The 56,940-nt window shown below is 71.8% G+C and carries 53 protein-coding genes (2 of these 53 running past the window's edge); 21 read left to right on the top strand and 32 right to left on the bottom strand.

Annotation, left to right across the window (positions count from 1 at the left end; translation table 11 throughout):
• The 4 genes from DEJ28_RS00490 to DEJ28_RS00475 form a co-directional block, all read left to right on the top strand.
• Nucleotides 1–620, top strand: partial view of an MFS transporter gene (locus DEJ28_RS00490; protein ID WP_258368167.1) — the final stretch only. 757 nt of this gene lie to the left of the window's left edge; only the last 620 of its 1,377 coding nucleotides appear in the window; its start codon lies beyond the left edge, outside the window; its stop codon occupies nt 618–620.
• A gap of 10 nt (nt 621–630) precedes the next feature.
• A complete protein-coding gene (gene nucS, locus DEJ28_RS00485) occupies nt 631–1,326 on the top strand; it encodes an endonuclease NucS (protein WP_111116647.1) in 696 nt (231 codons plus the stop codon).
• Between the two features lie 72 nt (nt 1,327–1,398).
• The gene (locus DEJ28_RS00480; protein WP_111116646.1) at nt 1,399–2,055 is read left to right on the top strand and encodes an HAD hydrolase-like protein; all 657 of its coding nucleotides are present in this window, start codon (nt 1,399–1,401) and stop codon (nt 2,053–2,055) included.
• The gene (locus DEJ28_RS00475; protein WP_111116645.1) at nt 2,052–3,326 is read left to right on the top strand and encodes an MFS transporter; all 1,275 of its coding nucleotides are present in this window, start codon (nt 2,052–2,054) and stop codon (nt 3,324–3,326) included. The genes DEJ28_RS00480 and DEJ28_RS00475 overlap by 4 nt, the downstream gene beginning before the upstream one ends.
• 33 nt (nt 3,327–3,359) lie before the next feature.
• Here the strand turns inward: DEJ28_RS00475 and DEJ28_RS00470 are convergent, their stop codons facing one another.
• Both DEJ28_RS00470 and DEJ28_RS00465 read right to left on the bottom strand, forming a co-directional pair.
• On the bottom strand, nt 3,360–4,193 hold the full coding sequence (locus DEJ28_RS00470; protein WP_111116644.1) for an SDR family oxidoreductase: 834 nt from the start codon (nt 4,191–4,193) through the stop codon (nt 3,360–3,362).
• Between the two features lie 37 nt (nt 4,194–4,230).
• A complete protein-coding gene (locus DEJ28_RS00465) occupies nt 4,231–4,896 on the bottom strand; it encodes a nucleoside/nucleotide kinase family protein (RefSeq protein WP_258368166.1) in 666 nt (221 codons plus the stop codon).
• Nucleotides 4,897–4,950: 54 nt separating this feature from the next.
• Here DEJ28_RS00465 and DEJ28_RS00460 point away from each other — a divergent pair, with 54 nt between their 5' ends.
• On the top strand, nt 4,951–5,319 hold the full coding sequence (locus DEJ28_RS00460; protein WP_111116643.1) for a VOC family protein: 369 nt from the start codon (nt 4,951–4,953) through the stop codon (nt 5,317–5,319).
• A 4-nt stretch (nt 5,320–5,323) separates the two neighbouring features.
• Here DEJ28_RS00460 and DEJ28_RS00455 read toward each other — a convergent pair whose 3' ends face one another.
• The 5 genes from DEJ28_RS00455 to DEJ28_RS00435 form a co-directional block, all read right to left on the bottom strand.
• The gene (locus DEJ28_RS00455) at nt 5,324–5,764 is read right to left on the bottom strand and encodes an NUDIX hydrolase (protein ID WP_111116642.1); all 441 of its coding nucleotides are present in this window, start codon (nt 5,762–5,764) and stop codon (nt 5,324–5,326) included.
• 92 nt (nt 5,765–5,856) lie between these two features.
• Nucleotides 5,857–6,477, bottom strand: a complete 621-nt coding sequence (locus DEJ28_RS00450; RefSeq protein ID WP_111116641.1) for a TetR/AcrR family transcriptional regulator — start codon at nt 6,475–6,477, stop codon at nt 5,857–5,859.
• Between the two features lie 114 nt (nt 6,478–6,591).
• Nucleotides 6,592–7,914 (bottom strand): carboxylesterase family protein, encoded by a 1,323-nt coding sequence (locus DEJ28_RS00445; protein ID WP_111116640.1) that lies wholly within the window; start codon nt 7,912–7,914, stop codon nt 6,592–6,594.
• Between the two features lie 78 nt (nt 7,915–7,992).
• On the bottom strand, nt 7,993–9,201 hold the full coding sequence (locus tag DEJ28_RS00440) for an MFS transporter (protein ID WP_111116639.1): 1,209 nt from the start codon (nt 9,199–9,201) through the stop codon (nt 7,993–7,995).
• Between the two features lie 4 nt (nt 9,202–9,205).
• A complete protein-coding gene (locus tag DEJ28_RS00435; RefSeq protein ID WP_111116638.1) occupies nt 9,206–10,504 on the bottom strand; it encodes an MFS transporter in 1,299 nt (432 codons plus the stop codon).
• 216 nt (nt 10,505–10,720) lie between these two features.
• Here DEJ28_RS00435 and DEJ28_RS00430 point away from each other — a divergent pair, with 216 nt between their 5' ends.
• The 4 genes from DEJ28_RS00430 (at nt 10,721) to ctaD (ending at nt 15,825) form a co-directional block, all read left to right on the top strand.
• Nucleotides 10,721–11,521, top strand: a complete 801-nt coding sequence (locus tag DEJ28_RS00430) for a sugar phosphate isomerase/epimerase family protein (RefSeq protein ID WP_181433799.1) — start codon at nt 10,721–10,723, stop codon at nt 11,519–11,521.
• Complete coding sequence (locus tag DEJ28_RS00425; RefSeq protein WP_111116636.1) at nt 11,518–12,630, top strand: Gfo/Idh/MocA family protein; 1,113 nt, start codon at nt 11,518–11,520, stop codon at nt 12,628–12,630. Before DEJ28_RS00430 ends, DEJ28_RS00425 begins: the two co-directional genes overlap by 4 nt.
• Nucleotides 12,631–12,827: 197 nt before the next feature.
• Complete coding sequence (locus DEJ28_RS00420; RefSeq protein ID WP_181433798.1) at nt 12,828–14,018, top strand: carboxylate-amine ligase; 1,191 nt, start codon at nt 12,828–12,830, stop codon at nt 14,016–14,018.
• A gap of 109 nt (nt 14,019–14,127) precedes the next feature.
• Complete coding sequence (gene ctaD / locus DEJ28_RS00415) at nt 14,128–15,825, top strand: aa3-type cytochrome oxidase subunit I (RefSeq protein ID WP_258368176.1); 1,698 nt, start codon at nt 14,128–14,130, stop codon at nt 15,823–15,825.
• A gap of 3 nt (nt 15,826–15,828) precedes the next feature.
• On the opposite strand, the gene DEJ28_RS00410 is transcribed toward ctaD, so the two are convergent.
• The 7 genes from DEJ28_RS00410 to DEJ28_RS00380 form a co-directional block, all read right to left on the bottom strand.
• A complete protein-coding gene (locus tag DEJ28_RS00410; protein ID WP_111116634.1) occupies nt 15,829–16,443 on the bottom strand; it encodes a TetR/AcrR family transcriptional regulator in 615 nt (204 codons plus the stop codon).
• Between the two features lie 98 nt (nt 16,444–16,541).
• Nucleotides 16,542–17,099, bottom strand: a complete 558-nt coding sequence (locus tag DEJ28_RS00405; RefSeq protein WP_111116633.1) for a MarR family winged helix-turn-helix transcriptional regulator — start codon at nt 17,097–17,099, stop codon at nt 16,542–16,544.
• 47 nt (nt 17,100–17,146) lie between these two features.
• A complete protein-coding gene (locus DEJ28_RS00400) occupies nt 17,147–17,329 on the bottom strand; it encodes a hypothetical protein (protein WP_111116632.1) in 183 nt (60 codons plus the stop codon).
• A gap of 479 nt (nt 17,330–17,808) precedes the next feature.
• Nucleotides 17,809–18,774 carry a glycoside hydrolase family 6 protein gene (locus DEJ28_RS00395; RefSeq protein ID WP_111116631.1) on the bottom strand — a complete coding sequence of 322 codons (966 nt, stop codon included), beginning with the start codon at nt 18,772–18,774 and terminating at the stop codon, nt 17,809–17,811.
• Nucleotides 18,775–18,879: 105 nt separating this feature from the next.
• Nucleotides 18,880–19,488 (bottom strand): hypothetical protein, encoded by a 609-nt coding sequence (locus tag DEJ28_RS00390; protein ID WP_146248892.1) that lies wholly within the window; start codon nt 19,486–19,488, stop codon nt 18,880–18,882.
• A gap of 1 nt (nt 19,489) precedes the next feature.
• A complete protein-coding gene (locus DEJ28_RS00385) occupies nt 19,490–21,538 on the bottom strand; it encodes a primary-amine oxidase (protein ID WP_111116629.1) in 2,049 nt (682 codons plus the stop codon).
• A 50-nt stretch (nt 21,539–21,588) separates the two neighbouring features.
• Nucleotides 21,589–23,082, bottom strand: coding sequence for an APC family permease (locus DEJ28_RS00380; protein ID WP_111116628.1), 1,494 nt, complete (start codon nt 23,080–23,082; stop codon nt 21,589–21,591).
• Between the two features lie 211 nt (nt 23,083–23,293).
• Here DEJ28_RS00380 and DEJ28_RS00375 point away from each other — a divergent pair, with 211 nt between their 5' ends.
• From DEJ28_RS00375 to DEJ28_RS00360, 4 genes are all read left to right on the top strand, one after another.
• Complete coding sequence (locus tag DEJ28_RS00375; RefSeq protein ID WP_181433797.1) at nt 23,294–24,811, top strand: APC family permease; 1,518 nt, start codon at nt 23,294–23,296, stop codon at nt 24,809–24,811.
• Nucleotides 24,808–25,467, top strand: coding sequence for a helix-turn-helix domain-containing protein (locus tag DEJ28_RS00370; protein WP_258368164.1), 660 nt, complete (start codon nt 24,808–24,810; stop codon nt 25,465–25,467). The genes DEJ28_RS00375 and DEJ28_RS00370 overlap by 4 nt, the downstream gene beginning before the upstream one ends.
• A gap of 114 nt (nt 25,468–25,581) precedes the next feature.
• Complete coding sequence (locus tag DEJ28_RS00365; RefSeq protein ID WP_111116627.1) at nt 25,582–26,022, top strand: Hsp20/alpha crystallin family protein; 441 nt, start codon at nt 25,582–25,584, stop codon at nt 26,020–26,022.
• A gap of 10 nt (nt 26,023–26,032) precedes the next feature.
• Nucleotides 26,033–26,344, top strand: coding sequence for a hypothetical protein (locus tag DEJ28_RS00360; protein WP_111116626.1), 312 nt, complete (start codon nt 26,033–26,035; stop codon nt 26,342–26,344).
• Nucleotides 26,345–26,435: 91 nt separating this feature from the next.
• Here DEJ28_RS00360 and DEJ28_RS00355 read toward each other — a convergent pair whose 3' ends face one another.
• Both DEJ28_RS00355 and DEJ28_RS00350 read right to left on the bottom strand, forming a co-directional pair.
• Nucleotides 26,436–27,317: a manganese catalase gene (locus DEJ28_RS00355; RefSeq protein ID WP_111116625.1), complete on the bottom strand. Its 882-nt coding sequence runs from the start codon at nt 27,315–27,317 to the stop codon at nt 26,436–26,438.
• Between the two features lie 58 nt (nt 27,318–27,375).
• A complete protein-coding gene (locus tag DEJ28_RS00350) occupies nt 27,376–28,209 on the bottom strand; it encodes an SDR family oxidoreductase (RefSeq protein WP_111116624.1) in 834 nt (277 codons plus the stop codon).
• Between the two features lie 159 nt (nt 28,210–28,368).
• Here DEJ28_RS00350 and DEJ28_RS00345 point away from each other — a divergent pair, with 159 nt between their 5' ends.
• From DEJ28_RS00345 to DEJ28_RS00330, 4 genes are all read left to right on the top strand, one after another.
• Nucleotides 28,369–29,061: an SDR family NAD(P)-dependent oxidoreductase gene (locus DEJ28_RS00345; protein ID WP_111116623.1), complete on the top strand. Its 693-nt coding sequence runs from the start codon at nt 28,369–28,371 to the stop codon at nt 29,059–29,061.
• A gap of 120 nt (nt 29,062–29,181) precedes the next feature.
• Nucleotides 29,182–29,820 carry a M15 family metallopeptidase gene (locus DEJ28_RS00340; protein ID WP_111116622.1) on the top strand — a complete coding sequence of 213 codons (639 nt, stop codon included), beginning with the start codon at nt 29,182–29,184 and terminating at the stop codon, nt 29,818–29,820.
• 233 nt (nt 29,821–30,053) lie between these two features.
• Nucleotides 30,054–31,280 carry a sensor histidine kinase gene (locus DEJ28_RS00335; protein ID WP_181433796.1) on the top strand — a complete coding sequence of 409 codons (1,227 nt, stop codon included), beginning with the start codon at nt 30,054–30,056 and terminating at the stop codon, nt 31,278–31,280.
• Nucleotides 31,277–31,951, top strand: a complete 675-nt coding sequence (locus tag DEJ28_RS00330) for a response regulator (protein WP_111116620.1) — start codon at nt 31,277–31,279, stop codon at nt 31,949–31,951. Before DEJ28_RS00335 ends, DEJ28_RS00330 begins: the two co-directional genes overlap by 4 nt.
• Before the next feature lie 13 nt (nt 31,952–31,964).
• Here the strand turns inward: DEJ28_RS00330 and DEJ28_RS00325 are convergent, their stop codons facing one another.
• Nucleotides 31,965–32,687, bottom strand: coding sequence for a TetR/AcrR family transcriptional regulator (locus DEJ28_RS00325; protein ID WP_111116619.1), 723 nt, complete (start codon nt 32,685–32,687; stop codon nt 31,965–31,967).
• Between the two features lie 79 nt (nt 32,688–32,766).
• Between DEJ28_RS00325 and DEJ28_RS00320 the strand changes: the two genes are divergently transcribed.
• Nucleotides 32,767–33,609 carry an NAD(P)H-binding protein gene (locus DEJ28_RS00320; protein WP_111116618.1) on the top strand — a complete coding sequence of 281 codons (843 nt, stop codon included), beginning with the start codon at nt 32,767–32,769 and terminating at the stop codon, nt 33,607–33,609.
• On the opposite strand, the gene DEJ28_RS00315 is transcribed toward DEJ28_RS00320, so the two are convergent.
• The 8 genes from DEJ28_RS00315 to DEJ28_RS00280 form a co-directional block, all read right to left on the bottom strand.
• Nucleotides 33,602–34,348, bottom strand: coding sequence for a triose-phosphate isomerase family protein (locus tag DEJ28_RS00315; protein ID WP_220034648.1), 747 nt, complete (start codon nt 34,346–34,348; stop codon nt 33,602–33,604). The genes DEJ28_RS00320 and DEJ28_RS00315 overlap by 8 nt on opposite strands.
• On the bottom strand, nt 34,345–36,051 hold the full coding sequence (locus DEJ28_RS00310; protein WP_111116617.1) for a dihydroxyacetone kinase family protein: 1,707 nt from the start codon (nt 36,049–36,051) through the stop codon (nt 34,345–34,347). The genes DEJ28_RS00315 and DEJ28_RS00310 overlap by 4 nt, the downstream gene beginning before the upstream one ends.
• Nucleotides 36,048–37,439 carry an MFS transporter gene (locus DEJ28_RS00305; protein ID WP_111116616.1) on the bottom strand — a complete coding sequence of 464 codons (1,392 nt, stop codon included), beginning with the start codon at nt 37,437–37,439 and terminating at the stop codon, nt 36,048–36,050. The genes DEJ28_RS00310 and DEJ28_RS00305 overlap by 4 nt, the downstream gene beginning before the upstream one ends.
• A gap of 162 nt (nt 37,440–37,601) precedes the next feature.
• Nucleotides 37,602–38,363: an SDR family NAD(P)-dependent oxidoreductase gene (locus DEJ28_RS00300; RefSeq protein ID WP_111116615.1), complete on the bottom strand. Its 762-nt coding sequence runs from the start codon at nt 38,361–38,363 to the stop codon at nt 37,602–37,604.
• A gap of 25 nt (nt 38,364–38,388) precedes the next feature.
• On the bottom strand, nt 38,389–39,342 hold the full coding sequence (locus DEJ28_RS00295; protein ID WP_111116614.1) for a 3-hydroxyacyl-CoA dehydrogenase family protein: 954 nt from the start codon (nt 39,340–39,342) through the stop codon (nt 38,389–38,391).
• A complete protein-coding gene (locus DEJ28_RS00290; protein WP_111116613.1) occupies nt 39,339–40,349 on the bottom strand; it encodes a sugar phosphate isomerase/epimerase family protein in 1,011 nt (336 codons plus the stop codon). Before DEJ28_RS00290 ends, DEJ28_RS00295 begins: the two co-directional genes overlap by 4 nt.
• Nucleotides 40,350–40,450: 101 nt before the next feature.
• Nucleotides 40,451–41,167, bottom strand: coding sequence for a GntR family transcriptional regulator (locus DEJ28_RS00285; protein ID WP_111116612.1), 717 nt, complete (start codon nt 41,165–41,167; stop codon nt 40,451–40,453).
• A 141-nt stretch (nt 41,168–41,308) separates the two neighbouring features.
• The gene (locus tag DEJ28_RS00280; RefSeq protein WP_146248891.1) at nt 41,309–42,274 is read right to left on the bottom strand and encodes a matrixin family metalloprotease; all 966 of its coding nucleotides are present in this window, start codon (nt 42,272–42,274) and stop codon (nt 41,309–41,311) included.
• 164 nt (nt 42,275–42,438) lie between these two features.
• Between DEJ28_RS00280 and DEJ28_RS00275 the strand changes: the two genes are divergently transcribed.
• Nucleotides 42,439–43,545 (top strand): NAD(P)/FAD-dependent oxidoreductase, encoded by a 1,107-nt coding sequence (locus DEJ28_RS00275; RefSeq protein ID WP_111116610.1) that lies wholly within the window; start codon nt 42,439–42,441, stop codon nt 43,543–43,545.
• Here the strand turns inward: DEJ28_RS00275 and DEJ28_RS00270 are convergent.
• From DEJ28_RS00270 to DEJ28_RS00250, 5 genes are all read right to left on the bottom strand, one after another.
• Nucleotides 43,542–44,534, bottom strand: coding sequence for an IS481 family transposase (locus tag DEJ28_RS00270; RefSeq protein WP_284180745.1), 993 nt, complete (start codon nt 44,532–44,534; stop codon nt 43,542–43,544). The genes DEJ28_RS00275 and DEJ28_RS00270 overlap by 4 nt on opposite strands.
• 121 nt (nt 44,535–44,655) lie before the next feature.
• The gene (locus tag DEJ28_RS00265; protein ID WP_220034589.1) at nt 44,656–45,570 is read right to left on the bottom strand and encodes a GNAT family N-acetyltransferase; all 915 of its coding nucleotides are present in this window, start codon (nt 45,568–45,570) and stop codon (nt 44,656–44,658) included.
• 301 nt (nt 45,571–45,871) lie between these two features.
• A complete protein-coding gene (locus DEJ28_RS00260; RefSeq protein ID WP_258367935.1) occupies nt 45,872–47,839 on the bottom strand; it encodes a S9 family peptidase in 1,968 nt (655 codons plus the stop codon).
• A complete protein-coding gene (locus DEJ28_RS00255) occupies nt 47,812–49,608 on the bottom strand; it encodes an N-acetylglutaminylglutamine amidotransferase (protein ID WP_111114587.1) in 1,797 nt (598 codons plus the stop codon). The genes DEJ28_RS00260 and DEJ28_RS00255 overlap by 28 nt, the downstream gene beginning before the upstream one ends.
• Nucleotides 49,608–52,199 carry a carboxylate--amine ligase/circularly permuted type 2 ATP-grasp protein gene (locus DEJ28_RS00250; protein ID WP_111114586.1) on the bottom strand — a complete coding sequence of 864 codons (2,592 nt, stop codon included), beginning with the start codon at nt 52,197–52,199 and terminating at the stop codon, nt 49,608–49,610. The genes DEJ28_RS00255 and DEJ28_RS00250 overlap by 1 nt, the downstream gene beginning before the upstream one ends.
• Nucleotides 52,200–52,327: 128 nt before the next feature.
• On the opposite strand from DEJ28_RS00250, the gene DEJ28_RS00245 reads away from it, so the two are divergent.
• Both DEJ28_RS00245 and DEJ28_RS00240 read left to right on the top strand, forming a co-directional pair.
• Nucleotides 52,328–53,683: an alpha/beta fold hydrolase gene (locus DEJ28_RS00245; protein WP_111114585.1), complete on the top strand. Its 1,356-nt coding sequence runs from the start codon at nt 52,328–52,330 to the stop codon at nt 53,681–53,683.
• Complete coding sequence (locus DEJ28_RS00240; RefSeq protein WP_111114584.1) at nt 53,680–55,269, top strand: GMC family oxidoreductase; 1,590 nt, start codon at nt 53,680–53,682, stop codon at nt 55,267–55,269. The genes DEJ28_RS00245 and DEJ28_RS00240 overlap by 4 nt, the downstream gene beginning before the upstream one ends.
• 39 nt (nt 55,270–55,308) lie before the next feature.
• Here the strand turns inward: DEJ28_RS00240 and DEJ28_RS00235 are convergent, their stop codons facing one another.
• Together DEJ28_RS00235 and DEJ28_RS00230 are read right to left on the bottom strand one after the other, a co-directional pair.
• Nucleotides 55,309–56,187: an ABC transporter permease gene (locus DEJ28_RS00235; protein ID WP_111114583.1), complete on the bottom strand. Its 879-nt coding sequence runs from the start codon at nt 56,185–56,187 to the stop codon at nt 55,309–55,311.
• On the bottom strand, nt 56,184–56,940 hold the 3' portion of the coding sequence (locus tag DEJ28_RS00230) for an ABC transporter permease (protein WP_111114582.1). Its footprint extends 185 nt past the window's final position; the window shows 757 of its 942 coding nt (coding positions 186–942); its start codon lies off the right edge, out of view — the gene reads right to left on this strand; its stop codon occupies nt 56,184–56,186. The genes DEJ28_RS00235 and DEJ28_RS00230 overlap by 4 nt, the downstream gene beginning before the upstream one ends.

Raw genomic sequence — 56,940 nt, 5'->3', positions numbered from 1 at the left:
GCCACGGCCTCGACAACGCCGCGGGTGCCGGAGTGCTCACCGTGTTCCTGGCCGCGATGACCGCGGGCCGTGTCGCCGGCAGCCCGCTGATCGACAGGTTCGGCCGGGTGCCGATCCTGCGCATCAGCGCCGCCGTCGCGGTGGTCGGTCTCGGCATGCTCATCTTCATCGACAACGTGCCGCTCGCGATCGTCGGCGTCGTGCTCTGGGGCCTCGGGGCCAGCCTCGGGTTCCCGATGGGCATGTCCGCCGCGGCCGACGACCCTCGCACTGCGGCCGCCAAGGTCAGCGCGGTCGCGACGATCGGCTACGTGGCGTTCCTCGCCGGCCCTCCCCTGATCGGGTTCCTCGGCGAGCACATCGGACTGCTCGGAGCGCTGCTCGTCGTGTTCGTCTTCATCATCGCGGCCGGGCTGGCCTCGGGTGCCGCCCGTGAGACCGGCGCCGCCGCCCGGCCGAGCCGCGGGGGTGGTGACGGACACGGCGGAGCCGAGCCGCGCCTCCAGGCCGACAGCGCCGACAGCGCCGACAACCCGACAAGCAGTGCCAACGCACCCAGCGCAACCAGCACTGCCAACGCGACGAGCGCGCCGTCCGGGCCGGGACGCGACGCCCGTTAGGCTTCCGGACGTGCGTCTCGTCATCGCCCGTTGCTCCGTCGACTACGCGGGGCGGCTCTCAGCCCACCTGCCGCTCGCGACCCGTCTCCTCATGCTGAAGGCCGACGGTTCCCTGCTCGTGCACTCCGACGGCGGCAGCTACAAGCCGCTCAACTGGATGAGCCCGCCGTGCTCCGTCGAGATCGGCGAGCCGAACGACGAGCAGTCGAGCGCCGGCATCACGCAAGTCTGGACCGTCACGCAGAAGAAGACGCAGGACCAGCTCATCGTGTCGATCCACGAGGTCATCGCCGACCAGAGCCACGACCTCGGTGTCGACCCGGGCCTGGTGAAGGACGGGGTCGAGGCGCACCTGCAGCAGCTCCTCGCGGAGCAGATCGAGCTCCTCGGCGACGGCCACACCCTGGTCCGCCGCGAGTACATGACCGCGATCGGCCCGGTCGACATCCTCGCGCGCGACCAGGCGGGCTCGAGCGTCGCGGTCGAGATGAAGCGGAACGCCAACATCGACGCCGTCGAGCAGCTGACGCGGTACCTCGAGCTGATGAACCGCGACCCCCTGCTCCGTCCGGTGCAGGGCGTGCTCGCCGCGCAGACCGTGGCGCCGCAGGCGCGCACCCTGGCCGAGGACCGCGGCATCCGCGTCCTCGTGCTCGACTACGACGCGATGCGCGGCATCGAGGGCGGCCACACCCGCCTGTTCTGAGGACCGCGGCCTGGAGGCGCGGGTCGTCTCCGCCACGTCGGCTCGGCACCGCGCAGATAGGGTGGGGAGGACATGACCAGCCCGTTCAGCGCCATCCTCTTCGACCTCGACGGAACCATCAGCGACTCCGCGCCGGGCATCCTCGAGAGCCTCACCCACACGTTCCGCAAGGTCGGCGTGCCGGTCCCCGACCGCGACACGCTCATGTCGTTCGTCGGACCGCCGATCATGGACACGTTCACGACCGCGATGGGGATGGACGCCGAGCAGGCCGAGCACACGCTCGCCGTCTACCGCGAGCACTACTTCTCGCACGGTGCCCTCGACTCCGAGATGTTCCCCGGGATCGACGTCGTGCTCCGGACGCTGCACCAGGCCGGGCTGCCGATCTCCACCGCGACGAGCAAGCCCGAGACGCCGGCGACGTACATCCTCGAGCACTACGGGCTCACCGGGGACATCGACATCATCACCGGCGCGAGCGACGACGAGGTGCGGTCGTCGAAGGCCGACGTCGTCGAGGAAGCGCTCCGCCGACTCGACGCCCGCGGCTTCGACGTCAGCCGTCCGGTGCTGATCGGTGACCGCGTGCACGACGTCGAGGGCGCCACCGCCCACGGCGTGCCCGTCGTCTTCGCCGAGTGGGGCTACGGCTCCCCCGCCGAGGCCGTCGGCACGATCGCGACGGCGGCGACGCCGCTCGACCTGCTGCCGATCCTGCTGCCGTGACCCGCGCCGTCACGACGGGTCTGCGCAGTGCCGCGTGGGTACTGCCCGCCGCCATCGTCCTCATCGCGCTGAACTTCCGCGGCCCGATCGTCGCGACGGCCCCGGTCATCGGCGACATCCGGGTCGACCTCGGCCTGACCGCGACGATCGCCGGGCTGCTGACGACGATCCCCGTGCTCTGCTTCGCCCTCGCGACCCCGTTCGCCAGCTGGGTGATCGCGAAGGCCGACCCCGAGCGGGCCGTCTCCCTGTCGCTCGTCATCGTGCTCGCGGGCACCGTCGTGCGGTCGATGCCGTCCGCCGCCGCGCTGCTCATCGGGACCGCGATCATCGGCATCGGCATCACGATCGGCAACGTGGTGATCCCGGTCGTGATCCGGCGCGACACCTCGCCGGAACGTGTCGGGCTCGTCACGGGCGTGTACACGTCGGCACTCAACGTCGGGTCGATGATCACCTCGCTCGGCACCGCTCCGATCGCCGCGGCGTGGGGCTGGCCGGTCGCGATCGCGGTCTGGGCCGTGTTCGCCGTCATCGCGGGGTTCGCGTGGACCTTCGCCGTCGGAGCCCGGGCCGCCTGGATGCGACCGGCCCCGGGTGACGACGAGCCGCTGCCGGTCACGGGCCCGATCGACCAGGTGCTCGACACCGGGGCGATCCGGACGGCCCGCGCCGAACGGGCCGCCGAGCAGGCCGCGGCCGAGCCGGTCCGACCGGCTCGTCGCCTCATCACCTGGGGGCTGACGCTCGCGTTCGGCGGGCAGGCGTTCTCGTACTACGCGCTCACCGCCTGGATCCCGACGCTGCTGCACGACGAGATCGGCTTCTCGAAGGCGTCGTCGGGTGCGAGCTCGTCGGTGTTCCAGATCCTCGCCGTCGTCGGGGCGCTCGGCGTGCCCCTGCTCGCGTCGAAGTGGCGTCCGCGAGGGATCATCGCCCTCGTCGCGTTCCTCTGGCTCGCGATGCCGCTCGGGTTGCTGTTCGCCCCGCAGCTCTGGTTGCTCTGGTCGGTCCTCGGCGGGGCTGCGCAGGGCGGAGGCATCACGGTGATCTTCATCGTGATCGTCCGGATCGTCACGAGCGACGCGGATGCACGCCGGATGTCCGCGTTCGTGCAGGGCGGCGGGTACCTCATCGGGTCGGCGGGGCCGCTCGTCGCCGGGACCCTGCACGGTGCGACCGGGGACTGGACGGCTCCGCTGCTCGTCGTCCTCGTCGCGGTGCTCACGCTCGGCATCGTCGGGACGTTCGCAGCGCGCCGGGTCGCGTAGCGCACGCCGGGGCGCCGCGCTGGGCACTTCCCGTCAGCCCTGCTCGAGCACCTCGCGCAGGGACATCGGACGCTGCCCGGTGACCCGCTCGACGTCCTCGGAGACGCGTGCGAGGGCCCCCTCAGCGATCGCCGTGTACGTGCTCACCCAGGCGTCCGCCTGCCACGGCTCCGGGTTCCACCGGGCGCGGGACGCGTACGCCTCCTCCAGGGTCTCCGGGTGGTACGTGACGGTCCGACCACGGACCTCGGACACGGTCGCCGCAGCCTGTTCGAGCGTGATCGCCGTGGGGCCGGTCAGCTCGTAGGTCCGGTCGAGGTGCGCTGCCGGGTTGCGGAGCACCGCCGTCGCGACCCGAGCGACGTCCGCGCGGGCGACCGCCGCCATCGCACCGTTCCCCGCCGGGCCGCGGATGACGCCGTCCTCGCCGACGAGGTCCTCGACGAAGTCCAGGTAGAACGAGTCCCGCAGGAACGTGTGCGCCATCGAGGTCGACCGGATGGCTTCCTCGGTGGCCCAGTGGTCACGGCCGAGCGTGAAGGTCGCGTCTGCCGCGGCACCCGCGAAGGACGTGTACACGACGTGCCGGACTCCGGCGGTGGCCGCCGCGCCGACGAACGAGCGGTGCTGCGCGAGTCGGTCCTGGGCCTCGGCGCCGGAGACCATGAGCAACAGGTCGACGCCCTCGAGCGCCGCGCGGCTCGCCTCGGTGTCGCCGAAGGTCGCCACCGCGACCTCTGCTCCGGGCAGTTCCGGAGCGCGGGAGGCGTCGCGCACGATCATCCGGAACGGCACGCCGTCCGCGGCGAGCGCCCGCGCGACGGCGCCGCCGATGTTGCCGGTCGCACCGGTGATCGCGATGGTCATGGTCACTCCTGATCTGTCGGGTCCGCCGGACGCGGGGTCACGTCCGGACCGTCCTGGAGGCACGGATCACCGTGGGCGCGACCCTCGCCGCGTTCACGCCGTCGACCTCCACCGCCCAGCGGCGGGCTGCCTCGTGGTCGCGTCCGTGCCGCATGTGCCGGCCGACGAGACGGTCGACGCGGACCGTCTCGTCCACGGTGCAGAACCACGTCTCCGTGACGAGGTCGCGCAGGGTCGCCCAGGGGGCGGAGTCGTCGAGGAGGTAGTTCCCCTCCGAGACGACCAGCCGGGTCGAGGGCGGCACGGGGATGCTGCCGGCGACGGGTTCGTCGACGCGACGGTCGAAGTCGGGTGCCCACACGACGGGGCCGTGCCCATCGGCCTGGTCGGGCTCGCCGGCACCGACGAGCCGACGCACCAGCGCGACGTACCCGTCGGCGTCGAAGGTGTCGATCGCACCCTTGCGGTCGTGCCGGCCGAGCGCGTCGAGGGCGGCGTTCGACAGGTGGAAGCCGTCCATCGGGACCTGCACCGCCGTGCCGCTGCCGAGGGCGTCGTCGACGGCCACGACGATCCGCCGGGCGAGCGTCGACTTGCCGGCACCCGGAGCGCCGACGATGCCGAGGACGGTGCGGCGTCCGCCGGTGGCGAGTTCGACCGCGCGGTCGACCGCTTCGTCGACGGACATCTCGTGCGGGGTCACGCCTTCATCCTGTCAGAGCGCGCCGACTCGGGCGGGCGGTGGTTCACTTGCCGCATGGTCGATGCGACGAAGGCGTTCAGCGGGTTCTCGGTGCGTGACGTTCCGGAGGCGAAGGCGTTCTACGAGGACGTCCTCGGGGTCGAGGTGCGGGAGGACCACGGCATGCTGCTCCTGCAGATCGGCGACGGCCACCGTGTGCTCGTCTACCCCAAGGGCCCGGCGCACACACCAGCCGACTTCACGGTCCTCAACTTCCCGGTGCCCTCCGTCGACGACGCCGTGGACGAGCTGACGGGGAAGGGCGTCACCTTCCTGCAGTACGAGGGGATGACCGACGAGAAGGGCGTGAACCGGAGGGGCGGCCCGCTCATCGCGTGGTTCACCGACCCGTCGGGCAACGTCCTCAGCGTCCTCGAGGAGTAGCTCGTCAGCGGGTGAGTGCGCCGGCCCACCCGAGCGCGATCGGCACGATCAGGCCGTGACGGTGGTGCGGCAACTCGGCGATCGGCACCCATGCGGCCTCGTCGGTCGACCCGTCGAGCTCCGACCGCAGTGCTCCGCCCACGATCGACGCCCGGAAGACGACCTGCACGGCCTTCATCGGGCGGCCGTTGGCGTGGATGCGGCGTTCGGCGGGGACGATGTGGTGACGGACACCGAGCAGTGGGCCGACGGTGGCGTCGAAGCCGGTCTCCTCCTGGATCTCCCGCACGACGGCGTGCTCGACCGACTCGTCGAACTCGACCCCACCGCCGGGGAGCGTCCACGTGCCCGCCTCGGGGAACCGGAGCTTCGCCAGGAGCACGCGATCACCCTCGGTGATCACGCCGTAGGCGGCGAGCCGGGTGTCGTAGTCCGTGTACTCCATCTGCCGACCATGCCAGGAAGGCGAACCGGATCCGTTCAGCCGCGCCGCGCCTCCCGGCCAGTGCCGCCCGCCGGGCCGGTCCGACCCGTGCGTCAGGACAGGATCGTGACGGCGCCGGTCGACGGCGAGGACGACCCGACAGCGGCCCACCCCGCGCGCATCCGCGCCACGGCGCGGTCGAAGCCGGGGAGGGGGTCGTGGTCGTCACGGACCATCGACTGCAGCTGCAGTCCCTCGTAGAGGGCGACGAGCTGTTCGGCAGCGTGCCGGGGTGAGGTCCCGCGGGGTTCGCGTCCGGCGACGACGTCTCGCACGAGGGCGAGGGTGACGTCGTCGAAGGATCGCGTGTACTGGGCGCGGAACCAGCCGGCAGCGGGGTGTTCCGGGTTCGAGGCCGCGCTGAGCAGGGCGGTCCGGAGCCGGACGAGCGCGGGTTCGTCGATGCCGGCCTCGAGGCGGGCGCGCAGGTAGGCGACGGCTCCGGAGCGTTCGGCGACGACCCAGAGCGCCCGTCGGCTGCCGTTGTTCCAGCGGTCCATCACGGCCACGACGAGGAGCTCCCACATCGGGTAGGCCCGGTGGACGTCCGCTTCGGCGACCTCGGCGTGCACGGCGACCTCGGCGGGACCGACGGTGTGGAAGTCGGACGCGCGGTACGCCTCGATCGCGCCCGTGACGATTCGGGCACGCAGGTCTGCGTCGGACTCGGGCATGTCCTTGATTCTCCGGCCCCGGGGCCCGCCCCGCGACCCGCCTGTTCTGGGGGCGCGGCGGTTCGGGCGCTCGCCGGCGACGACGGCGCGGACAGCGCGGCGCTCGAGCGCGTCTCAGCCGCGGTCGAACGTCAGGGTCTCGTCGTCGTCCGCAGTGACCCGACCGGTCCGGGCGAACTCGGCCCAGATCGCCCGGAAGGCCCGACCGCGCCGCTCGACCTCCGGCCAGTCCCGTTCCGGCACGAAGCGGGTGCCGGCCCAGGCCTCGCGCCCGCCCAGGAGCAGCGGCAGGTCGCTCATGTGGACGGCCCCGGTCGGCTTCGTCGTGACACCACGGAGCAGTCGGTAGGAGGTCGCGTTCCCGCCCGCTGCCCGGTGCCGCACGGTGAAGCGTCGGACGTCCCGGCCGTAGATCACCTCGGACAGGGGCCGGACGAGCAGCCAGCGCAGCAGCGGCCGGACGACACGGAACCGCGCGACGGACCGGAGGCCCGGGATGAGCGGCACGTACATGCCGGTCTCGTCGGAGCCGGAGCCGATGAGGACGTCGACGTCCGGTGCGACCGAGCTCCACGCGCGGTCGAGGTCACGCTCGGCGGGCAGCGGCGCGTACCCGTACTGGGTGCCGTACGGCATCCCGCCGGGCAGGCCGAACGGTGCGGCCGCTCGGGTCGCGACGGCCTGCTGCTCGAGCAGGTCGTCGAGCGGGGCGTCCGGGTGGACGGCCCCGATCGCGCGGAGCATCGCCCGGTTCATCCGCGCCCGACCCCGGGACAGCCCGAGCGGTGCGCTCTGGATGATGGCGCGTCGGAAGAGCCCGGCGGCCCCCGCGCTGACCATGAGGTGCGCGGCCGCGTCGCCACCGGCGGACTGCCCGAACACCGTGACGAGGTCGGGGTCGCCGCCGAACGCCGCGATGTTCCGCTGCACCCAGCGGAGCGACTCCACCAGGTCGAGGAGGCCGAGGTTCGCGGGCACCGTGTCCCCGTCGCCGAGGAACCCGAGGATCCCGAGCCGGAAGGTCACGGACACCAGGACGACACGCTGCTCGGTGACGAGGTCGTGGGCGTCGTAGATCGGCAGGTCACCACCGCCGATGACGTACGAGCCGCCGTGGATCCACACCATGACGGGCAGCCGCTCGCCGGGCTGCACGTCCGCCGGCGCCGTGATCGAGAGGCGCTGGCAGTGCTCGTCGACGACGAGGCCCTCCACCGGTCGGAGCAGCTGGTCGACGAAGATCGCGTTCGGCTGCGGGGCGACGGGTGACGGCGAGGTCGCCGGGTACGGCTCCGCGAAGGTCGGCATCGGCTCCGGCGGGGCGAAGCGCTCGGCTCGCGCGTACGGGATCCCGAGGGCGCGGACGACGCTCCCGTCGACGACGCCGGTGACGGGTCCGGCGGGCGGGTGGAAGGTCGGTGGTGCGGCGGCGGGCATCTGCTCACGGTACCGAGGTGACCAGGGGCCTGTCTGGAGGCGCGGTGCGGCGCCGCCACGTGCCTCCAGGCCCGCCCGTCAGTCGCGTCCGGCGACCGGACGCAGCGAACCCGACGCGGCGAACGCCGCGACGAACAGGACGGCGACCAGCCAGAGCGCGCTCAGCGCGCCGACGTGCTCCGCGATGGCGCCGACCACCGGAGGTCCGGCGAAGTTCGCGAAGTACCCGATCGAGGCGACGACGCTCACGCGGGCCGCCGGGTTCGGTCCGCTCTGCGCGGCGGCGGACATGCCGAGCGGGAAGCCCATCGAGACGCCGACCGCCCACAGCACCACACCGATCAGGGTGAGCCACCAGCTGTCGCCGACGATGAAGAGGACCGCACCGACGATGCCGAGAGCCGTGGTCCACCGGATCGTGCTGACCCGGCCGAGACGGTCCACGACGGGTCCGGCGAAGACGCGCGTGGCGGCCTCGGACACCGCGAAGGCCGTGAAGAACAGTGCGCCGACGGCCGCGGTCTGCCCGTGCCCGTCGGTGGCGGCGAGGGCGAGCCAGTTGTTCGCCGATCCCTCGCCGAGTTCGACGCCGAGCATCACGACACCGATGAGCAACAGGCGGACGTCCGCCCAGCCCCGCGCCCACTGCCGGAGGCGCTGCCGCCGGGTGAGCGTCGAGTCGGGGTCCTCGGCGCGGCTGCCGTCCGGGATCCCGCGCATCGCGAGGACGCCGACCACCAGGATGACGACCGCCTGTCCCAGGAGCTGAGCCGACGGGGTGATGCCCAGCCATGCGCAGAGGGCGGCGATCCCGGCACCGAGGGCCGCGCCTCCCGACCAGGCGGCGTGCATGAGCGGGAGCATCGTGCGTCCCGCGAGCACCTCGATGGCCGTGCCCTCGACGTTCGCCATCACGTCGAGCGCACCGATGCCGGCGCCGGCGACCACGAACCCGACCGACGCGAGCGGCGCGGAGTGGAGTGCCGCCGCGACGCCGATCACGCTGATCGCCAGCGGGACCAACACGACGACCGCGGTGAGCGCCCGGCGGCTGCCGAGTCGTCGGAGGAGCGGTGCCGCGCTGAGCAGGCCGCCGATCGAACCGATCGTGACCAGACCGAGCATGAGCCCGATCGTGCCGACGTCCACGCCGAGTTCGACGCGGAGCTCGGGGAGACGAGGACCCCAGGCGGCGAGGCTCACACCACCGATCGCGAATGCGGTGATGATCGCGTTCCGCCATCCGGCGAGCTGTCTGCGGTCGACGTCGACCCCGAGCGGTTGCATCCCGCTATCGAACCCGCTTGATGGGGATCACGGCAAGTGCTCCGAGGACGGCGGCGGCACCGGCGCCCCAGAGCATGAGCGTGTAGTTCTGCGCGTCCGGGCTGCCGACCTGCAGCAGCCAGAGCGCGGCGGCCGGGGCGAGGGACTGCGGCAGGGCGTTCGCGATGTTGATGACACCGAGGTCCTTGCCGGGGCGGTCCGCGTTCGGCAGGACGTCCACGACGAGGGCGGTGTCGACGGCCGAGTAGATGCCGTAGGCGATGCCCATGATGACCTCGGCGACGTAGAACGTGCCGACGGAGTCCGCGTGGGCGAGGACGACCAGGCCGACGGCGAACAGGGCGGTCGAGCCGCCGACGAAGACCTTCCGGCGGCGGAACCGGTCGGACAGCCAGCCGGAGACCGCCGCCGCGACCATGAGGACGATCGTGTAGAGGAGCACGCCGAAGGCGACCGCGGCCGTGGCGTCCTGCGCGTTCGTGATGCCGAGGTGGTCCTGCATGTAGAGGAGGCGGTACGTCGTGAACATGAACGTCGCGAAGATGATGAGGAAGCGCGACCACCACGCGAAGCCGAAGTCGGGGTTCTTGATCGGGTTCGTCCAGAACGACGAGACCAGGTTGACCCAGGTGAACTTCTTGAGCCGGTAGGTCGGCAGGTCGTCACGCGCGACGAAGCAGTACACGAGGATGAGCGCCACCGCGAGCACACCCGGGGCGATGAACAGCACGGGCAGGTTCGTGACGAAGAACACCGACAGGTAGGTGCCGGCGAGGATCGCGATGTTCTGCGCCAGCGCGATGATGCTCGACGACCGGCCGCGCTGGAACTGCGGCACGTTGTCGGCGAAGCTCGCGGTGAGGGTGGCCAGGGTGGCGTTCGCCGCGACCTGGGCGAGCAGCCACGCGAAGGTCAGCTGCAGCTGGTCGGGCGCGAAGGCGATCCAGACGAGGGCGACCAGGAAGAGCACGACGCCGGAGACCATCCACGGGCGGCGGCGGCCCCAGCGGGTGCGGGTCCGGTCGGAGAGGGCACCGACGAGCGGGTTGGCGAACAGGGCGCCGAGCGCACCGACCGGCAGCACCGCACCGATGAGCGCCGCGGGGTTCTCCGGGTTGAGCTGGGAGGCCTTGAGCTGCATCGACACCATGACCGGGGCCATGAGTGCCACGAACAGTCCGAACTGGCCCAGGAAGAGGGCGGTCTGGTAGCCGATCCCCACCTTCATCGTGCTGACCGGCTGGGTGATGCCTTCGTCGGGCTGCAGCAGGACCGGGGTCTCCGCGGGTTCGGGTGTGCTCATGACGCCTCCTTGAGTCGATGAAAACCTTGTCCAACAAGGTTTTGACGTTCGCGAGCATACATCGACGCCACGCCATGGCAACACCGGGGCCGTAACGTGCGGCAGCAAAAACTACACACCGGGTGGTTTTTGGGGTAGCGTCGTCATCGATCTCGCCGCGGAGCATCGCTCCTCGACGGGCCGCGACACCCAGTCAGGACCGAAGGAGCCTCTGCAATGCCCACCACCTCTGTGCAGCTGTACTCGCTGCGCGACGCCGTCGCCGAAGACCTCGACAACGCCATCGCCCGGGTCCGTGAGATCGGCTACGAGAACGTCGAGCCCTACGCGTTCGTCGAGCGTGCCGCCGACCTCGAGCGCGCCTTCGCCGCCACCGGCCTGAAGGCCCCGTCCGGTCACGTCGCCGTGATCGACGCCGACGACACCACGCCGATCTGGGACGCCGCCGAGCGCCTCGGCATCCAGACCGTCATCGACCCGTTCATCCCGACGGACCGCTGGCAGACCGCCGACGACGTCGCGAAGATCGCCGAGCGCGTCAACGAGCTCACCGCCGAGGCCGCCGCCCGCGGCCTCAAGTTCGGCTACCACAACCACCAGTGGGAGTTCACGAACAAGGTCGACGGCCGCACCGTCTACGACCTGTTCGTGTCGCAGCTGTCGCCGGAGACCGTCCTCGAGGTCGACACCTTCTGGGCGACCGTCGGCGGCGCCGACGCCCCCGCCGTCCTGAAGTCCCTCGGCGACCGCGTCATCGCGATCCACGTCAAGGACGGCAAGGTCGACGGTGACATCCGCACCGCGCTGCCCTCGTCCGAGAGCGCGCTCATCGTGCCCGAGGCGCTCCAGCGCGCCTTCGAGAACCAGACCCCGGCCGGCCAGGGCGACGTCGACGTGGCGGCCATCCTCGCCGCCGCGCCACAGGCCATCCGCGTCGTCGAGTTCGACGCGTACAAGGGCGACGTCTTCGAGGGCATCACCGAGTCGCTCACCTGGCTCAAGGCCAACGACAAGTGACCCGTGTCGGGATCGGCATCATCGGTGCCGGCAACATCTCCACGCAGTACCTGGAGAACCTGACGAAGTTCGCCGACGTCGAGGTCCGCTTCGTCGCCGACGTGCTGCTCGACCGGGCAGCAGCCCAGGCGGCGACCTACGGGGTCGCCGCCTCCGGCACCGTCGAGGAACTCCTCGCCCGTGACGACGTCCAGATCGTCATCAACCTGACGATCCCGGCCGCGCACGCCGAGGTCGACCAGCAGATCGTCGACGCCGGCAAGCACGTCTGGAGCGAGAAGCCGATCGCGACCGACCACGAGTCGGCCGCCGCGGTGCTCGCATCGGCTGCCTCGAAGGGCCTGCGCGTGGCCACCGCGCCGGACACCGTCCTCGGTGCCGGCATCCAGACGGCACTCCGGGCCATCGCCCGCGGTGACATCGGCGAACCGCTCTCCGCGACGACGATGTTCCACGTGCCCGGACCCGAGGCGTGGCACCCGAACCCGGACTTCCTGTTCGCCGAGGGTGCCGGTCCGCTGTTCGACATGGGCCCGTACTACGTGACGACCCTCGTGCACGCGTTCGGCACCGCGTCGCGCGTGCAGGCCGTGTCCTCGAAGTCCCTCGAACGGCGCACCATCGCGTCCGGCCCCCGCGCCGGCGAGACGTTCCCGGTCGAGGTCCCCACGCACCACGCCGCGCTCATCGAGTTCGCCGGCGGGCAGTCCGCCCAGTCGACGTTCTCGTTCCAGCACGCGCTGCCGCGGATGGGCTTCGTCGAGATCAACGGCACGCTCGGCACGATCTCGCTGCCGGACCCGAACACGTTCGAGGGTTCGTCGCAGCTGTGGCGGTACGGCCAGGAGGAGCCCGAGACGCTCCCCGCGGTCGGCTCCACCTGGGGTCGTGGCACCGGCGTCGTCGAGCTCGCTCGCGCCATCGCCGAGGGTCGTCCGGAACGCGCTTCCGGAGCGGTCGCGCTGCACGTCCTCGACGTGCTGCTCGGGATCCGCGACGCCGCAGCGTCCGGGTCCGCCGTCGACATCACGTCGACCGTGGACGCGATCCCGCCGCTGCCGGAGGACTTCGACCCGGCAGCCGCGGTGCTCACCGCGGGCGCGGAGTAGGGCACGCACTCCGAGCAACGCGCACCACACGAAGCGGTCGGTCCCTCAGGGGCCGGCCGCTTCGGCGTTCCGGTGGCACGCGCAGAACCTGCGTGCAACGGCCACCGCAACCGGTGGTCCGCGCAGATCGACCACCCGATCCGCGTTCACCGTCCTCCCCGGGGACGCCAACAGCGGGCACGGCTTTCACTCGATGGATGCGAACCATGGGTGTGGAAGAGGAGCTCCTCCTCATCGACCGGTCGACGGGTGTCCCCGTGCCGGTCGCGGACGGTGTCCTGGCCGGAGCGATGGCGACCCGCGTCCCCGATCGGGGCGGTGTCGTCGGCGAGATGCAGCGCGAGATGATCGAGGTGATGACCCGCCCGCACAGTTCGCTCGCGTCGCTCGGCGGGCAGGTGCTCGACAACCGGGCACTCGTCGAACGGGTCGCGAACGGCTTCGGAGCGCACGCGGCACCCTTGGCCGCGTCGCCCACGCCGGTGGCCCCGCACGCCAGCGACGGCGCCCGGTACCGCCGGATGATGAACCGGTACGGGTGCATCCCGCGGCTCAGCCTGACGTGTGGCATGCACGTGCACGTGTCGATCGAGTCCCCCGCCGAGGGCGTGGCGATCCTCGACCGGATCCGGACGTGGACGCCCGTGCTCATCGCCCTCAGCGCGAACTCGCCGTTCCACGACGGATCCGACACCGGACACGCCAGTTACCGGTCGATCGCCTGGAGCCAGTGGCCGTGCTCGGGACCGATGGAGCGGTTCGGGTCCCTCGAGCGGTACCGGGCCGTCACCGAGACCATGCTCCGGACCGGCGCGCTGCTCGACTCCGGGATGCTCTACCTCGACGCCCGCCTCTCCGAGCACCACCCGACCGTCGAGGTGCGCGTCGCCGACGTCCCGCTCGACCCGGGGGTGACCGTGACGATCGCCGGGATCGTCCGCGCCCTCGTCGACACCGCCGCCGAGGAGTGGCGCTCCGGCTCCCTCGAGCGGGACACCCCGTCGTGTGCCATCCGGCTCGCCAACTGGCGTGCGGCGCTCGAGGGGCTCGACGGCGAACTCGTCGACCCGCTGACCGGCCGTCCCGCCCCCGCTCGGGAGGTCGTCACGCTCCTCCTCGCCCACGTCCTGCCCGCGCTCACGGCGAACGGCGACGACCAGCTCGTGGAACGCGGCCTGGCCGACCTGTTCGCGCGCGGGACCGGAGCAGCACGGCAGCGTGCGGCCTTCGCCGCGACCGGTGACCTCGGCCAGGTGGCCCTGGCTGCGGCGATGACGAACGTCCGGGCGCGGACGGGCCGCGTCGGCGCAGGCCTGCAGGACGACGGCGTCGTCGGGACGTCCGGCGACCGGCGTGTCGGCACCGGCGTCAACGGGGCGGTCCGCTGATGCAGTCCGAGCAGCTCTCCGCACCAGAGGACAGGAGCACCCCGTGACCGAACTCAGGAACCCGCCGGTCCTCGGCGAGCACCCGGCGGACGTCGGCGTCGGCCGGCCGGTGAAGCTCGGCGCACGCTTCGTGCACTGGCACACCACGACCGACCACAAGACGATCGGCAACCTCTACCTCGTCACGTCCTTCGGGTACTTCTGCCTCGCCGGGCTGATGGCCGTCGTGATGCGGACCGAGCTGTTCACGCCGGGCCTCGACCTGCTCGACACCCGCGAGCAGTACAACCAGCTCGTCACGATGCACGGCACCGTGATGCTGCTGCTCTTCGCGACGCCGCTGTTCGCCGGGTTCGCCAACGCGATCATGCCGTTGCAGATCGGCGCACCGGACGTCGCGTTCCCGCGACTCAACGCGTTCTCGTACTGGCTGTACGTGTTCGGCAGCCTCATCGTGATGGGCGGGTTCCTCACACCGGCGGGGTCGGCGTCGTTCGGCTGGACGGCGTACGCGCCCCTGTCGGACACGACGTTCTCACCCGGCATCGGCAGCACGTTGTGGGTCGCGGGCCTGAGCTTGACCGGCTTCTCGACGATCCTCGGCGCCGTGAACTTCATCACCACCGTCGTCACGATGCGCGCACCGGGCATGACGATGTTCCGGATGCCGATCTTCACGTGGAACGTCCTGATCACGTCCATCCTCGTGCTGATGGCGTTCCCGGTCCTCGCGGTGGCGTTGTTCGGCCTGCTGCTCGACCGGGTCTTCGACGCGCAGATCTTCAACCCCGCCAACGGTGGTGCCCTGCTCTGGCAGCACCTGTTCTGGTTCTTCGGCCACCCCGAGGTCTACGTGATCGCGTTGCCGTTCTTCGGGATCGTCTCCGAGGTGTTCCCCGCGTTCAGCCGGAAGCCGATCTTCGGGTACAAGACCCTCGTCTACGCGACCATCTCCATCGCCGCGTTGTCCGTGTCGGTCTGGGCGCACCACATGTTCGCGACCGGCGGCGTCCTGCTGCCGTGGTTCGCGCTCATGACGATGCTCATCGCGGTCCCGACCGGGGTGAAGATCTTCAACTGGGTCGGCACGATGTGGCGGGGCTCGGTGACGTTCGAGACGCCGATCCTGTGGGCGATCGGGTTCCTCATCACCTTCACGTTCGGCGGCCTCACCGGTGTGATCCTGGCCTCGCCCCCGCTCGACTTCCACGTGCACGACACGTACTTCGTGGTGGCGCACTTCCACTACGTCGTGTTCGGCACCGTCGTGTTCGCGATGTTCTCCGGGTTCTACTTCTGGTGGCCGAAGTTCACCGGCAAGATGCTCGGCGAGGGGCTCGGCAAGATCCACTTCTGGATGCTGTTCATCGGGTTCCACATGACGTTCCTCATCCAGCACTGGCTCGGGGTCATCGGCATGCCGCGTCGGTACGCCAGCTACCTCGAGGAGGACGACTTCACCTGGCTGCACCAGGTCTCGACGGTCGGGGCGTTCCTCACCGCGGCGTCGATGATCCCGTTCTTCCTCAACGTGGTGCAGACGATGCGGAAGGGTCGCCGAGTGCTGGTGAACGACCCGTGGGGCTACGGCCGTTCCCTCGAGTGGGCCACGAGCTGCCCGCCGCCTCGGCACAACTTCACCTCCGTTCCGCGCATCCGCTCCGAGTCGCCTGCCTTCGACCTCAACCACCCGGAAGCGGGCATCCCCGTCGGCACCGGTCCCGCGATGGACGCGCCGGACGCCGCGACGCACGACCAGGCCACCGGCAGGACACGCAACCCGAAGGAGACCGACCAGAAGTTCTGACGGTCAGCGGGAGACCGGCGGGACGATCTGCTCGAGCAGCCGCAGGACCTTCTCGCCGTCGACGGCCTCCGGGTCCAGCAGCCACTGCACCTGGAGGCCGTCGGACGCAGCGATGCTCAGGGACGCCAGGTCGACCGGGTCGAGGTCGGCACGGATCCGGCCGGCGGCCTGGTCCGCCTCGATGAGCGCCGACAGGTCCGAGCGGAGCCGGGTGAACCGCTCCCGCATGAACTCCCGCGTCGCCGGGTGGCCCTCCTGCACGGCGTCCGCCGCGAGCGTCGTGTACAGCTGCACGAGCCCCGGGACGTCCCGGTTGCGTGACGCGCTCTCGCGCATGTCCCCGATGGCCGACTTCATCCGGTCCGGCGCACCCTGCTCGCGCACTTCGTGCTCGCGGTAGACGGCGAGCAGCAGTTCGTCCCGATTCGGGAAGTAGTGGCGGAGCGCCGCATGCGTGATCCCGAGCGCCTCGGCCACCGAACGCAACGACGAGGCGTCGACGCCGTGGTCGGCGACCATCCGGATCATCTCGTCGAGGATCTGGGTGCGACGCTCGGCGCCCTTCCGGTACCCGCCGCGTCGCGGCGGGGCCGCGTCGTCGTCGGCGGGGTGCGTCATCCCCCCAACTTACCGCTGGAAGGTTTTTTCCGGGAGGCGCGTGGGGACCCGTCCGTGCGGGTGCGGTCCGGAGTCGTCGGCCTCTCGGGCCGCCGGCGTCAGGAGTCGTTCGGCTCGGCGTCGCCGTCGGGGTCGACCGTGTACTCGTCGACCGGCTTCGGTGCGCCACCGGCGAGCGCCTCGGTGATCTGCTCGAGGCACCGGGCGAGCACGTCGTTCTCCTCGGTGGACAGGTGGTCCATCACCTCGACGACGGCCTCGTGGAAGCGCGCGTACGAGGCGTCGATCTTCTTGGCCGACTGCACCGTCGGCTCGAGCACCTGTGCTCGGCGGTCGGTCGGGTGCGGCGCCCGGACGAAGTCGCCCTTGTCGACGAGCCCGTCCACGATCTTCGTGACCGACGCGTTCGACACGTTGAGCATGACGGCGAGGTCCTTCGGGCCCATCGCCCGACCGTCCCGGTGGGCCTGCAGCATGTACCGGACGGCGAGGAACTCGTTCTTCGTCAGGCCGCTCTCGGACCGGGCCTGTTCGAGCTGCTGCTCCTCGGCGTGCTGCAGCCGGAGCAGCGCGTCGACGGCGACCTTGGCGGCACGCGACCGGGGTTCCCGGGCGTAGAGGTGCATGTGCTCACGACGGACGACGGTCAGCGGCATGGTTCGGGTGGTCTCTCTGCCAGGTGGACGTGCGGTACGACTCGGTTCTACGCCGCCGGGACGGTGAAGAAGTCGGCGTAGGACGGCTCGGAGCGGACCGACAGGAGCGACGGGTCCTGGATGCGCCGCTCGACGAACGCGTCGATGACGGCGGGATCGGTCAGGCCGACGCGGGTGTGGGTCCCGCCGAGTCGTGCCTGGCGCGGCATCCCCGTGTACGTGCTGTGCATTGCGAGCCCCTTCCTGCGTCGTTGCTGTCCCCTGCGGACGATCGAAACTATTTCACGACCTGAACGATCAGCGCAACGAACCTTTTTCGTTCTGTACGGTTCACGCACCGAAATGTTCGCGTGCATGAACCCCAGGGGCTGCCCGCGGGCTGCGACCAGCGCGATGAACTGATCGGCATCGGGCGTCGGGCACCGATACGCTGCATATCAGGTGCTCCGCTCGCCGGAGGAGCACCGGGCAAGAGTGAAGCCCACCACTGCAACGAACAGTGATGGGCTTCGTTTGCCCTCCGAGTGGAAGGCCGAGGACGGAACAGCGTCCCCAAGCTGACAAGCTCCGGACCAGTGTACCCGACACCCTCGGGCACACACCCCTCGGTGCTTCTGCTTCCAGTGCCCGCCGGCGCTGACACGGAAGGTGGTGGCGGAAGGACCAGGACAGGGACGGCCCGCATCGCTCGCGGTGCGGGCCGTCTCCCTCAGCGGTTGCGGAGGAGCGCGGCAGCGCCGGCCGGGAACCACTGCCCGGCCGCCGGGCCGCCGTTGCACGTGCCGTCGCTCTCGCCCGGCAGCTTCACCCAGAGCAGCGCGTCGAGCCCGGTCGCGTCGTTCACCACCGCGGGGTCCTGTCCGACACCCGCCGCACGGGCGTTGCACCACTCACCCGTCGCGCCACGGCCGTTCCGGGACACGTCGATCACGTAGTGCCCTCCCACGAGTCGCCGGAGCTGCTCGCCGTACGCCCGTTCCCCCGCGGTGGCGTACGAGTTGGAGACGTTGAGCGAGAACCCACGGGCCTCGGCGACGCCGGCCTCGCGCAACAGCGTGGCCATCTTGGCCGGGGCGATCCAGTTCTCGTGCCCGGCGTCGATGTACACGCTGGCCCCGGCACCGGCGAGGTCGTGCACGGCGGCACGGATGAGTTTCGTCCGCTGGGTGGCGTCGGCACCCGGGCACGTCGACAGCTGCGCGAGGGCGTCCGGCTCCACGATGACCGCGGCGCGGTGCCCTCGGAGCGTGTCCGCCAGGACCCGGTTCCACGTGCCGTACGCCCCGGGCGTCAGACCGCCGGCGGAGAAGCTCCCGCAGTCACGCCCGGGGATGGCGTAGGTGACGAACACCGGTGTCTTGCCCTGGTCCGCGGCGGCGCTGAGGTGCCGCGCAACCGTGGTCCTGAGCGCCGCGGTCGACAGCCAGTCGCCGAGCCAGGTGCTCGACGGCCGGGCTGCGACGGCGCGGGCGACCGCGGCGTCGGCCGTCCGACCGGCAGCGGCGAGCGCCGATGCCTGCCGTGACGCCGTGGTGTCGGCGGGGCGGTACAGCCCGCCGGGGAAGACGTCCGACCCCCGCGCGGCGGCGGGTTGTGCGAGTCCGAGCACGAGGGCCAGGGCCGCTGCGACCCCGGCGGCGACGCGGACGGCGGAGTGGGTGCGGGGGTGCGGCATGGCGGTTGGGTTCCTGTTCCGTGGCGTGCGCGTGGTGAGTGCTGCCCGTCGAGGGTCCCTCCTGCTCCCGTCGCGGTGCCACTCCTTCCCAGCGAGGTCGGAGGTTCAGAGCATGGCGATCGACATCACGGCGACGGCGGCCCCCATCGCGGTCGTCTCGATCAGCGGGAGCGCTCGACCCCGGTGCCGGACCCCGTCGCGGAGGATGTGCGCGGTGAGGAGGAGGTAGCCGAGGGTCAGCCCGAGGAGGAGCACCTGCCAGGTGACGCCGACCACCCCGGCGTGCTGGTGCATCCCGGCCATCCCGACGTCGTGACCGCCGACGCCGGTCCCGTCACCGCCCGTCGTCCCGACCCCGAGGGCCCCGACGCCCATCGCCCCCATCACGAGGAGCCCCAGCGCGGCGTGCAGTCGCCCGAATCGGCCGTGCGCCGACGGGACGCGGTGCACCGGGGCCGCGCCGCGCCTCCAGGCCGTCGACGGACCGACCTGCAGTCGGTGTGCCGCGGCGAGCGTCACCGCGAGGAGCGCGAGCACCACGAACCAGACGACGCCGGGGAGGACCCGCGGCGCGACGACCCCGTCCACCATCGCCGCGACCATCACGACCGCGGCGACCACGTCGACCGCCCGGCCGGGGCGCCAGGCCCCGACCGTGCAGCATGCCCCGGCCGACGCCGGCAGGATCGCGGCGAGGCCGAGCACGTCCGTCACGTCAGTGACCGTGTCCGTGGTCGTGACCGGCCGGGTCGTGACCGGCTGCGTCGTGACCGGCCGCGTCGTGTGCGGCGTCTGCGACACCACCGGAAGCGTGGTGCGAGCAGTGCGATGCTGACGAGGCACCGATCGCCGCCGGCACGTTGAGCGCCGGGTTCCGCGGGAAGAAGCCGTAGGGCTTCAACGTGAACTTCGCGTAGTCGACCGGCATCACGGGCCAGTCCTCGGGGCGCGGGAAGTGCGTCGGGCCGAACGTGTGCCAGAGCACGATGTCCTCACCGTCGAGCGACCGGTCGCCCTGCACGTAGCGAGCGACCCCGTCCCCGCCCGGGTTCTGGTGCACGAAGTCACCGGCGGCGAAGCGTTCCGCAGGGTCGTACTGCGTGACGTACAGGTGCTTGCGGGCGAACTCGGCGCGGGCGGCGACGGACGACGACTCGTCCGCGAGCAGCACGGGTGCGTCCTGCGGGTACAGGACGTAGCCGGTGGGGCGGTCGAGGTGGTTGCGCTCCTCGGTGTTCGAGATGAACCAGCTGCGGGCACGCGAGGCGTCTGCCAGGCGGCCGGACGTCGCCTCCGAGGAGAGACGGGTCACGGCCTTCGTGAACGCGTTGCCGTGCTCGTTCCCCGGTCCGACGGGCACCCGAACGGCGTCGACCTCGTCGACGGCGTTCGACAGTCCGTCGACCATCATGTCGAGCCGCGCCGAGAACAGGTGCTGGTGGTACGGGGCGCCGAGGCCGGGGGCGACCTCGGACGCGTACGCGTAGTCGGAACCGTCGGCCGAGCGTCCCGGGTACGACGAGGTGAACAGCACGCCGGTGAGCTTCGCCTCGCACTCGATCGTGCCGTCGAGGTACAGGTACCAGTAAAAGCCGTAGTCGTAGTTGCCGACGGTCGTGAAGAACGAGATCACCAGCCGGCGGGAGCGGCGGACCTCCTGCGAGCCGGTGTAGATGTCACCGTGCTTCCAGAGCGTGCCGAAGTCCTCCTCGTGCATGCAGATGCCGTTCCGGATCGTCTGCGGGTTGCCGAGTTCGTCGGCGAGGACGGCGTCGAAGTACTGGATCTCGCCGACGCAGTCGCAGCCGAGCTCGAGCGAGTTCGTGAAGCGGCCGAACAGGTACTCGCCGGTGTCGAAGTAGTTCTGCCAGAACCGGACGGGCGACGGGTCACCGTAGGGCACGAGCATCTCGTCGATCGACGCGCGGTAGACCACGGGCCGCAACCGCTCCCCGTCCTGCCACGACAGCTGGCGGAGGACGAGTCCTTCCCGGGCGTCGAACCCGACCTGGAAGCGCCAGTTCGCCCACTCGACGAACTCCCCGTCGACCCTGAACGAGGGCCCCTCGGGCTGCGTGATCACGATCGGCTTGAGGTCGAGCGGTTCGCCCTGCAGGGCCGGGTCGTCGAAGTTGCCCGAGGTGGCGGGCACGGGCATGTCCGCGACGTCGACGACCCGCGTCACGGTGCGGTTCGCCGCGTCGACGTACGCCGACAAGCCGTCGACCGGGTGCGCCCAGACGTGGTCGGCGGGGTGGTCCTGCCGGAAGGCGAGCACACGGAGGATCCGGCGGCCGACCTCCTCCGGGTAGTCGTAGTACCCGGCGGACAGCGGCACGCACTTCACCTCGTCGACGGTGAGGCCGCGTGCGGCGAGGGCCGCCACCCAGCGCTCGTCGGCTCCGGCGATCTCGCCGACGGCGTCGAACTCCTCGATGAGCACCGGGAGCTGCCCGCGGGAGCCGTCGAGCTCGTCGGTCGACAGGACGGTGCCGTCGGTGATCGAGACGACGCTGTCGGTCGACCGTCCGGTCGCCATGTCGAGCAGCATCACCCGCGCCCGGCGGTCCGGCAGCGCGCCGTCCCCGGCCTGCCACGCGAGGACGTCTCGCTTGTGCGGCTCCTCGAGCCCGACGTACGCGAAGCGGGTGGTGTCGGTCCAGTCCGGCTGCGCCGTCACGACGTCGCGGACGGCGGTGAACTCGTCGGGTGTCAGGCTGGCGAGCGGGTGGGTGGTGGCGGTGATCGGGTCGGTGAGCGTCATGCTGTGGTTCCTTCTGTTCGGCCGGGAGGCACGGGGTCGGTTGGGTCTGGTCAGCTCTCGGTGGCGAGACGGTCGAGCATCTGCTCGTAGCGGCTCCGGTTGTGACGTCGCAGCACCACCGCCTGCACCACGCCGACGGCGGGGACCAGCACGACGAGGCCGGTGAGCACGATGCTGACGACGCCGAAGACGCTCGCCCCGGAGGCGTCGACGTCACCGACGAGGGTCGGGAAGTTCGCCCAGATGAGGACCGCGGAGGCGATGAGTCCGATGAACCCGAGCCCCGGCGCGAGGATCGTGTTCCAGATGCGGGTGTCCGCCCGGTTCCGGCGGAAGTACACGATCACGGCGAGGCTCGTCGCTGCCATCAGGACCGCGACCCCGAGCGTGGCGACGCCGGCGAACCAGCTGAACACCTGCAGGACCGGGTCGAGTCCGAGCACGGCGAACAGGACCACGAGGACGGCGGCCGTGACGGTCTGCACGATGCTCGACGTGTGCGGGGACGCGTGCTTGCGGTGCACGTCGCCGAGTCGACCGGGCAGCAGGGACGCGTTCGCCATCGAGTGCTGGTACCGCGTGATGACGTTGTGGAACGACAGCACGCAGGCGAACATGCTCGTCAGCAGCAGCACGTTGAGGACCGCCTCGCCGGCGCTGCCGATGTACTGCGCCGCGGTGGTGAGGATGAGCGAGCCGGGGTCCTTCGCGGCCTCGGCGAGCACGCCGTCCGGGCCCCAGGCCATGACGAGGCCCCAGGACGCGAGCGTGTAGAACACCCCGATGCCTATCACCGCTGTGTACGTCGCCCGCGGGATGGTCCGCTCCGGGTCCTTCGCCTCGTCGCGGAAGATGGCGGTGGCCTCGAACCCGATGAACGCGGCGATCGCGAACATCAGGCCGACGCCCGGCGACCCGGACACGACCTGCGCCGGCTCGAACGGTGCGAGGGACAGCCCGTCGGCGCCGCCGCGGAACACGATCGCCGCGACGAGGACGAGGACGATGCCGACCTCGCCGACGAGCAGGACTCCGAGGACCTTGCGCGACAGGTCGATGTGCCGGTAGCCGAGCACCCCGACGAGCGCGACGACCACGAGCGACCAGACGTACCAGGGGATGTCCGGTCCGCCGAGGCCGGTGACCGTCACCCCGAGCAGGTACCCGATGTACCCGTGCACGCTGACCTGGATGGTCGTGTACGTCAGGAGCGCCAGGGTCGCGGCACCGGCGCCTGCGGGGCGGCCGAGCCCGTGGCCGACGAAGGTGAAGAACGCACCCGGCCGCGGCACGTGCCGGGTCATCGCCGCGAGTCCGACGGAGAACAGCAGCAGGATCACGGCCGAGGCAGCGTAGAGCGACGGGAACCCGACGCCGTTGCCGAGCAGCATGCCGAGCGGGGCGGCACCGCCGACGACGGTGAGCGGGGCGGCGGCCGCGACGACCATGAACACGATCGCGGTGACGCCGAGCGAGCCGCGCATGGTCCGCGGCGGTGCGGGCACGGCTCCGAGTGACGCGGGGTCCTTCGTGATGGCGGACATCGTGGCCTTCCGGTTCAGGTGGGCTGGAGGAGGGTGGCTGGAGGAGCGGGTGCGACCACGGTCCCGCGCCGCCGTTGCGGCCCCGTTCCGACGCCGTGAAACCCCGTCGCAGCCGAGTGGGACACCGCGGGCGGGGGTGTCTCATTTGCGCGAGACGCCCGCGAAACACGACCGCCACACCGAGGCAACGCCCGCGCCGTACCGTTGCCGCATGACCGCGCTCGACCGTGCCATCGCCGACCCGCCACGGGTGCCTGGGGTCGGCACGCGGTCACCGGTCGACGGACTCTCGCGGCGCAGTGTCGGTCCGGTCGACGTGTTCGCCCAGTCGGTGTCCGCCGTGGCGCCGTCCGCGGCGGCGACCACGATCCCGGTGCTCGTCGCCACGGTCGCCGGGCAGGGGGCCACCTGGTCACTGCTCGCCGCGATGACGCTGTCCTTCCTCGTGGGGCGCACGGTCAACCACTTCGTCCGGCGCGTGGCGGGCACCGGGTCGCTCTACACCTACGTGTCGCTCGGGCTCGGCCCCGTCGCCGGGGTGGTCGCGGGGACGGCGCTGGTGCTCGGGTACGGCTGCATCGCGATGTTCTCGCTCACCGGCAGCGGCTACTACCTCGACTACCTGCTGTCCCGGTTCTTCCCGGCGATGGGCGGCAACGCACTCGTCACCGTCGTCGTCGTGGTGGCGATGGGTGCCGCCGTGTTCGCCGTGATCGCGCTCGGTGTCCGACTGTCCACGCGCCTGACGTTGCTCGTCGAGTCGCTCTCCGTCGCGGTCATCGTCGTGCTCATCGTCGCCCTGGTCGCCCGGCTCCACCCCGTCGACGCCTCCGCCGTCGCGCTCGGTCCCACGGCACCGGCACCGTTCGCGGTCGGCACGGCGCTCGCGGTGACGGCGTTCGTCGGCTTCGAGAGCGCGTCGGTGCTCGGCGTCGAGGCGCGGCGACCGTTCGCCACCATCCCCCGCGCGATCTCGTGGACCGTCCTCGTCGCCGGCGTGCTCTACGTGGCGAGCGCGGCGGCGCAGCAGATGGGGTTCGCGGCGCTCGGTGCCGACCTCGCGGCGAGCGCCTCGCCGGTGAACGAGCTCGCGAACGCGTCCGGCCTGCAGTGGATCGGGTGGCTCCTCGACCTCGGGATCGCGGCGTCGTTCGCGGCCTGCGCGATCGCCTCGACGACGGCGCTGGTCCGGGTCCTGTTCGCGATGGGGCGCGAGGGTGTGCTCCCCGGGGTGTTCGGTCGCGCGTCCCCCCGCTTCCGGACCCCGTTCACCTCGGGCGCGATCGCGTGCAGCGTCCTCACGGTGCTCCCCGCAGTCGGCCTGGCGAGCGGTGTCCCGGCCTGGTCCCTGATGGAGGCCGAACTGGTCGTCGCCGCACTCGGGTACCTGGCGGCGTACGCGCTGACGTGCTTCGCGGCACCGGTCTTCCTCCGCCGGATCGGGGAACTGACGGTGGGCGTCGCGGTCGTGGCGATCACCACGGGCGTCCTCCTCACCGCCGTCCTCCTCACCTACCTCGGCGTGGAGGCGACGTCGTCGCACTGGCCGAGCGTCGCGCTCGCCGTCGCAGCCGTCACCGCCGTGACGACGGCGTTCCTGGTGGCCACCCGCCGTCGACCCTGGTGGCGGGGTCGGAGCCGCGCCGTGTACGACGTGCCGGTCGAGGAGGACCTGCTCCGCGCCTCCAGGCCGTCCGCCGGAACCGGCCACGGGACGGGGGTGCGGTGAGCGAACCCGGTCTGCGTGCTCGGCAGCCGAAGGCGATCCAGAACGCCCTCGCGGTGCTGGAGGCCGTCGCGCACGCCGGGCCGGGCATCACCGCCCAGCAGCTCTCGGTCGCGCTCGGGCTGCCGCGGGCGACCACCTACCGGCTCATCACCCTGCTCGTCGAGGACGAGTACCTCGTCCGGCTGCCGGACCTGCGTGGGTTCGCCCTCGGGCAGAAGGTCGCCGAGCTCGCCGGCGTGACCGCCCCGGCGGGACCCCAGCCGCTCGCGCCGCTCCCCCGGGCCGTTCGGGCGGTGCTCGCCGACGTGCGGTCGGCCGTCCGCGCCGGGGTCCACCTGGCGCGGTACGACGAGGGCGGCCTCCGTGACCTCGACGTCGACCCGGACTTCCCGCTGCTCGACGAGGCAGCACTCCGGCGTGATCCGGACCGGAGCGCGATCGGACGGCTGCACGCCGCACGCGGCCAGGCGCCCGCGCACCAGACCGGGGCGTTCGCGCCGGGGTTCGGGTGCCTCGCCCTGCCCGTGCTCGGCGAGGGCGGCGTCCTGGTCGCCGGGCTGACGCTCTCGGCTCCGGCCGCCCGGATCGACGCACCCGGCGAAGCGCTCACCGTGCTGCGGACGGCGGTCGCTCGGCTCGAGCCACTCCTCGGCTGAGCCGCGTTCCGAGCGGTTTCCGAGCGTTCTCTTGGCACTCACAAGGGTCGAGTGCTAAAACGTTGGCAGTTGAGTCGAGGGGACTCAACAGGCGACACGAAGGAGTTGATTCCGATGACGATGAACTTCGACCCGTTCCGCGAGCTCGACCGTCTCGCTGGTTCCCTCCTCGGGACCACCGGGCCGCGCTCGATGCCGATGGACCTCTACCGGACCGGGGACCACTACGTCCTCGACGTCGACCTGCCGGGCATCGACCCGGGCTCCGTGGACATCGACGTGGACGGTTCGGTCCTGACGATCCGTGCCGAGCGCACCCTCGGTGCACCGGAGGGTTCGCAGTGGCTCACGCGTGAGCGGCAGCCCGGCTCGTTCGTCCGGCAGCTGACCCTCGGCGAGGGGCTCGACGCCGCGCGCATCACCGCCGGGTACGACAACGGCGTGCTCAGCGTCACCATCCCGGTCAAGGAGTCCGCGAAGCCGCGCAAGATCGCGGTCACCGTGGGCGGCGGTCGCGAGCAGCTCGCCGTCGGGGCGGGCAGCGCCGAGGAGTAGGAGCCGGACGGTGCTCGATCTCCTCAACGCACTCGCCGCGGTGGCCGCCGTGACCATCGCCCTCACCCTGACGAGCCTCGACCGTCCGGTCGCGATGCTGCTCGGGCTGACCGGCAGCACGACCGGCAGCTTCCTCGCCTGGGTGTCGGCTCCCGGGGCGTGGGAGCACTCCCTCCTCCTGCCGTGGGCGGCGGCCGTCGTCGGCACGGTGGCGGTCGTGGCGGGCTGGAGCGCCGTGCGCGCGTACTCCGGACTGTTCGGGGTGCCGAGTCCGACGGACGGCGCGGCCGACGACCGCGAGCTCGTCCCGGCGGAGCGCTGACCGGACGGACGCGGAGCCCGGACACGTCCCTGACCGGACACGACGACGGCGGGCGGCTGGACCTGGTCCAGCCGCCCGCCGTCGTTCGTCGTCACTCCTTGTTGAGCTTGTCCTGCACCACGCCCGCCGTCTTCTCGACGATGTTCGGCAGCTCGGTCGTGCCGTACAGCCGCACGTCGGGGTGGGTGGGCGGCGGCATCGGCACCGACGTCGTGGGGCCGTCGTGGTACGAGTACTCGCCCTTGCCGTCGAACGAGGGACCGCTCGCCCAGGGGCCGTTCGCCGCCTCGCCACCGTCGGAGAAGTTGAGGTACTGGTAGTGGACCTCCTGGTTCTCCTTCGACTGCGGGAAGTTGCTCGGCACGGGGAAGTCCTCGACGCCCTTCTCGCGCAGTTCGGCGGCAGCGGTCGCCCACATGTTCTGGTGCATGGTGTCCCGCGCGATGAGGAAGGACAGCAGGTCCCGCACGCCCTTGTCGTCGGTCATGTGGTACAGCCGTGCGGCCTGCACGCGCCCCTGCATCTCCGCGTTCTCGTTGGCGGTGAAGTCCGCCAGGAGGTTCCCGCTGGCGGTGATGTACGAGCCCTGCCACGGGTTGCCGTTGCTGTCCACCGGGCGGGCACCCGCGCCGGCCACGATGGCGTGCTGCACGTCGGTGCCCCCGACGACGGCCGCGACGGTCGGGTCGTCCTGCAGGGCGTCCTCGGTGATGCCGAGCGGGGACTTCTCGAGCAGCTGCGCGATCATCGTGGCGAGCATCTCGACGTGGCCCATCTCCTCGGCCCCGATGCCGAACACCATGTCGCGGTACTTGCCCGGGATGTGCATGTTCCACGCCTGGAACTGGTACTGCAGGGCGACGGAGATCTCACCGTACTGACCGCCCAGCACCTCCTGCAGTTTGCGGGCGTAGATGGCGTCGGGCTTGTCGGGCGTTGCCTTGAACTGGAGTTCCTGCTTGTGGAAGTACAAATCGTGCTCCTTCGTTCGTTCGGTTTCGGGTCAGAGGACAGTCGGTGCCGGTCTCGGGTCAGAGGATCGGCGTGCCGCCGGTCACCGCCACGCGGGCACCGGAGACGTAGCTGCCGTCGTCGCTCGCGAGCAGGACGTAGACCGGTGCGAGTTCGGCGGGCTGGCCGGCGCGGCCGAGCGGCGTCTGCTGACCGAACTGCTCGACCTGCTCCGGCGGCATCGTTGAGGGGATCAGCGGGGTCCAGATCGGTCCCGGCGCGACGCTGTTCACGCGGATGCCCCGTTCCCCGAGCAGCTGCGCGAGCGCGGCGGAGAGGTTCGCGACCCCGGCCTTCGTGACGTCGTACGGTGCGAGGGTCGGCACCGGGTTGTCGGAGTTCACCGAGCTGGTGCCGATGATCGAGGCGCCGGCCTGCAGGTGCGGCAGAGCGGCCTTGACCAGGTGGAAGTACGCGCTGAGGTTCGTCGCGAGGGTGTGGTCCCACTCCTCGTCGCTGATCTCCTCGATGGTCTCGTGGCTCATCTGGAACGCGGCGTTGTTCACGAGGACGTCGATGCCACCGAGCTCGCTCACCGCCTGGCCGATCACGGAGCGGCAGTACGCAGGGTCGCTGACGTCACCGGGGAACAGCACGGCCTTCCGACCCGCCTCCTCGATCCACCGCTTCGTCTCCTGCGCGTCGTCCTCCTCCTCGGGGAGGTAGCTGATGAGGACGTCGGCACCTTCACGCGCGAACGCGATGGCGACGGCGCGGCCGATGCCGCTGTCGCCGCCGGTGATGACGGCGCGCTTGCCGGTGAGCTTGCCGGAGCCGCGGTACGACTCCTCGCCGTGGTCCGCCTTCGGCGTCAGTTCCCCTTCGCTCCCCGGCGGCTGCTGCTGGTCGGTCATGCTCGCTCCCTGATCGTCTCGTCTTCGGTCGAGGCACTCGGCCCGTCCAGGGCGATGGTCGGCGTGTGGCTCTGAGCGGCCGTCCGGAGTGGACGAATGACGCGGTGCGCGTAGCCGAACCACGCGGACGCGGTGCCGACCGCGGCATAGCGTGGACCCGTGGACCTCGAACTCAAGAACCGTGTCGCGCTCGTCGTCGGAGGGAAGGGGTACATCGGTGCAGCAGTCGCCGATCGGCTCCGTGCCGAGGGGGCGACGGTGGTGGTGGCGTCCCGGAGCGCCGGCGACCAGGACTCCCCGGACCGCGTCGCCATCGACACCGCCGACCAGGCCTCGGTGGATGCCGGCATCGCACGCGTGCTCGAGCTGCACGGCCGGATCGACGCGCTGATCGTCACAGCGGCTCCGAGCGCCGGCACGCTCGACCCGGCGAAGAAGTCCGACCCCGAGCAGGTGCTGTCGGCGATCGACGGCAAGGCACTCGGCTTCCTCCGGGTCGCGAACGCCGTGCTGCCCGCGCAGCGCGAGGCCGGGTACGGCCGCGTCGTCGTGGTGAGCGGGCAGAACGCCTACCTGTCCGGCAACATCACCGCGTCGCTCCGCAACACCGCGGTGAGCGTCATCGCGAAGAACCTCGCGGACGAGGTGGCCGGTTCCGGTGTCACGGTCAACGTCGTCAACCCGGGAACGGTGACGGACTCCCCGGCGGCAGCGGTGCAGCGCGGCGCGGGTGGCGAGTCCAGCCCGCAGCAGATCGCCGACCTCGTCGCCTTCCTCGCCTCGCCGCTGTCCGCGGTGTCCGGCGAGTCGATCTCGATCGCGCACCGGGTGCTGGGCCAACTCACGATCTGAACACCGGACTGGAGGCGCGGGGCGGTCCCGCCACGCGCCTCCAGGCCGTCATCCGGTGGGACCACGCACTTGGGCCCTCCGCCCGAAGCGGGTGACGCTGAAGTACCACATGCTGGAAGCATGCAGAAGTCACGCCTCCACGTCCTCGCCGCGACCGTCGTGTGCGCCACCGCACTCGTCGTCGCCGGGTGCGCTGCCGCCGCCGTCGACGAGGGCGGCGCAACCCGCACGAGCACGAGCGCCCGTTCCGGCTCGGCGCCGGGACAGCCGCCGGCCGGAGCCCCGGTGGGCGACGTCACCACCATCGGCGGCGTCCGGGTGAGCGGAGCCGACGGCTACGCGGCCGACAGCGCACCGATCACCGAGCGCACGGACGCCCCCGAAGTGGCGAACCTCGACGCCGACCTGCGCCGTGCCGTGATCCGTACCACCGAAGCCGCTGCGGCCGACGGCGTCGAGGTCCGCATCAACTCGGGCTGGCGGAGCACCCGGTACCAGCAGGCGCTGCTCGACCAGGCCGTCGAGGAGCACGGCTCCCTCGAGGAGGCTCGGCGGTGGGTGAACACCCCCGAGCGGTCGGCGCACGTCCGGGGCGGCGCGGTCGACGTGGGTGAGATCGACGCGGCGGCCTGGATGCAGGAGCACGGGTCGGAGTTCGGCCTCTGCCAGACCTACGAGAACGAGTCCTGGCACTACGAGCTGTCGACGACCCCGGGCGGCACCTGCCCGGCGATGCGCCGCGACAGCTCGGAGGGGTGACGGTGACGGGACGGCCATCGGCCTTTCACCCGTTCGGATGAAGGCCTTCCACCCTCGGTCCGATGTGCCGGCGTCCCGGATTCCGGATGCTGGTCTCATGGAGACCTCGACCAAGCACACGATCGCCACCCTGTTGCTCTGCGCGGCGATCGTCGTCGTCACCGCCGTCGCGCTCGTCGCGATGTCGCCGATGCCGTGACCGGTGGTGCGCACCCCCGTGCGATGATCGAGCCGTGACCGAACGGCGCACGTTCATCCGGCCGCTCGCAGTCCGCTCGATCATCGTCGACGTGGCGTGGGCGGTGGTCGCGGCGCTCGCGTTCCTCGCCCCGATCGACCTCGAGCTCGAGCACGCCAGTCTCTCCGCGGTCGTGGCCGCCGCCGGTGCCATCGCGCTGCGGCGGATCTCGCCGTCCGGCGCGATGATGATGACCGTCGTGCTCGGCGTCGTGCAGGTGCAGGGGTACGAGCGGCCGTCCCTCGTCGACCTGGCGCTCTTCGTCGTCATCGGCACGACCGCGATCGTCGGGTCGAAGACCGAGGTGGTGCTCTCCGGGCTCCTCGCACTCGTCGCGGGCATCGGTGCGACCGCGTACCTGGCGCTGACGGGCTACCGGTTCGCGATGCTCGTCACGGGTCCTGGCGACCAGGCGTTCCTCGCCCTGGCCGCACCGGTGACCTCGCTCGTCGCGGTGTGGGCCGGCGGGCTCGCCGTCCGGGCCTTCCGGTCCCGCAACCAGGAGTCCGAACGCCGCGCCGACGCCGAGGCCGCCGCGAGCCGGGCCGCCGAGGTGGCGACGCGCGCCGAGGCGGTCGCCGTCCGCGCCGTCGACGAGGCCGAGTCGGAACGCATCCGCGCCGACATCGCCCGGGACGTGCACGACGTCGTCGGACACTCGCTCGCCGTGATCATCGCGCAGGCCGACTCGGTGCCGTTCCTCGACGACGAGGCGCGCATCCGCGAGGTCAGCGCCACCATCGCCAGCACCGCCCGCAGCTCCCTCGTCGAGGTCCGACAGGTCCTCGGGCACATCGACGGCTCCGGCACGGACACCGACCCGGGGTCGCTCGACGAGATCGTCCAGGGCATCCGCGAGGCCGGCGTCGACGTGGACCACAGCCGCCGTGGGGCACTCGTGACGCTCGGCCCGGAGAGCGGGACCGCGGCACGTCGCGTGCTGCAGGAGATGCTCACGAACGCACTCCGGCACGGCGCTCCCGGCCGGCCCGTGACCGTCCGCGAGACCTGGCGGAGCGCCGACCTCGTGCTCGAGGTCGAGAACCAGGTCGTCGACGCAGCCACGGCGGGACCGAGCACGCGCGGCTCCGGTCGCGGCCTCACCGGCATGCAGTCCCGGCTCACCACGCTCGGCGGGTCGTTCGACGCCGCCGTCCTGGACGACGTGTTCTCCGCACGCGCCCGCATCCCGTTCGACGTCCATGGGGGGACCAACCGATGACCGATCCGATCCGCATCCTGCTCACCGACGACCAGGCGCTCTTCCGCGCCGGCCTGCGCGTCGTGCTCGACGCCCAGGACGACATGGTGGTCGTGGGTGAGGCCTCGGACGGGGCCGAGGCCCTCGCCGCCATCCCGGAGCTCCGGCCCGACGTGATGCTGCTCGACATGCGGATGGCCGGGATGGACGGCGTCGAGACCGTCCGGCAGCTGTTCTCCGGCGCGGTCGACGGCCCGCTCCCCCGCGTGGTCGTCCTCACCACCTTCGGCCTCGACCCGGCGGCAGCGACCGCGATCCGCCTCGGCGCCAGCGGGTTCCTGCTCAAGGACACCACGCCGCCGTTCCTGTTCGCGGCGGTCCGGGCCGTGCACGAGGGCAGTTCGGTGATCGCGCCGAACGACCTCTCGCAGCTGTTCGGCGCCGACGTCGAGCGAGCGCCGTCGCCGCAGCCGCGCGAGTTCCAGTCGCTGACGGACCGGGAGCGCATCGTGTTCGGCTGGGCCTCGCGCGGGCTGTCGAACGCCGAGATCGCGGCGAAGGAGTTCGTCACCGAGTCGACCGTGAAGACGCAGATCTCGAGCATCCTCGGGAAGCTCGCGCTGCGGGACCGGGTGCAGCTCGTCGTGTACGCGCACGACCACGGGCTGGCCGGCGCGCGCGGCGAGAGCTGAGCGCTTCCGACGCCTAGCGCTCGGCCACCCGGTCGAGCCACTCGGCCAGCATCGTCCGTTCGGCGGCGGACAGCACGTCGAGGTCCGACACGGCGGCGCGCAGCGTGATCGCGGCGCTCGACACGGCGTCACCCGGACCGTGCGGCGCGGGCGCTCCCGTCACGAGGATCCGGCCGAGCACGGCCTCGAGCGCGTCGTCCGCCAGTGCGGGGTCGCGGTCGGCCGGCGACGCGGACAGGATCGCCAGCACGGCACCCGTCCCGGCAGCGTGCACGAGGTCGACCGCGCGGCGCTCCGGCACGGCGAGCCGACCGGCCTCGGCGACACGACGGACCCGGTCGGCGAGCAGCGCGGTCCCGGCCCGGGCGGCAGCGGAACGCCGTCCACGTTCGGGGTCGGCGAGCAGGACGAAGAGGTCGGGGTTCGCGAGGCCGAAGGCGATCGTCATCCCCCAGCCGGCCCGGAGGTCCTCGACGGGATCGGTCTGCTCGTCCTGCGCCGCCCGGACCGCCTCGGCCTTGACGGCGGCGAACGCCGACATGGCGTGCTCGGCGACGGCCTCGAGCAGACCGTCCTTGTCCCCGAAGAGCCGGTAGATCGTGGGCGCCTGGACGCCTGCACCCTCGGCCACCGCACGCGTGGTGACCGCGCCCGCCCCCTGCTCGCGGAGCATCGTGCCCGCGACCTCGACGATGCGGGTCCGGGTCTCGTCCCGCTGCGTGCCCTGTTCGATCACGGAACAACGATAACAACGAACTGCTACCAGTGTGTTACCGTCGGAATCACCGCAGTGTTACCAACGATACGGAGCAGACATGATCATCATCACCGGAGCCACCGGCGCGCTGAACGGCGCCACCGCCGACCACCTCCTCGAGCACCTCGCGCCGGAGGAGCTCGCCGTCGTCACGCGCGATCCGTCGAAGGCCGAGCGCTTCGCCGCCCGCGGCGTCGACGTCCGTCGCGGCGACTACGCCGAACCGGACACCCTGCCGGCGGCGTTCGCGTGGGCCGATCAGCTCCTCCTCGTGTCGTCGAACGAACCCATGGCCGACGCCGTCGCCCTGCACCGCTCGGCCATCGCGGCCGCGGTGACGGCGGGCGTCGGCCGGGTGCTCTACACGAGCCACCAGGGCGCGGCGCACGGCTCCCCGTCCGGGCCAGCCGACGACCACGCGGCGACCGAGGACCTGCTCCGCGCATCCGGGCTGCCGTGGACGAGCCTGCGCAACGGGTTCTACGCACACAGCACCGGATGGCTGATGGGACCGTGGCAGGAGACCGGGGTCGTCTCGGTGCCCGTCGACGGCCCGGTGTCCTGGACCGCGCGGGAGGACGCGGCCGAGGCCGCCGCCCGCATCCTGCTCGCGGACGAGCCGTACGACGGCCCCGTCACGCTCACCGCTCCGGCGGCGCCGACCTTCGCCGACCTCGCTCGGTACGCCTCCGACGCCGCGGGTCGGACGATCCGCCACGAGGTGCTCGGTGCGGACGAGTGGCTCGCGCAGGCGGTCGCCGGCGGACAGGACCCGCACATGGCCGGCTTCCTGCTCGGCATGTACCGGGCTGCGGCGCAGGGACTCTTCGCCGGCACCGACCCGCTGCTCGGCGAACTCCTCGGTCGCGAGCCGCGCCCGGTGCAGGACCAGATCAGCTGAGTGCCACGACCTCGTCGAGGATCGTCTCGACGGCGGCGGGGTCGTGGGCGAAGCGTCCGAGGAACAGCCCGCCGATCCGTCCCTGCCCCCGTGTGAGCAGCCCCGGACCGGCGCTGCCCCCGTAGACCACGGTGCTGCCGTGCAGCTCCGGTCGGGCGCGCAGGTGCTGCTCGATGCCCGCCAGGACCGTCACGATGTGCTCGTCGGGTGCCGGCGCGGGCGCACCGATCGCCCAGACGGGCTCGTAGGCCACGATGACCGGCCCGGCCGACGCTGCCGGGACGGCCCGGTCGAGCTGCGCCGTCACCTCCGCGACCGCCTCCGCACCGGAGGCACGGCGCACCTCGCCGACGCAGACCAGCGGCCGCAGGTGGTTGCGGAAGGCGGCGCGGACCTTCGCCGCGACCACCTCGTCCGTCTCGTGGAACAGGGAGCGACGCTCGGCGTGACCGATCTCGACGAGGTCGACCCCGATCTCCCGGAGCTCGGCCCCCGAGACCTCGCCCGTGTACGCCCCCTCGTCGGCCCATGCCAGGTCCTGCGCGCCGAGCAGCACCGGGGCGTCGCCGAGGACCTGCCGCACCGGCACGAGCGCCGGGAACGTCGGCACCACGAACAGCTCGGCGGCACCCGACCGGACCGCGGGGTGCCGCCGAGCGATGTCCCCGACCGCCGCCGCCCACGACAGGGAGCGGGCGTGCGAGAAGTACATCTTCAGCGACACCCCGACCGTGATCACGGTGCGACCGCCTCCACGATGAGCGCGAACGACACCGCTCCCGGGTCGACCGTGCCGACGGCCTGCTCGGCGTGGGTGCGCGCGCGGCCCTTCTTCGGCATGAGCGCCGCCGTGGCGTCCGCGGCCTCCCGTGCCGCGGTGACCGCGGCCGCCCAGGCCTCGGCGAGCGGTGCGCCCTCGTCGATGCGTGTGCGGAGCACCTCGTCGAACGGGACGAGCGCATCGACCATCGTCTTGTCACCGACCGTCGCGCCGAAGGCGAGGACCGCCTCGGTGGCCGCACCGACGGCCGCTGCGACGGTGGCCGCCGTCGGACGCGAGTCGTCCCCGAGGACGCGACCCAGTGCCTCCAGGGCCGCTCCCCAGATCGCCCCGGACGTGCCACCGGCCTTGTCGGACCAGGCATCCCCGGCGGTCCGCAGGACGGAACCCGCCCCGGCACCGCGACCGACCGCGTCCGCTGCTGCGACGTCGGCCGCGTGCGCGCCGCGCTGCATCCCGATGCCGTGGTCGCCGTCACCGGCGACGGCGTCGATGCGGCCGAGCTCGTCGGCGTGTTCGTCGATGACGACTCGGACGGCGGCGAAGCCGGCGACGACCTGCTCGGCCGCGGCACGGGAGTCGTCGCTCGCCGGACCGATCGTCTCGGCCGCGTCGTCCGCCGCCACGACGGACGGGTCGACCCGCGCCTCGGCGACCGCACCGCCCTTGCGGTACGCGGGTGTGTCGGCGGGGGCGGCCCACAGCTCCTCGAGCTCGTCGTCGAGCCAGAACAGCGTCAGCGAGACCCCGGCCATGTCGAAGCTCGTGACGAGCTCCCCGACCTCGGGTTCGACGATGACGACGCCCGCGTCGGCGAGCAACCGCTGCACGGACCGGTAGACGACGAAGAGTTCCTCGTACTTCACGCTGCCGAGGCCGTTGAGGATCGGGACCACCTTCTGGCCCTGCGCCTGCACGCCGTCCGGCAGCTCGTCGAGCAGTCGCTCGACGAGGAGCGACGCCAGCCCGTCGGCGCTCGGCACGTCGGTCTCGTCGATGCCCCGCTCGCCGTGGATGCCCATCCCGATCGCCATGCGGCCCTCGGGCACCTCGAAGAGCGGCTCGTCGGCACCGGGCAGGGAGCAGCCGGAGAACGCGACGCCGAAGGACCGGGTGCGGTCGTTCGCACGTTCGGCGACGGCGGTGACGGCATCGAGGTCGTCGCCGCGTTCGGCGGCGGCGCCGGCCACCTTGAAGACGCAGAGGTCCCCCGCGATGCCGCGCCGCTCGGACGCACGGTCGGCCGGGGCGCTGACCACGTCGTCCGTGACGCGCACCGTGCGGACCGGGATGCCGTCCGCCTCGAGCGTCCGGGCCGCCGCGTCGAAGTTGAGGACGTCACCGGCGTAGTTGCCGTAGCTGAGCAGGACGCCCGCACCGTGCTCGGACGCCCGCGCGACGCCGGCGACCTGCTGGGCACTCGGACTCGCGAAGAGGTTGCCCATCGCCGCACCGGCCGCCAGCCCGTGACCGACCAGCCCGCCGAACGCCGGGTAGTGGCCGGAGCCGCCGCCGATGACGACCGCGACGGTCCCGTCCGGACTCGTGGTGGCGCGGGCGACCCCGCCGTGCACCTTCCGCACCCATCGCTCGTTGGCGGCGACGAAGCCGTCGGTGGCCTCGTCCGCGAAGTCCGCGGGGTCGTTGAACAGTCGGGTCATCGGCCCGTCTCCTTCCGGTCGGCGGTGGCGACGTGCGAGGTGTCGAGCAGTTCGTCCGCACGCGCCCCGCGGAAGAACTTCGTACAGAAGATCATCACCGCGGCCACGAACGCCAGGACTCCGAGCGACACGATGCCGAACGCTCCGCTGTCCGTCGGGACGACCTCGTTGATCGCGGTGCGCATGATCGGGGCGACGAACCCGCCGAGGTTGCCGAGCGAGTTGATGAGACCGATGCCCGCCGCCGCCGCAGCGCCCGTGAGGAACGCCGTCGGGTAGGCCCAGGTGATCGGTCCCACCGCCAGGAAGCTCGCGACCGCCAGGGTGATGAAGAGGATGCCGAGGATCGGTTGCCCGTTCGCGCCGGCCCACGCCGACCCGAGGATCGACAGCCCGGTGGTGATGTAGAACCAGGTGCCCCAACGACGACGGCGACCGACGGTGTCCGCCCGCGAACCGACGAGGTAGCAGGCGACGAGCCCGACGAGCCACGGGATCGCGGTGACCAGGCCGACCTGCCAGCCGACGTCCTGCCCGAGGAGCGAGGACACCTGCTGCGGCAGGTAGAACGTCGTGCCGTACACGGCGACCTGCAGGCAGAAGTAGATGATCGTGAAGTACCAGACGCGGCCGCTCGCCATCGCCTTCCAGATGCCCTTCGGGCCGTCCTCGCTGCGGGCGGTGTCCTCGCGGGCCATCGCCGCGGTGAGCGACGCCTTCTCCCCCGGCTCCAGCCACTTCGCCTTGTCCGGGCTGTTCGTCAGGAACACCAGCGCCGCGATGCCGGCGAGCACCGCGAGGATGCCCTCACCGGCGAACATCACCTGCCAGCCGTGGAACGGGGTCGCCTGGTCGCCCACGCTGATGAGCCCGCCGGAGAGCGGTGCGCCGATCATCTGCGAGAACGGCTGCGCCAGGTAGAAGATCGCGAACATCCGCACGCGGACCTTGTTCGGGAACCACTCGGACAGGTACATGATCACGCCGGGGAACAGGCCCGCCTCGGTCACACCGAGGATGAAGCGCAGCACGATGAACATGGTGTCGTTCGTCGTGAAGGCGAACAGGGCGGCGACGATGCCCCACGTGATCGCGATGCGGGCGAGCCAGAAGCGCGCACCGAACCGCTTGAGGAGCAGGTTCGACGGGATCTCGAAGATGGCGTAGCCGATGAAGAAGATGCCGGCGCCGAGCGCGAAGGCCGCGTCGGAGATGCCGCGGTCGACGCGGAGGGCCTCTTCCGCGAACCCGACGTTGGTGCGGTCGAGGAACGCGACGAAGTACAGGATGACGAGCATCGGCATGAGGTGCTTGGTCGCCTTGCCGATGGCGGACTTCAAGCCCGGATCGTTGGTCGATCCGAGCGCGGGGGCAGGGGGTAGTGACACGGGGTTCGCTCCTTTGCGAGCACGGTGCGGTTCACGGTTGTCCGGGTGTCCGGCGGTCGGCCTGTCGGCCTGTCGACCCGTCGGGCTGTCGACCCGTCGGGCTGTCGGACTGGAGGCACGGATCGCGTCGCGCGGACGGCGCACGATCCGGGGTGGTCGGCCCTAGTGCATGTAGAGGCCACCGTCGACGTTGAGCGTCTGGCCCGTGACGAAGCCGGCGTCCTCGCCGATGAGGTACGCGATCGCCGCGGCGATGTCGCGCGGCGTCCCGATCCGGGGCAGGACCCCGTCGGCGGCCATCTCGACCTTCCGCTCCTCGGACAGGGTGCCGCCCATGATGTCGGTGTCGATCGGCCCGGGAGCGATCGCGTTCACGGTCACTCCCTTCGGCCCGAGCTCGCGGGCGAGGCCGCGGGTCAGTCCGATCACGCCGGCCTTCGCCACGGTGTACGGCGTCTTGCTGAAGGTGCCGCCGCCACGCTGGGCGGAGACCGACGACAGGTTGACGATGCGCCCGTAGCCGTTGTGCACCATCGACTCCGCCGCCCGCAGGCTCGCGAAGTGCACGCCGTCGAGGTTGATCGACAGCACGCGGTGCCACTCCCCCTCGGGCAGGTCGAGGTAGGCGTGCGCCGACGAGACACCCGCCAGGTTCACGAGGGCAGCGACGGTCGGCAGCTGCGCCTCGATCGTGTCGAAGGCCGCGCGGACCGCGGCCTCGTCGGCGACGTTCGCGCCGGCGCCGACCGCCTGCACGCCGTGCTGCTCGCGGATCTCGGCGGCGACGGCCTCGCTCGCGGTCTGGTCGAGGTCGATGATGCCGACGTTCCAACCGGCCTCGGCGAGGTGGTGGGCGGTGGCCCGGCCGATCCCACGGGGCGAGGCCGCGCCGGTGAGGACGACGGTGCGTTCCTGGTTGCTCATGTTCGACTCCCTCGTCGTGGTCGGGTCAGTGGATCGGCGCCGGGCCGAGCTCGTCGAGGAGCTTCTGCATCGCGACGTAGGCCTTGTTCCGGTAGGCGACGAGTTCCGGCGTGCGGTCGGCGGGCACCTCGAGGTACCCGGCGCCTGACTTCGTGCCGAGCTCGCCCGCGTCGACGTGCTGCTGCAGCGACGCCGGGGTCGCGAAGCGCTCGGGCCAGCGGGTCTGCAGCGACTCGAAGCAGAACGCGTAGACGTCGAGGCCGGCCATGTCGGCGATCGCGAACGGCCCGAAGAACGGCAGGCGGAACCCGAACGTGGTGCGCACGATGGTGTCGATGTCGTCGGGGCTCGCGATGCCCTCGTCGGCGATCTTCGTGGCCTCCTCGAACAGCGCGTACTGCAGGCGGTTCAGGACGAACCCCGTCGAGTCCTTCACCCGCGCCGACTGCTTGCCGGTCGCGGCGACGACGATCTCGCCGACCTCGATCGCGTGCTCGTTGGTGGTCGGGTGCGGGATGAGCTCGACGCCGGGGATGAACGGTGCCGGGTTCGAGAAGTGCACGCCGAGGAACCGCTCCGGGCCCACGACCGCCTCGGCCAGCGACTCGATCAGGATCGTCGAGGTGTTCGAGCCGATCACCGCGTCGGGGCGGGCGGCCTCGCTGATGCGGCGGAGGGTCGCGTGCTTGATCTCGAGCTTCTCGGGGACGGCCTCCTCGATGAAGTCGGCCTCGGCGACCGCTGCCTCGATCGACTCCGCGGCGGTGAGGTGTGCGCGGACCCGCTCGACCGCGTCCTCGGGGAAGAGGCCGTCGGCGACGAACTGCGCGGTCTCCCCGAGCAGCCGCTCGAGGTTCTGCTGGGCGATCTCGGCCGAGACGTCGGCGATGCGGACGGTGTGGCCGGCGAGGGCGAGGACCTGGGCGATCCCGCCGCCCATGTAGCCGGACCCGACGACGGCGATGTCGAGGGTGCTCATCGGACTGCTCCTTCTGTGGTGGTGTCTGCCGTCGCGTCGAGCTTCGTCGTCGCGAGGACCGACCGGATGTACTGCTGGTTGGTGGCGCAGACGCCGAGGCTGTCCCCGCCGTACTGCTCCGTCATGAAGATGCCGCGGAACCCGTCGGCGACGGCGTCGCGGAGGACCTGGCGGTAGTTGATGAGCCCGGTCTCCATGGTGCTCGGCACGCTCGTCGCCCAGCTCCCGTCGCCCGCTTCGTCACGCGTGTAGTTCTTCACGTGCAGGTAGTTCGTGTACGGCATGGTCTTCGCGAACAGCTCCTTCCAGTCCTCCACCGGACGGTGCAGGCGGATGAGGTTCGCGACGTCGGCGTTCAGGCCGACGTTGTCGAGACCGATCTCCTCGACGAGCCGCACGGCGCTGTCCGCGGTGCCGAGGTAGGTGTCCTCGTACAGCTCGAGGGCCATCGGCAGGCCGACCGAGGCGGCGTGCTCACCGAGCTCGCGCAGCCGCGATACGGCGGCGTTCCAGACCTCGGGGTCGTCCGGGTCCTTCGGGCCCTGGGCGGTCCAGAACCACAGGGCACGTTGCTGGTCCTCGTTGAACGGCTGGTGCAGACCGGTGGAGAAGACCTGCATGCCCCACTCGGCCGCGGCGTCGATCGTGCGGTGGGCGTACGCGAGGTTGTCCTCCTCGTGCCCGGGCTGGATGACGCTCTTCCGCTGCAGGTGCACCGACGGGATGCCGACGCCGTGGTCCTTCGCGATGGCGAACAGCTCGTCACGGCGGGACCGCTCGAGGTCGGCGGGGCGGATGTGGCTGTCGGCGAGTTCGGCGAGCGAGAACCCGACCGCCTCGACCTGCGCGAAGACCTCGTCCCAGACCTCGGGGTCGGCGTCGTGGAGGGCGACGCCGTCCCGCGTCACCGGCGGGAACCCGTGCAGGCAGGTGGCGATCGGCCACGTGTCCGACGTCCAGCTGGCGGGGTTCCAGTCTTGGTCGACCCAGTCCTGTGGTTTGCTCACGGAATGCTCCCTTGCATGTCGCGGTTCGACGGTGAACCTCTTTCCTATAGGAAAGATACTCGCACGATGCTCGAGCGCAACCCAGGCGCGTGATCTGGTGTCTACCCGGTGTGCGTCGCGTCCGCCCGTGAGCGCACCCGCACCGCGTCGATGTGGTGCCGCATCGCCGCGACCGCTTCCGCCGGCCCCGTGCCCAGCGCGTCGAGCACGGCGCGGTGCTCGTGCACGGCACGGTCGGTGTCGTCCCCGCCGCCCTCGATGATCTGCCGCATCCGGTGGACCCGGGTGGTGATGATCTCGGACATCTCCTCGAGGAAGGGGTTCCGCGTCGCGTCGAAGATGAGCTGGTGGAACTGCCAGTCGCTCCGGAAGAACCGGGCCATCAGCTCCTCGGACGCGTCCTCGACCCCGACGGCCGAGACCTCCTCGGCGATCGACGACTGCTCGGTCAGCGCTGCCCGGAGTCGCTCGCGCAGCGCGTCGACGTCACCCCGGGCCGCGAGCTCGACGGCGCCGCTCTCCACGATGAGCCGCGCGTCGAACAGTGCTTCGAGCTGGTCGCCGGCGAGCGGCGGGGACACCCGGTAGCCCTTGTTCGCCTCACGCGTGACGAGTCCGGTCCGTTCGAGCTGCACGAGCGCTTCGCGCACTGGAGTCGGTGAGACCCCGAGCGTGCGGGCGAGTCCGTCGATCGACAGGCGCATGCCCGGTTCGACGTCGTGTCCCATGAGGACCTCGAGCACCCGGTCGTACACACGGTCCCGCAGCCCGAGCTGCGTGATGCGCTCCGTCCCGAAGCCCGGCATGGTCGTCGACATGTGTCGATCCTAGAGAATCCACGATGCGACGCCCCTCGCTCCGCCGGCCGGGTGAGCGGTCCCGTGGGACGGGTGGCGTGCGGTGGGCGGTCACCTCCTCACCAACGCCCACCGCGCGCACCGCACCGCGAGCCCGCCGCGTCAGTAGACCGCGTCGATGCCCACCACGTCGCCGAGCCCGAGCGTGCGCTGCCCCGTCTCGCAGGTCGTCGACGCCGGCTTCATGACGAGGCCGCTGTTCTGCGCGGTGTGCCCCAGCCCGAACGCGTGCCCCCACTCGTGCGTGGCGACACCGCGCAGGTCGAAGCGGGCTCCCGAGCAGGTCGTGGCGGTGTTCCACTGCTGTCCTGTCGTGTACCGCTGGTCGATCTCGACCGCTGCACCCGACCGCGACCAGACGCACGTGACGGCGAGGGTGCCGGACGGCAGCGAGCCCCAGCCGACGACGCTCGCGCCGCTCGACTTGCCGCACCCACCGGCCGAGGTGACGCCGATCGCCTGCGTGGTGTTGCCCGCGAGGCGCTCACCCGCGGTCGTGGTGACCTTCTTGCCGCAGGAGGCGATGGCACCCGTCCACGCGTCCGCTCCCGCGCGGATGGACGAGGCGCCGGACACCTTCTGGCCGGCTGGGTTGTAGCTCCAGGTGACCGGTGCGGACCACCGGAAGCCCAGCCGCGAGTACGTCTTGTTCGTGCAGCTCGAGGGCTTCGCGGCCGTCGTCGTGGTCGCGGCCTGCGGCGTGACCGCCAGGCGCCCGCGGACGGCGTTCCGCTCCTGTCGCACGGCTGCGGCGGCACCCTTCCAGACGTCGTCGACGCGCACCGCGAGGCCGGTGCGGCCCGTGTTCGTGATCGACACGTCGCCGTGGTCAGCGGCTCCGGCCGCGGCCACCGGCATCGCGGACACCGTGGTGCCGGGCGCGGGGACGGCGAAGCGGCGGCCGTCGGACAGCACGACGGTGCCGGAGGACACGGCGCAGCCGGTCGCGAGGTCGGCGACGCTGATCCGGTCCCCGCGGCACGACGGTGCGGCTTCCGCCGACGTCCCCCCGGTCGAGGTGAGGACCGCGACCAGCGCGATCCCGAGTGCGACCGCCCCTGCGGTCACGGACGACGTCCGCACGATGATGACTCCCCTGACGAAGACGGCCGTCCGGACGGTGATCCGGACGGTGGTCGAGCACCGAGCCCCCTCGGCTCGGCGCAACACAGTGTGCGGAGCGCTCCGCACGAGGGTCAACCCCCAGGACGGGGATGCCCGACAATCATGGGATGGAGTCACGTTCCGCCGTCGTCATCGGGTCGGGCATCGCCGGCGCCGCCACCTTCTTCGCCCTGGCTCGCCGAGGAGTGGACGTCGTGCTGGTGGACGACGGGGCCACGGGCCAGGCGACCGCGGCGAGCGCCGGCATCCTGCAGCCGTGGTCGTCGGCGATCGACGGACCCTTCGCGGACCTGTACGTACGCGGTGCAGCGTTCTGGCCGGAGGTCCTGGCACGGCTCGCCGAGGTCGGTGTCACCCGCACCGACCACCGTCGGAGCGGGGCGCTCGTGGTGAACGCGGACCCGGCCGAGGTCGACGCTGCCGAGGCGCGGGTGGAGCGCCGGCGCGCGGCCGAGCCGGACGTCGTCGGTCGGGTCGAACGCGTCGGCGGTGCCCGTGCCCGCGAGCTGTTCCCGCCGCTCGCGGAGGGGCTCGACGCCCTCTGGATCGAGGGCGGCGGACGTGTCGACGGTCGCACGGTGCGGGATGCGCTGCTCGACGCCGGGGAACGGCTCGGCGGCGGACGTCGTCGGGGCCACGCCACCCTGCAGGACGACGGCCGGGTGCGGGTGGACGGGGACGTGCTCGAGGCCGACGCCGTCGTCCTCGCGGGGGGCGCGTGGACGAACGGCCTGCTCGGCGCGCTCGGGCTGCGGATCCCGGTCGCGCCGCAGCGTGGGCAGATCACGCACCTCACGCTCCCCGGCGTCGACACCACCCACTGGCCGTCGGTGCACCCGCTGTCCCACCACTACCTCGTGGCGTTCGACGGTTCCCGCGTCGCCGTCGGGGCCACCCGTGAGACCGGCAGCGGCTTCGACGCCCGGGTCACGGCGGCCGGGCAACTGCAGGTCCTGCGGGATGCCCTGTCGATCGCGCCGGGCCTCGCCGACGCCACGGTCCTGGAGACCCGCGTCGGTCTCCGTCCGCTCGCCGACGACGCCATGCCGATCGTCGGCGCGGTTCCCGGGCACGAGGGGCTCTTCGTCGCGACCGGCTACGGCGCGGCCGGACTCACGATGGGTCCGCTCCTCGGCGACGCGCTCGCACGGAGGATCCTCGGCGATGCGGCACCCGAACTCGACGCCCTGCAGCCGACGCCAGTGCGGGTCTAGGTGTACTGCCCAGGGACGTTGGTCAATCGTGTGATGGGTGACCGGTTCCCGATGGCGGTGTGGGGCCGGTGGTGATTGTAGTGATGCAGCCATCCCGGGAGCGCGTTCCTGCGTGCAGCTTCGGTCGGGTAGTGGCGTGAGAATGCCCATCCGTCGGCGAGTGTGCGGTGGAATCGCTCGATCTTGCCGTTCGTTTGTGGCCGGTATGGGCGGGTCTTTTTCGGAGTGATCCCGAGCTCGGTGCAAGCATCACGCCAGGCGTGGGATTTGTAAGCCGACCCGTTGTCGGAGAGAACGCGTTCGACTCGGACGCCGCGAGCTGCGAACCACGACACCGCGCGGCGGAGCACCCCGATCGCGGTGACCGCTTTCTCGTCTTCGTGGATCTCGGCGTAGGCGACGCGGGAGTGGTCGTCGATGACGGTGTGCACGAACGCAGTTCCGACGAGGACTCCGCGGTACTTGCTGCGGCCTGTCCCTGGAGTCGCTGCTCGGTTCTTCCCGCCCTGGGCTCGGCCGACGAAGCGCCATCCGCCGCCGTCAGGGATGTTGCCGAGCTTCTTCACGTCGACGTGGATCATCGAGCCGGGATACTCGTGCTCGTATCGGCGCACCTGCTCCCCGGTCCGGACGTCGATGTGGTGCAGCCGGTTGACCCGGCACCGTGTCAGCACGGCATGCACCGTGGACGCCGGCATGCCCAGGCGTCCGCCGATAGCGACAGGCCCCAGCCGTTTGCGCCAGCGGAGTCCGACGATCTGTTTCACGAGCGCTTGTTGGGTGCGGTTCGGCGATCGGTGTGGTCGAGAGGACCGGTCCTGCATGCCGGCCTCGCCCATTGCCGCGTACCGATCGGCCCACCGCTTCGCCGTCGGCCAGGACACGTGGAAGAACACGGCTGCGTGTCGGATGGGCCAGCCATCCTCGACGATGAGGCGCGCGAGCCGGAGACGCGCGCGCGGTGTCAGCGCAGCGTTAGCGTGGGACATGAGGACCTCCTGCGGAGAGTGCGTGAACTAAGCAGCTCCACTCCACCGCAGGAGGTCCTTCTCACGCTGCTATGACAACCGCGAGTCCCCGCAGATCAACCAACGTCCCTGGGCAGTACATCTAGGGCACCTGCACGAACCGCGGCGCCCCGCGCTCCCGCAACCGGAACCCGAGGTGCTGGTACAGCCCGATCGCACCGGTGTTGCCCGCGGCGGCGTGCATGAGGGGCACCTCCCCGCGCTGCCGGATGCCGTACGCGACGTCGAGCACGAGTCGTCGTCCGAGCCCCTGTCCGCGGAACGCCTCGTCCGTGCACACGGCGCTGATCTCGGTCCACCCCGGCGGGTGCAGCCGCTCCCCGGCCATCGCGATGAGGCGCCCCTCGCGCCGGATGCCGACGTACCGGCCGAGCTCGATCGTGCGCGGCAGGAACGGCCCCGGCTTCGTGCGGGTGACGAGTTCGGTCATCTCGGGGACGTCGTCCGGCGTGAGCTCGACGGCTTCGGCGTCGGGCGCGCCCTCGATGGCCTCGCCGGTGAGCTGCACGCCGCCGGAGCCCTCGACCGCGTGCCACCCGGTCGGGACCACCGCGGACGCGCCGACGCCGAAGACCGCGCCGGAGCCGATGAGTGCCCGGACGTCCTCCCAGTCCTCTGCGGTCGGCCGCTCCGGGATCCCGGTCCACACCGACACGTCGGTCAGGTAGCGCGCGATCTCCCCGCGGCGCTCGGCGAACCGGGCGTGCTCCCCGTTGAGGGAGGCGAGCGCGGGGTTGTCGAGCAGGCGGGTCGGCGTGCCGTCGTCGGCGATCGTCAGGTCGAGCGTGCGGAGGGCCTCGCCGCGGGTGTCGCCGCCGCGGAACCCGAGGTCCTCCAGCCGTCGCCGTTCACCGTCGGCCCAGCCGGCGGTGTCGGCCACGACGGCCGAGGCGTACCGGTTGCGTGCCCGGTCGACGACGTCCTGCACGTCCGAGACCGCGGTGAGTGCGACCTCTCCGGGTCGGGTCAGATCGGTCGGGCGCGCACTCGTGGTCATGCGTTCATCCTCCGTCCGCCGGCACCGCCGCGACGAATCGTTGCACCGCGTGACGTGCAGGCGCCCGGCACGGTGCGAGGGGCCCCTGCGCCGGAACCTCGCACGGTGCGAGGGGGGCCCGATTCCGTGCGAGGTTCCCGACGTCGTGCGAGCCGCCACACCCCGCACCGAGTCTGCAACCTCGCACCAATCCGAACGACCACGCCGCACGCCCGTGGACCTCGCACGGTGCGAGGAGGCGACGCCGCACGCCGTGGACCTCGCACGGTGCGAGGAGCCCACGCCACACGCGGCCGCACCCTCACGCCAAGCGCGACGCCACGAACTCCACCATCCGCCGCACCAGCGCCGCCCGGGACGACGCCCGCCGGTACTCGTGCCCCTCCCCCGCCAGCTCGAGGTACTCGACGTCGTGGGACCGTGCCCGCAGCGCCGCCACGACCTGGTGCGCCTCACCGATCGGCACGTTCGTGTCGAGCTCCCCGTGCACGACGAGCAGCGGCGCCGTGACGTCGTCGATCGCCCGCATCGGGGACAGGGCGTCGAGCAGTGCGGCGTCGTCGACCGGGTGTCCGTACTTCGTCGCGGCGGCCGAGGCGATCCACGGCTCGGTGTCGCGGTAGAACGTCGCGAAGTCGCTCATCCCGCACACGGCGACGCCGGCGGCGAAGACGTCGGGGGTGAAGGCGAGGGACGCGAGGGTCGCGTACCCGCCGTAGGACCGACCCTCGACGGCGACCCGGGAGCGGTCCGCGTACCCGTTCGACACCAGGAACCGTGCGCAGTCCACGACGTCGGCGAGCGCGTTCCACCGGAGTCCGAGGTCGTCTGCGTGCACGAAGTCACGCCCGTACCCGGAGGACCCGCGGATGTTCGGTGCGAACACCGTGGTGCCCGCGGCGGCGAGCGCCTGGTGCTGCGGCGAGAACGTCGGTCGTTCCTGCGACTCCGGTCCGCCGTGCAGGTGGACGAGCGCGCTCCGCGGGCCGGGAGGAACGGATCGCCCGCCGTCGTCGGCCTCCGGAACCGACGCGGTCGGCTCCACGGCACGGTAGAGCCACCCGGTGAGCTCCAGCCCGTCGCGCGCCGCGAAGCGCTCGAGCGTCGGTTCGACGAGCGGCACGTCCGGCAGCGCGGGCACGTCGGTGACCCGGCTCCAGGTGAGCGCGTTGGTGTCGAGCCGCCAGAGCTCGCGCGGACGGGTGGGTCCCTCGACGGCGAGGATGACGCTCCGCCCGTCGCGGCTGAGGACCGGGTCCGTGACGACGTACCCGGGCAGGTCCGGCACCGCGGTGCGCGAGGCGTCGTGCGTGTTGATGAGGTCGAGCTCGCTGCGACCGTCGACGTTCCAGCCGAGCAGCAGGGTCCGGCCGGCGTCGTCGGCGTCGAGGTACTCCAGCTCGGCGTCGTCCCGCTCGATGATGCGGCGGGGCTTCCCGCGCCACCCGTGCGGTCCGAGCGGCTGTGCGACGAGCTGCCGTCGGGGCAGTCCGGCCTCGGTCGCGACGTAGGCGACGAGCGGGCTGGTCTCGCTCGCGGGCGAGGGACGGAGGAACGCGATCTCCGCCGAACCGTCCGGCGGGTCGGTGAGGAGCGCCTGGCTCTCGTCGGTCAGACGGTCGACGACCACGACGAACTCGTGTCCGCGCTGCCCGTCCCGCAGCACGACGAGACGCTCCTCGACGGACACGTCGAGGATGTGGATGAGCTCCCCGACGGCCAGGTCGTCACGGTCGCCGGACACCGGGTCCACCAGGTAGGACCGCGCCGGCTGCTCGGGCTCGGTCGAGGGCAGCGTGATCACGACGCGGTGTCCGCTGCGGCTCCACGGCCCGAGCTCGGCGTGCTGGTACCGCGAGCCGGCGATCTGCGCGGCGTCGCTGCCGTCGGGTCGGACCACCCAGACCTGCTGCTTCACGCCGCCGTCCGTGGCGATGGCGACGGCGAGCCACTCGCCGTCCGACGACCACGTGACGCGGATGACGGGGTCGTCGGACAACCGGACACGGACCGGCTCGGGGACGGCTCCGTCGACGACGACGTCCTGCACGAACACCTCGGGGGTGCCGTGCCGGTCGCTGACGAACGCCACCCGTCGGGCGTTCCGGGTCATGGTCGGACCCCACGATCCCCAGGCCGCGGCGAGGCGCTCGCCCAGGCCGGCCGCCTGCTCGACGTGGGCCGACGACGCGACGGGTGTCGCGCCTCCAGGCCGTACCGTGCCCACCGGACGGGCGCTGTTCACCGCACCCCCTGCTGCTGCAGCCACATCTCGATGATGCCGAGCTGCCAGAGCGCGTTGGCACCGATCTCGGTCCGCGTGCTGTTCGGGTCCTGGAGCATCCGCTCCACCGTGGCCGGGTCGAAGAGCCCGCGTTCCCGTGCCTCCGGGGCGTGCAGCGCGGCCCGGACGCGCTCCAGGTACGGTCCTTCGAGCTGTCGGATGGCGGGCACCGGGAACGACCCCTTGCTGCGGTCGATGACGCTGTCGGGCACGATGCCGCGGGACGCGCGTTTCATGACGCCCTTGCCGCCGTCCGCGAGCTTCAGCTCGGGCGGGATCGACCCGGCGAGCTCCACGAACTCGTGGTCGAGGAACGGGACGCGCGCCTCGAGCCCCCAGGCCATCGTCATGTTGTCGACCCGCTTCACGGGGTCGTCGACGAGCATGATCGTGGTGTCGCTCCGGAGCGCCGCGTCCACGCTGGTCGCCGCGCCGGGTCGGGCGAACTCCGCGTCGACGAACGCCGAGGGGGTGTCGTCGTCGCTCCGCCACCGTTCCCCGAGGATCCCCTGCAGGGCCGGCCACCGGCGGTCCATGAACACCGACCGGTAGGCCTCGGCGGCGGCGTCGCGCGGGACCCCGGCGAGGGGCGGGTACCAGTCGTACCCGGCGAGGACCTCGTCGGCACCCTGACCGGACTGCACCACCTTGACGTGCTGCGAGACCTCCTGCGAGAGCAGGTAGAACGCGACGCAGTCGTGGCTCACCATCGGCTCGCTCATCGCCGCGACGGCACCGTCGATGCCGTCGAGCAGTCGCGACGACGGGATGTGGATGCGGTGGTGGTCCGTGCCGAAGTGCCGGGCGACCTCGTCGGAGTACTCGAACTCGTCGCCCGACTCGCCCCCGGCCGCGTCGAACCCGATGCTGAACGTGCCGAGGTGCTGCTGCCCGGCCTCAGCGAGCAGACCGACCACGAGCGACGAGTCGATGCCGCCGGAGAGCAGCACGCCGACCGGCACGTCGGCGACCATGCGGCGCTCGACCGCTGTCCGGAGCGACCCGATGAAGGCGTCCTGCCAGTCCTGGTCGCTCCACCCGGAGCGGGCCGGGTCGCGTTCGAAGCGGGCCTCCCAGTAGACGGTGTCCCGCGAGGTGCCGTCCGGTTCGATGACCCGCACCGTCGCGGGCGGCAGCTTCCGCACGCCCGTCAGGATCGTGCGGGGCGCGGGGACGATCGAGTGGAAGGTCATGTACGACGCGAAGGCAACCGGGTCGATCGACGTGTCGACGCTGCCACCCGAGCCGTTCCCCGCCAGGATCGCCGGGAGCGAGCTCGCGAAGCGGACGCCGCCGGGCACGTCCGCCACGTACAGCGGCTTGATGCCGAGCCGGTCCCGCGCGAGCACGAGCCGGCCGCTGGCGTGCTCCCAGATCGCGATCGCGAACATCCCGATGAGGTGCTCGACGAACGCCGTGCCCCACTCGGCGTAGGCGGCGACGATGACCTCGGTGTCCGACGACGAGAAGAACTCGTGGCCCTTCCCGCGCAGCTCGTCGCGGAGGTGTTCGTAGTTGTAGACCATGCCGTTGTAGGCGATGGTCAACCCGGCGCGCGGCACCACCATCGGCTGGGCGCCCGCCGTGGACAGGTCCACGATCGACAGTCGACGGTGCCCGAGCGCGACGGGGCCGCGTGCCCAGAGCCCGTCGCCGTCGGGGCCGCGGTGCACCAGGCACCCGGTCATCCGGGCGACGGCGCCCACGTCCGGCTGCGTGCCGTCGAACCGGATCTCGCCCGCGAGTCCACACATCAGCGTTCCCCTGTCGTTCCGATGATCCAGGTGTCCTTGGCGCCGCCGCCCCGCGAGGAGTTGACGACCATGCTGCCCTCGGGTGCCACACGGGTGAGCGCGACGTCGGCGAGGTGGGTGTCGTCCGGTCCGGTGCCCGTGACGTAGACGAAGGCACGGAGGTCGACGTGCCGCGGATCGAGTCCTGCGGGTCCGATGGTCGGGTGCGAGGAGAGCTGGACGACCTCTTGTCCGACCCAGCCGGTGGGGTTCGCGGCGATCTGCCGTCGGCGTTCGGCGACCTCGGGTGCGCTGGCGCTCGGTCCGATGAGGACGTCCCGGCCACCCTCGCCGTCGACCGGCTTCGTGACGAGCTCGCCGACGCGGTCGAGCACCGACAGGCGTTCGCCCTCGATGCTGGTGCGGTACGTGGGGACCGACTCGAGCAGCGGCTTCTCGTCGAGGTAGTACCAGATGAGGTCGGGCACGGTCACGTACATCGCCTTGTCGTCGACGAGCGCGTTGCCCGGTGCGTTCGCGAGGTACACGGTGCCGGCCTCGGCGGCGTCGAGGATGCGGGCGCCGAGGTGCGCGCCTTGGTCGTGCGCGCCTTGGTCGTCCGCGGTGCGGTCGGCGGTGCGGTCGCTCGTGAGTGCGCTGACGTCGCGGTCCACCCGCAGGTAGAGCGCGTCCAGCACGTCGCCGGTCGCCGCCTCGACGACACGTCCGTCACGCACGTCCAGGTCCGACTCGGTCAGGAGGCGCATCCCGGCCCCGTCGGCCAGCCGTCGGTGTTCGTACCAGGCGCCGGCGGCGGGGCCGTCCGAGACGAGCGCCAGGACCGGGTCCGGGTTGCCGGTGACGGCGGTCGCGTTGGTCCGGAGGGTGTCGCGGAGGCGGTCCAGGACCGCGTGCGGGTCGCGGAGGAGCGCCGGTCGCGGGGCGTCCGGCACGATCTCGTCCATCATCTCGCGGAGCGCGAGGCCGTACGCGACGCCCGACGGGGAGCGGACGTTGTCCTCGAGCACCCGCCAGCCACCGAACTCGTTGCGGACCAGGTCGAAGCCCATCACCGGCGCACGGACCGCGGTCGCGGGCAGGCGGGAGGCGTCCGGGTCCCAGCCGTTCGCGCCGACGAAGTCGACCTCGTCCATCGCGCCGTCGGCGACGATCCGGCGGGGGCCGTAGGCGTCGCGGAGGAAGAGTTCGATCGCGCGGGCCCGCTGGCCGAGACCCGCCTCGAGCTGCGCCCACTCGTACGCGCTCACCGTGCGCGGGACCAGGTCGCAGCCGAACACCTGCACACCACCGTCGACCACGAAGCCGACCTCGTGCTCGTGCGTCCAGACGTCGCGGACCGCGCAGCGTTCGATGATCGTCTCGGCGTCCCAGCCGCGGAAGAAGGTCGCGAGTTCGCGGAAGGCCGGTCGGGGACGCGCCCCGGGGCCGACGGCCTCGTCGCCTGCACGGACGCGGTACGCGGGGATGGCCAGGATCGGGTGCTCGTCGCGGCCGGACGGCGTGCCCGCGGTGTCCTCGACGACCTGGGCGACGACGTCGTCCAGGTCCCCGCGTTCGGCGTAGGCCGTGCGCTGCCGGTCGGTCGAGTTGCCGCGGGCGAGGGTGTCCTCGAGCAGGTCGTTGACCGTGCCCCAGTCTCCGAGTTCCTCGAGTTCGGGGCGGAGTCGCGACACCAGCTGCCGGACGGCGATCTCGGCCGGCAGTCGTTCGGGGTGCTGCCCGAGTCCGAGCAGTTCGCCGCTCAGGCCGCTCCGCGCCGCCTGCCACATCGCGGCACGGTGCAGTGGTTCGCTGCGCGGGTGCCACTCGGTGCCGGCCTCGACGGCGACCTCGGCCTTCCGCACCGCCGCGCGGAACAGCCCGGCGATGAGGACGGCGTCGTCGACCACCGGGGTGGCGTCGCAGACGCGGAGTTCGAGCGTGGGCGCGTGCGAGGACGGCCGGACGTCGAAGTACGCCATCTTCTTGTCGGCGATGACGCCGGAGGCGATGAGGTCGTCGAGCACCCGGTCGTACTCGGCGGCGCTCTGGACCCGGCCGAAGCTGCCGGCGGACGGCCAGCGCTGCCAGATGATGCTCCGGAACGAGGCGTACCCGGTGTCCTGCCCGTTCCAGAACGGACTCGACGCGCTGAGCGCCAGGAGCACCGGCAGCACCGGCGCCACCCGCTGGGCGATCTGCACCGCCAGGTCGCGGTCGCTCACCCCGACGTGCACCTGCAACCCGCAGATGAGCTGCTCGTCGACGAGCATCCGGTACTGCTCCTGCATCCGCCCGTAACGGCCGCCGGAGGTCAGCTCGAAGTCGGCGTACTCCGACCGCGGCGCGGTGCCGGCCGCCGCGATCGTGACGCCCGCCGGTGCGATCGCCGCGCTCAGTTCGCTGCGGAGGTCCACGATCACGCGGCGGAGGTCGTCGAGGGTCCGGACCACCGGGGTGTTCGTCTCGATGGTCGTGCGCTGGAGTTCCGCGCCGAACCGGTGGGCGGGCAGTCGGGGGAGAAGGCGCGGGGCCTTCGCGGAAAGTCGTCCGGACTCGAGGTCGATGAGGTGCAGTTCTTCCTCGGCGCCGAGCGTCAGCTCTGCACTCATGTGTGGAACCTATCGCCGGTACCCGTGGGTGCGCCCGGTCCGACGCCGATCGTCGCACGCTCGAAACATTGCCCCGCGGGGTACAGGCGCGCTGGGAGCAGGCGCGCCCGGCACCGTAGGAACGAGGGATGCCGACCACCGTGTTCTGCCTCCACGCCCTCGGGTCGAGCTCCGAGGAGTTCGTGGGACTGCGCACCCGGCTCGCCGGCACCCTGGACCTCGTCGGGATCGACCTGCCCGGCTTCGGCCGGTCGTCCTCGGCGTCCGGCACCACGGTCGAGGAGATGACCCAGCTCGTCGAGCGCGCGATCGGGCGGAGCGGTGCCACCGAGTGGGCGCTGATCGGGCACTCGATGGGCGGCAAGGTCGCGTCGATCGTGGCCTCCCGGACCGTCGACGGCTCGAACGGGCTGTTCGGGCTCCGCGCCGTCGTGCTGCTCGCGGCCTCGCCGCTCTCCCCCGAGCCGATGGACGAGGAACGACGGGCCACGATGCTCGGGTGGGCGGCCGACGGCGAGATCGGACCGGACGAGGCCGCGGCGTTCGTCGACGCGAACACCGACGCACGGCTGCCGTCGGCGCAGCAGGCCCAGGCCGTGCACGACGTCCGGCGCTCGGCACCGCAGGCGTGGACGGACTGGCTCCTCCGCGGCAGCCGCGAGGACTGGTCCGCGGCCTGCCCGCCGAACCCCGTACCCGCGCTCGTCCTCGCCGGGGCGGAGGACGGCGACCTCGGACCCGACGCACAGCGCACCCTGAACGTGCCGCACTGGCCGAACGGCGAGTTCGGCGTCGTCGCAGGCGCAGCGCACCTGCTGCCCTGGGAGCAGCCGGACGAGGTCGCCGACCGCATCCGCGACTTCTGGCGCCGCCGGGTCGACCACGGACCGGTCGTCCCGAAGGGCACCGCGCGGCTCATCGCCTCCCCGCGGGTGAGCGCCCGGACCCGGGGGCTCTTCGCCGTGCGCGCACTGCCGGACGCCCCGGACCGCGACCCGCGTGCGCTGAGCCGGGAGCAGCTCGACACCCTGCGCGCCGTCGCTCGTGTCGTGGTGCCGCAGCCCGGCGAGCGCCGCCGTCAGGTCGACCTCGCCGGCCGCGTCGACGCCCGGCTCGCCGACGGGCTCGGGGACGGCTGGCGGCCGGACGGGCTCCCCGCCGACGTCGACGCCTACCGCGCAGCGCTCGACACACTGCAGGCCGAGACCGCGCACGGGGACGACCACCTCGCGACGGTGCTCGACGCCGTCACCGCGGGTGAGTACACGCCCACCTCGGGCGTCCTCGACGCCGCGCAACTGCGGGCGTGGGCCGAGGACGCGAGCGTCGACCTCGCCAAGGAGTGGGTCGCACACCCGGCCACGATGGCGGACATCGACTACGACGGGTACGCCAACGGCGGCGACGGCCTGCGGAAACAGGGCTTCCTGCTCCTCGGAGCGGGACAGCGCGAAGCATGGGAACCGGCGGGAGCCGAACGATGAACCTCAGCGGACAGCGCCGGTACGACGAGGACGAGGTCGTCGACGTCGTCGTCGTCGGCACCGGGGCGGGCGGGGCACCCCTGCTCGCGACCCTGGCACGCCGGGGATTGCGGGTCGTCGCGCTCGAGGCCGGACCGAACACCGAGCCGGGCGACCACGTCCCGGACGAGGTCGAGGCTCCTGGCGACATCAACTGGATGGACGAGCGGATCAGCGGCGGCAGCACCCCGACCGCGTTCGGCCCGAACAACAGCGGGACCGGGGTCGGCGGGTCGACCCTGCACTGGGGCGCCTTCACGCCTCGGCCCAACGCCCACGACCTCCGGCTGCGGACCGACAGCGGACTCGGCGAGGACTGGCCGATCGACCACGCCGAACTCACCGGCTGGATCGAGCAGGTCGAACACGACGTCGGCGTCGCCGGCCCCGCGCACTACCCGTGGGACCCGGCTCGGCGGTACCGGATGGGACCGCCGCCGCGGAACGCCTCCTCGGACATGATGATCCGCGGTGCCGCCGAGGTGGGCATCACGGCGACGGACGCCCCCGTGGGGCTCACCACCGAGGACCGGGTGCAGGAGCACCACGGCCTCCGGCAGGCGTGCGTGTCCTGCGGGTCCTGCCACCAGGGGTGCCGCAACGGCTCGAAGGTCACGATGGACACGACCTACCTGCCGGCCGCCGTCGCGTTCGGCGCGGAGATCCGGGCGGAGGCGTTCGTGCACGGCATCGAGCTCGACGCCCGTGGCGAGGTCGAGGCCGTCGTCTACCGGCAGGGCGGGCGCGACCACCGGCAGCGGTGCCGCGCGCTCGTGCTCGCCGCGGGCGGGATCGAGACCCCACGGCTGCTGCTCCACACCGGCGTCGCGAACAGCAGCGGCCAGGTCGGACGGAACTTCACCGCGCACGGTGCGACCCAGGTGTGGGCGACGTTCGACGAGTCGATGCGCTCCTACCGCGGCTACCCGTCGTCGATCATCACCGAGGACTTCGTCCGGCCGTCCGACGCGGACTTCGCCGGCGGGTACCTCGTCCAGAGCCTCGGCGTGCAGCCGCTGACGCTCGCGACGTCGCTCGTCCGTGGCGGTGGTCTCCGTGGTACCGCACTGGTCCGGGCGCTGCGGGACTACCCACGGATGGCCGGGGTCGGCATCAACGCCGAGTGCCTGCCGTACGACGACAACCGTCTGGTGCTCAGCGACGAGGTGGATGCCCACGGGGTGCCGAAGGCCCGCGTGACCTTCTCCGCCGGGTCGAACGAGGCGGCGATCACCCGGCACGCGGTCGACAGGATGACCGCGATCGTCGAGGCCGCGGGCGGACACGACGTCCGGGTGCTCGACCGCGCGGCGCACACCGTCGGCACCGCGCGGATGGGGACCGATGCCGCGAGCTCCGTCGTGGACGCCGCCGGTCGGTCGTGGGACGTCCCGAACCTGTGGATCGTCGACAACTCGGTGTTCCCGAGCTCCCTCATCGCCAACCCGGCGCTGACGATCATGGCGCTGTCGCTCCGCACCGCCGACCTGCTGCTCCGCGACGACGCCCGCGCCGACCGCGAGCGGGCCGTGGCCGTCGTCGCCTGACCGCCCCGCCCCTCGGGAAGCGGGCGAGCACGTGCGGACTCAGCCTCGGGTGCGCGCCAACCGCCGGTTGAGCGCGCCGTTGAGCAGCGCGACGAGCAGCCCGACCGCGAACACGAGCGTCCCGAAGCAGAGGACCTGCGGCGGCATCCCGGCCTTCGCGGCGCCGTACACGAACAGCGGGAACGTGACCGAGGGGCCGGCGACGAACGACGTGATGACGTAGTCGTCGATCGACATCGCCAGCGCCAGCAGCCCCGCGGCGAGCATGCCCGGCGCCAGCAGCGGCAGGGTGACGAGCCGGAAGGCCTGCAAGGGCGTCGCACCGAGATCGCCCGCGGCCTCCTCGAGCGCCCGAGACGTCCCCGCGATCCGCGCCCGCAGCACCACGACGACGTAGGCGACGTCGAACGCCACGTGGGTGAGGAGCACCGTGAGGAACCCCGTCCCGAGCCCGATCGACAGGAAGAACGACAGTGAGGCGGACCCGACGACGATCGACGGCGCCGCGATGTCGGCGAACACGACGGCGTTGACGGCGCCCCGGCCGGGGAACCGGTAGCGCTCGAGCGCCAGGGCGAGCGGCAGGCCGATCGCGACGGAGACGATCGCCGCCAGGAACGCGATGACCACCGAGGTGACGAAGGCGGCTCCGAGCCCGGAGACGTTCACGAGGTTCGCGTACCAGTAGGTCGTGAAGCCGTTCCACGCGAACGACAGCCGGTTCGTCGGGGCGTCGTTGAACGAGTACACGATCATGTAGACGATCGGCACGAGGGTGATCGCGATGACCACCCAGTACACGATGGCGAGCCACGGCCCGCGGCGGTTCACCCCGTGCCGGCCCGGGCGGCGACCGGTCGCGCCGGTGACGGGCGACGTCGGCGCGGTGGACGAGCGGGGCGGTGCGACGGCGGTCATACGAGGTCCTCGAGGTCGTCGGTGCCGGAGACGCGGGCATAGATGAACAGGATGATGCCGAGCACGACCATGAGGACGGTCGACAGCGCCGCGGCGACGTTGTACTGCTGGTTGCCGGAGTAGGCGTCCTGGATCGCCTGGCCGATCGTGTACGTGTTCGTGCCGCCGAGGAGCGCCGAGTTCACCGGGTCCCCGACGGAGTCGATGAACACGAGCAGCACGCCGGCGAAGATGCCGGAGCGGGACAGCGGCAACGTGGTGTGCCAGAACGCCCGGAACTTCCCCGCGTAGAGGTCGTTCGCCGCTTCGCCGAGCCGCGGGTCGATGCGCTCGAGCGCGGCGTAGATCGGCAGCACCATGAACGCCAGGTCGTTGTACGCGTCGCCGAAGATCACGGCGCCACCGGTCCCGAGGATGTGGAAGTCCTTGCCCGCGAGCCCGATGCCCTGCAGCACCGTGACGACCGGCCCCTGCGACGCGAGGACGAACGCCCACATGTCGGTCCGGATGATGAACGACACCAGGAAGCTCACGAACACGAGCATGAGGAGCGGGTTCTTCCACCGCGGGGACACCCGGAACGCGATGAAGTACGCGACCGGGTACCCGACGATGATCGTGACGACCGTGGCGGCCGCGCCGTACCAGAGCGACCGGAGCAGGAACGTCAGGTAGGGCACCTGCGGGTCGACGAACAGCGACGAGTAGATGCCCCAGTTCCACGTGAACGTGTAGCCGTCGTCCGGGTTGCCG

The organism is Curtobacterium sp. MCPF17_002 (assembly GCF_003234115.2).
Taxonomy (GTDB): domain Bacteria; phylum Actinomycetota; class Actinomycetes; order Actinomycetales; family Microbacteriaceae; genus Curtobacterium.
This window is presented reverse-complemented; position numbering and strand designations above follow the sequence as displayed.

Coding starts and splice junctions, on each gene's coding strand:
- DEJ28_RS00480 (WP_111116646.1), top strand. CDS start 1,399: ATGACCAGCCCGTTCAGCGCCATCCTCTTCGACCTCGACGGAACCATC.
- DEJ28_RS00470 (WP_111116644.1), bottom strand. CDS start 4,193: ATGACCATCGCGATCACCGGTGCGACCGGCAACATCGGCGGCGCCGTC.
- DEJ28_RS00460 (WP_111116643.1), top strand. CDS start 4,951: ATGGTCGATGCGACGAAGGCGTTCAGCGGGTTCTCGGTGCGTGACGTT.
- DEJ28_RS00455 (WP_111116642.1), bottom strand. CDS start 5,764: ATGGAGTACACGGACTACGACACCCGGCTCGCCGCCTACGGCGTGATC.
- DEJ28_RS00450 (WP_111116641.1), bottom strand. CDS start 6,477: ATGCCCGAGTCCGACGCAGACCTGCGTGCCCGAATCGTCACGGGCGCG.
- DEJ28_RS00445 (WP_111116640.1), bottom strand. CDS start 7,914: ATGCCCGCCGCCGCACCACCGACCTTCCACCCGCCCGCCGGACCCGTC.
- DEJ28_RS00440 (WP_111116639.1), bottom strand. CDS start 9,201: ATGCAACCGCTCGGGGTCGACGTCGACCGCAGACAGCTCGCCGGATGG.
- DEJ28_RS00435 (WP_111116638.1), bottom strand. CDS start 10,504: ATGAGCACACCCGAACCCGCGGAGACCCCGGTCCTGCTGCAGCCCGAC.
- DEJ28_RS00430 (WP_181433799.1), top strand. CDS start 10,721: ATGCCCACCACCTCTGTGCAGCTGTACTCGCTGCGCGACGCCGTCGCC.
- DEJ28_RS00420 (WP_181433798.1), top strand. CDS start 12,828: ATGCGAACCATGGGTGTGGAAGAGGAGCTCCTCCTCATCGACCGGTCG.
- DEJ28_RS00410 (WP_111116634.1), bottom strand. CDS start 16,443: ATGACGCACCCCGCCGACGACGACGCGGCCCCGCCGCGACGCGGCGGG.
- DEJ28_RS00405 (WP_111116633.1), bottom strand. CDS start 17,099: ATGCCGCTGACCGTCGTCCGTCGTGAGCACATGCACCTCTACGCCCGG.
- DEJ28_RS00400 (WP_111116632.1), bottom strand. CDS start 17,329: ATGCACAGCACGTACACGGGGATGCCGCGCCAGGCACGACTCGGCGGG.
- DEJ28_RS00395 (WP_111116631.1), bottom strand. CDS start 18,774: ATGCCGCACCCCCGCACCCACTCCGCCGTCCGCGTCGCCGCCGGGGTC.
- DEJ28_RS00385 (WP_111116629.1), bottom strand. CDS start 21,538: ATGACGCTCACCGACCCGATCACCGCCACCACCCACCCGCTCGCCAGC.
- DEJ28_RS00380 (WP_111116628.1), bottom strand. CDS start 23,082: ATGTCCGCCATCACGAAGGACCCCGCGTCACTCGGAGCCGTGCCCGCA.
- DEJ28_RS00375 (WP_181433797.1), top strand. CDS start 23,294: ATGACCGCGCTCGACCGTGCCATCGCCGACCCGCCACGGGTGCCTGGG.
- DEJ28_RS00365 (WP_111116627.1), top strand. CDS start 25,582: ATGACGATGAACTTCGACCCGTTCCGCGAGCTCGACCGTCTCGCTGGT.
- DEJ28_RS00350 (WP_111116624.1), bottom strand. CDS start 28,209: ATGACCGACCAGCAGCAGCCGCCGGGGAGCGAAGGGGAACTGACGCCG.
- DEJ28_RS00340 (WP_111116622.1), top strand. CDS start 29,182: ATGCAGAAGTCACGCCTCCACGTCCTCGCCGCGACCGTCGTGTGCGCC.
- DEJ28_RS00330 (WP_111116620.1), top strand. CDS start 31,277: ATGACCGATCCGATCCGCATCCTGCTCACCGACGACCAGGCGCTCTTC.
- DEJ28_RS00320 (WP_111116618.1), top strand. CDS start 32,767: ATGATCATCATCACCGGAGCCACCGGCGCGCTGAACGGCGCCACCGCC.
- DEJ28_RS00310 (WP_111116617.1), bottom strand. CDS start 36,051: ATGACCCGACTGTTCAACGACCCCGCGGACTTCGCGGACGAGGCCACC.
- DEJ28_RS00300 (WP_111116615.1), bottom strand. CDS start 38,363: ATGAGCAACCAGGAACGCACCGTCGTCCTCACCGGCGCGGCCTCGCCC.
- DEJ28_RS00295 (WP_111116614.1), bottom strand. CDS start 39,342: ATGAGCACCCTCGACATCGCCGTCGTCGGGTCCGGCTACATGGGCGGC.
- DEJ28_RS00285 (WP_111116612.1), bottom strand. CDS start 41,167: ATGTCGACGACCATGCCGGGCTTCGGGACGGAGCGCATCACGCAGCTC.
- DEJ28_RS00275 (WP_111116610.1), top strand. CDS start 42,439: ATGGAGTCACGTTCCGCCGTCGTCATCGGGTCGGGCATCGCCGGCGCC.
- DEJ28_RS00270 (WP_284180745.1), bottom strand. CDS start 44,534: ATGTCCCACGCTAACGCTGCGCTGACACCGCGCGCGCGTCTCCGGCTC.
- DEJ28_RS00265 (WP_220034589.1), bottom strand. CDS start 45,570: ATGACCACGAGTGCGCGCCCGACCGATCTGACCCGACCCGGAGAGGTC.
- DEJ28_RS00255 (WP_111114587.1), bottom strand. CDS start 49,608: ATGTGTGGACTCGCGGGCGAGATCCGGTTCGACGGCACGCAGCCGGAC.
- DEJ28_RS00250 (WP_111114586.1), bottom strand. CDS start 52,199: ATGAGTGCAGAGCTGACGCTCGGCGCCGAGGAAGAACTGCACCTCATC.
- DEJ28_RS00245 (WP_111114585.1), top strand. CDS start 52,328: ATGCCGACCACCGTGTTCTGCCTCCACGCCCTCGGGTCGAGCTCCGAG.
- DEJ28_RS00240 (WP_111114584.1), top strand. CDS start 53,680: ATGAACCTCAGCGGACAGCGCCGGTACGACGAGGACGAGGTCGTCGAC.
- DEJ28_RS00235 (WP_111114583.1), bottom strand. CDS start 56,187: ATGACCGCCGTCGCACCGCCCCGCTCGTCCACCGCGCCGACGTCGCCC.